The sequence below is a fragment of the Paenibacillus sp. FSL H7-0703 genome, from assembly GCF_038003485.1.
Lineage (GTDB): Bacteria > Bacillota > Bacilli > Paenibacillales > Paenibacillaceae > Paenibacillus > Paenibacillus polymyxa_B.
The window spans coordinates 4,052,501-4,110,171 of sequence record NZ_JBBOPF010000001.1 but is presented as its reverse complement, the minus strand read 5'-3'; the positions used below and the strand labels follow the sequence as shown (position 1 = coordinate 4,110,171).

At 47.3% G+C, this 57,671-nt stretch carries 29 protein-coding genes, 11 tRNA genes, 2 rRNA genes and 4 pseudogenes (2 of these 46 running past the window's edge); 4 read left to right on the top strand and 42 right to left on the bottom strand.

Features of this window, described 5'->3' with window-relative positions; all coding sequences use genetic code 11:
• The 4 genes and pseudogenes from MHB46_RS18275 to MHB46_RS18260 form a co-directional block, all read right to left on the bottom strand.
• A protein-coding gene (locus MHB46_RS18275) for a non-ribosomal peptide synthetase (RefSeq protein WP_341163036.1) crosses the window boundary here: on the bottom strand, positions 1-496 show its 5' end (the start). The gene continues 2,813 nt to the left of window position 1, outside the view; only the first 496 of its 3,309 coding nucleotides appear in the window; it begins with the start codon at positions 494-496; its stop codon lies beyond the left edge, outside the window.
• Between the two features lie 154 nt (positions 497-650).
• Complete coding sequence (locus MHB46_RS18270; protein WP_445667614.1) at positions 651-15,530, bottom strand: amino acid adenylation domain-containing protein; 14,880 nt, start codon at positions 15,528-15,530, stop codon at positions 651-653.
• A gap of 719 nt (positions 15,531-16,249) precedes the next feature.
• Positions 16,250-17,137: pseudogene (locus MHB46_RS18265) on the bottom strand (aminotransferase class III-fold pyridoxal phosphate-dependent enzyme); the annotation flags it as partial.
• 715 nt (positions 17,138-17,852) lie between these two features.
• The gene (locus MHB46_RS18260) at positions 17,853-18,149 is read right to left on the bottom strand and encodes a hypothetical protein (RefSeq protein WP_341163035.1); all 297 of its coding nucleotides are present in this window, start codon (positions 18,147-18,149) and stop codon (positions 17,853-17,855) included.
• A gap of 365 nt (positions 18,150-18,514) precedes the next feature.
• On the opposite strand from MHB46_RS18260, the pseudogene MHB46_RS18255 reads away from it, so the two are divergent.
• Positions 18,515-18,685 (top strand): annotated as a pseudogene (locus MHB46_RS18255) (helix-turn-helix domain-containing protein); the annotation flags it as partial.
• A 500-nt stretch (positions 18,686-19,185) separates the two neighbouring features.
• Here MHB46_RS18255 and MHB46_RS26260 read toward each other — a convergent pair.
• The 8 genes from MHB46_RS26260 to MHB46_RS18220 all read right to left on the bottom strand — a co-directional run bounded on the left by MHB46_RS26260 (position 19,186) and on the right by MHB46_RS18220 (position 28,863).
• A complete protein-coding gene (locus MHB46_RS26260) occupies positions 19,186-19,422 on the bottom strand; it encodes a hypothetical protein (RefSeq protein WP_238808423.1) in 237 nt (78 codons plus the stop codon).
• Between the two features lie 1,178 nt (positions 19,423-20,600).
• Positions 20,601-21,437 carry a hypothetical protein gene (locus MHB46_RS18250; protein ID WP_341163034.1) on the bottom strand — a complete coding sequence of 279 codons (837 nt, stop codon included), beginning with the start codon at positions 21,435-21,437 and terminating at the stop codon, positions 20,601-20,603.
• Between the two features lie 100 nt (positions 21,438-21,537).
• The gene (locus tag MHB46_RS18245; protein ID WP_341163033.1) at positions 21,538-24,597 is read right to left on the bottom strand and encodes a phage baseplate assembly protein V; all 3,060 of its coding nucleotides are present in this window, start codon (positions 24,595-24,597) and stop codon (positions 21,538-21,540) included.
• A gap of 11 nt (positions 24,598-24,608) precedes the next feature.
• Positions 24,609-25,043 (bottom strand): DUF4280 domain-containing protein, encoded by a 435-nt coding sequence (locus MHB46_RS18240; protein WP_341163032.1) that lies wholly within the window; start codon positions 25,041-25,043, stop codon positions 24,609-24,611.
• 29 nt (positions 25,044-25,072) lie between these two features.
• Positions 25,073-26,497, bottom strand: coding sequence for a phage baseplate assembly protein V (locus tag MHB46_RS18235; protein WP_341163031.1), 1,425 nt, complete (start codon positions 26,495-26,497; stop codon positions 25,073-25,075).
• Complete coding sequence (locus MHB46_RS18230) at positions 26,494-27,153, bottom strand: hypothetical protein (protein ID WP_129550044.1); 660 nt, start codon at positions 27,151-27,153, stop codon at positions 26,494-26,496. The genes MHB46_RS18235 and MHB46_RS18230 overlap by 4 nt, the downstream gene beginning before the upstream one ends.
• 22 nt (positions 27,154-27,175) lie before the next feature.
• The gene (locus tag MHB46_RS18225) at positions 27,176-27,700 is read right to left on the bottom strand and encodes a hypothetical protein (RefSeq protein ID WP_305166988.1); all 525 of its coding nucleotides are present in this window, start codon (positions 27,698-27,700) and stop codon (positions 27,176-27,178) included.
• Between the two features lie 41 nt (positions 27,701-27,741).
• Positions 27,742-28,863 carry a pentapeptide repeat-containing protein gene (locus tag MHB46_RS18220; RefSeq protein ID WP_341163030.1) on the bottom strand — a complete coding sequence of 374 codons (1,122 nt, stop codon included), beginning with the start codon at positions 28,861-28,863 and terminating at the stop codon, positions 27,742-27,744.
• A 1,197-nt stretch (positions 28,864-30,060) separates the two neighbouring features.
• Between MHB46_RS18220 and MHB46_RS18215 the strand changes: the two are divergent.
• Positions 30,061-31,268 (top strand): annotated as a pseudogene (locus MHB46_RS18215) (IS110 family transposase).
• Positions 31,269-31,662: 394 nt separating this feature from the next.
• On the opposite strand, the gene MHB46_RS18210 reads toward MHB46_RS18215, so the two are convergent.
• From MHB46_RS18210 to MHB46_RS18180, 7 genes and pseudogenes are all read right to left on the bottom strand, one after another.
• Positions 31,663-32,865 carry an FUSC family protein gene (locus MHB46_RS18210; protein WP_341163029.1) on the bottom strand — a complete coding sequence of 401 codons (1,203 nt, stop codon included), beginning with the start codon at positions 32,863-32,865 and terminating at the stop codon, positions 31,663-31,665.
• A 314-nt stretch (positions 32,866-33,179) separates the two neighbouring features.
• A pseudogene (locus MHB46_RS26255) lies at positions 33,180-33,384 on the bottom strand (IS110 family transposase); the annotation flags it as partial.
• Positions 33,385-33,536: 152 nt separating this feature from the next.
• Positions 33,537-34,091, bottom strand: a complete 555-nt coding sequence (locus tag MHB46_RS18200) for a DUF1700 domain-containing protein (protein ID WP_341163027.1) — start codon at positions 34,089-34,091, stop codon at positions 33,537-33,539.
• Positions 34,084-34,428 (bottom strand): PadR family transcriptional regulator, encoded by a 345-nt coding sequence (locus MHB46_RS18195; RefSeq protein ID WP_341163026.1) that lies wholly within the window; start codon positions 34,426-34,428, stop codon positions 34,084-34,086. Before MHB46_RS18195 ends, MHB46_RS18200 begins: the two co-directional genes overlap by 8 nt.
• A gap of 160 nt (positions 34,429-34,588) precedes the next feature.
• Positions 34,589-35,758 (bottom strand): serine hydrolase domain-containing protein, encoded by a 1,170-nt coding sequence (locus MHB46_RS18190; protein WP_341163025.1) that lies wholly within the window; start codon positions 35,756-35,758, stop codon positions 34,589-34,591.
• Between the two features lie 508 nt (positions 35,759-36,266).
• On the bottom strand, positions 36,267-36,494 hold the full coding sequence (locus MHB46_RS18185) for a hypothetical protein (protein WP_103047079.1): 228 nt from the start codon (positions 36,492-36,494) through the stop codon (positions 36,267-36,269).
• 481 nt (positions 36,495-36,975) lie between these two features.
• Positions 36,976-39,045: a serine hydrolase gene (locus tag MHB46_RS18180; RefSeq protein WP_341163024.1), complete on the bottom strand. Its 2,070-nt coding sequence runs from the start codon at positions 39,043-39,045 to the stop codon at positions 36,976-36,978.
• Between the two features lie 373 nt (positions 39,046-39,418).
• Between MHB46_RS18180 and MHB46_RS18175 the strand changes: the two genes are divergently transcribed.
• Positions 39,419-39,589: a hypothetical protein gene (locus MHB46_RS18175; protein ID WP_341163793.1), complete on the top strand. Its 171-nt coding sequence runs from the start codon at positions 39,419-39,421 to the stop codon at positions 39,587-39,589.
• A 6-nt stretch (positions 39,590-39,595) separates the two neighbouring features.
• Here the strand turns inward: MHB46_RS18175 and MHB46_RS18170 are convergent, their stop codons facing one another.
• Entirely contained in the window at positions 39,596-40,423 is an 828-nt protein-coding gene (locus MHB46_RS18170; RefSeq protein ID WP_341163023.1) for a TnsA endonuclease N-terminal domain-containing protein, read from the bottom strand.
• Between the two features lie 267 nt (positions 40,424-40,690).
• On the opposite strand from MHB46_RS18170, the gene MHB46_RS18165 reads away from it, so the two are divergent.
• Positions 40,691-41,119, top strand: coding sequence for a helix-turn-helix domain-containing protein (locus MHB46_RS18165; protein ID WP_341163022.1), 429 nt, complete (start codon positions 40,691-40,693; stop codon positions 41,117-41,119).
• 93 nt (positions 41,120-41,212) lie between these two features.
• On the opposite strand, the gene MHB46_RS18160 is transcribed toward MHB46_RS18165, so the two are convergent.
• The 22 genes from MHB46_RS18160 to MHB46_RS18055 all read right to left on the bottom strand — a co-directional run.
• Positions 41,213-41,533 (bottom strand): hypothetical protein, encoded by a 321-nt coding sequence (locus tag MHB46_RS18160; protein WP_250260345.1) that lies wholly within the window; start codon positions 41,531-41,533, stop codon positions 41,213-41,215.
• Positions 41,534-41,694: 161 nt separating this feature from the next.
• Complete coding sequence (locus tag MHB46_RS18155; protein WP_250260344.1) at positions 41,695-42,033, bottom strand: helix-turn-helix domain-containing protein; 339 nt, start codon at positions 42,031-42,033, stop codon at positions 41,695-41,697.
• Between the two features lie 179 nt (positions 42,034-42,212).
• The gene (gene glmS / locus MHB46_RS18150) at positions 42,213-44,045 is read right to left on the bottom strand and encodes a glutamine--fructose-6-phosphate transaminase (isomerizing) (RefSeq protein WP_061832056.1); all 1,833 of its coding nucleotides are present in this window, start codon (positions 44,043-44,045) and stop codon (positions 42,213-42,215) included.
• Positions 44,046-44,677: 632 nt separating this feature from the next.
• Positions 44,678-46,018, bottom strand: a complete 1,341-nt coding sequence (gene glmM / locus MHB46_RS18145) for a phosphoglucosamine mutase (RefSeq protein ID WP_013312125.1) — start codon at positions 46,016-46,018, stop codon at positions 44,678-44,680.
• 60 nt (positions 46,019-46,078) lie between these two features.
• Positions 46,079-47,548 carry a CdaR family protein gene (locus tag MHB46_RS18140; RefSeq protein ID WP_341163021.1) on the bottom strand — a complete coding sequence of 490 codons (1,470 nt, stop codon included), beginning with the start codon at positions 47,546-47,548 and terminating at the stop codon, positions 46,079-46,081.
• Positions 47,545-48,378 carry a diadenylate cyclase CdaA gene (gene cdaA, locus MHB46_RS18135; RefSeq protein ID WP_013312127.1) on the bottom strand — a complete coding sequence of 278 codons (834 nt, stop codon included), beginning with the start codon at positions 48,376-48,378 and terminating at the stop codon, positions 47,545-47,547. The genes MHB46_RS18140 and cdaA overlap by 4 nt, the downstream gene beginning before the upstream one ends.
• Before the next feature lie 221 nt (positions 48,379-48,599).
• The gene (locus tag MHB46_RS18130) at positions 48,600-49,223 is read right to left on the bottom strand and encodes an anti-sigma factor (RefSeq protein WP_013312128.1); all 624 of its coding nucleotides are present in this window, start codon (positions 49,221-49,223) and stop codon (positions 48,600-48,602) included.
• 150 nt (positions 49,224-49,373) lie between these two features.
• The gene (gene sigW, locus MHB46_RS18125; RefSeq protein ID WP_016818747.1) at positions 49,374-49,940 is read right to left on the bottom strand and encodes an RNA polymerase sigma factor SigW; all 567 of its coding nucleotides are present in this window, start codon (positions 49,938-49,940) and stop codon (positions 49,374-49,376) included.
• Between the two features lie 191 nt (positions 49,941-50,131).
• A complete protein-coding gene (gene ppc / locus MHB46_RS18120; protein ID WP_250260341.1) occupies positions 50,132-52,924 on the bottom strand; it encodes a phosphoenolpyruvate carboxylase in 2,793 nt (930 codons plus the stop codon).
• A gap of 738 nt (positions 52,925-53,662) precedes the next feature.
• Positions 53,663-53,733 (bottom strand) — tRNA-Gly (locus MHB46_RS18115).
• A gap of 9 nt (positions 53,734-53,742) precedes the next feature.
• A tRNA-Pro gene (locus tag MHB46_RS18110) sits at positions 53,743-53,816 on the bottom strand.
• Between the two features lie 20 nt (positions 53,817-53,836).
• A tRNA-Arg gene (locus tag MHB46_RS18105) sits at positions 53,837-53,913 on the bottom strand.
• A 5-nt stretch (positions 53,914-53,918) separates the two neighbouring features.
• Positions 53,919-53,993: transfer RNA gene (locus tag MHB46_RS18100), tRNA-Gly, on the bottom strand.
• Positions 53,994-54,004: 11 nt separating this feature from the next.
• Positions 54,005-54,085: transfer RNA gene (locus tag MHB46_RS18095), tRNA-Leu, on the bottom strand.
• 11 nt (positions 54,086-54,096) lie between these two features.
• Positions 54,097-54,172: transfer RNA gene (locus tag MHB46_RS18090), tRNA-Lys, on the bottom strand.
• Between the two features lie 4 nt (positions 54,173-54,176).
• Positions 54,177-54,251, bottom strand: a tRNA-Gln gene (locus MHB46_RS18085).
• 55 nt (positions 54,252-54,306) lie between these two features.
• Positions 54,307-54,382: transfer RNA gene (locus MHB46_RS18080), tRNA-Val, on the bottom strand.
• Positions 54,383-54,393: 11 nt separating this feature from the next.
• A tRNA-Glu gene (locus tag MHB46_RS18075) sits at positions 54,394-54,465 on the bottom strand.
• 11 nt (positions 54,466-54,476) lie between these two features.
• A tRNA-Thr gene (locus tag MHB46_RS18070) sits at positions 54,477-54,549 on the bottom strand.
• 3 nt (positions 54,550-54,552) lie between these two features.
• Positions 54,553-54,628, bottom strand: a tRNA-Asn gene (locus MHB46_RS18065).
• A 19-nt stretch (positions 54,629-54,647) separates the two neighbouring features.
• Positions 54,648-54,764, bottom strand: a 5S ribosomal RNA gene (gene rrf / locus MHB46_RS18060).
• Positions 54,765-54,841: 77 nt separating this feature from the next.
• Positions 54,842-57,671: ribosomal RNA gene (locus MHB46_RS18055) — 23S ribosomal RNA — on the bottom strand; it runs 98 nt beyond the window's last position.

Genomic DNA, 57,671 nt, shown 5'->3' with positions numbered 1-57,671 from the left:
TGTTGACGACCGGGAGGCCGTCCCCCGTATAGTCCAGATGGAGCGGCTCCACCATTTTCCGAAAAGGCAGGTGCTGATGCTCCAGCGCCTCGCCGATGGAGGCTTTGATGCCCCCAAGCAGCGTTTTCAGCGTAGTCTGGCGGCTTACGGACGTCTTGATCACCAAGATGTCATGCGGCGGCGGAGTCCCGTCGGGGTCTGCGCTATAAGAAGGCATGCCGACCAGCACTTGGTCCCGCCCGGTATATTTGAACAGCAGGCTTTTTACTCCTGCCAAAACAATCATGTACAAAGCCAAATCCGAACCGTTGGCGAGGCAAATGATTCTCTCCGAGAGTTCGCTCGGCAGAGTACGGTGAAGCAAGCCCGGCTCGGCCGCAGCTTCCCCGTCGGCGGATAATTTGGAGGATTGACTGTAGGGAAGGAAGCTCAGGCTGTCATCGGCGTCAAACTTGCCGCTCCAGTACCGTTCTTCCTTTTCAAACAAAGATTTCATTTGTACCTCCCCTAAAAATGAAGTGACCGCATGCCCCGGCGCAGGTCCGAAAAAGCTTGCTTTCGGCCTGCGCGTTTACGGGCTTGGACGTTGTTCGCCGTCTTCCTTGGGATGCGCGCCGCTTTCGCTTGACGGCGGAGGCGCGCTTGTAGGATTAGAACGCGAATTCGATCGTATCGACGGCACTCTTTGCGCCTGCCGCCGGTTTATGACATTCAATCCGGCTTAGCTCGAGTTGTGGATTTTCCGCAATTTGAGACAGTACCCGCAGGTAATCCTCGGTCAAGGTGCGGATCATCGCTTCTTTGAACAGCTTGGTGGCGTAGAAGAAGCCCCCGCTCAGCGCCCCGTTGTTTTCATACATAAACAGCGTCAGATCGAACTTCGCTTCTTCCAAATGGTCAAGCTCGTAAGTCTTCAGGCTGACCCCTTCCAGCTCGGCGTCTCGTTCTTCGATATTTTGCAAGTCGAAAACGGCATCGAACAGCGGGAAGCGGCCCGGCTCCCGCTTCACATTCAAACGCTCCACGAGCTCCTCGAATGGATAATCCTGGTTCTCGAAAGCACCCAAAGCCGTTTCCTTCACTTCTTCCAGGTAAGACAAGAACGTTTTGTCGCCCGACGGACGATTGCGGATCGCCAGCGTATTGACAAACATCCCGATGACCGGTTCCAAATCGGCGTTCGTTCTTCCCGCCACCGGTGTGCCCACGACCAAGTCCTCCTGCCCGCTGTACTTGGACAGCAGCACGGTATAAGCCGCAAGCAGCACCATGAACAGCGTGCTTTCACGCTCGGCCGCCAATTCGCGCAACCGCGCAGAGAGAGAAGCTTCGACGTCGAACTCCAGATGCGCGCCTTCGTAGCTGCGAGCCGCAGACCGTTCGTAGTCCATCGGCAGGTCCGCCGTCGGCAGCTCGCCTTCGAAGGTTTGCAGCCAGTACGCTTCCTGCCGCCCGATCCGCTCTCGGTGGGCCTTCGACTGCTGCCAAACGGCATAATCCTTGTATTGAATGCGCAGTGGCGGCAGTTCTTCCCCGGCGTAGAAACTCGAGAACTCATCGATCACAATCGCCATCGATACGCCGTCGGACACCATATGGTGCATGTCGAAAAGGAGAATATGCAGGTTCGGCTCCAGCTCGATGACCCCGGCGCGCAGTAGCGGCGGCTTGCCGAGATCAAACGGACGAACGAAGCTGCGGACGATCTGCTCGATTTGAGCCGCATCCTCTTTATCCGCTTGATGATGCTCGATAGCAAACTCGACCTGCGGGTAAATCCGCTGAACCGCTTCGGCCTTCACGATTTCAAAACCGGTGCGCAGCGATTCATGCCGTGTTATCAATTTCCGCAAGGCGGCTTCCAACTGGTCTAAATCAAACTCGCCTTCCACCTGCACCAGCTCCGGCATGTTGTAAAGCTGATCCGCTCCATCCAGCGTGTGCTGAATGAACAGCCGTTTCTGCGCGGAGGACAGAGGGTAGTACTCTCTCTCCTCCGCTTGAGGAATGGCCTCATGCTCCCGCCGTTCCATCCGGGCGATCGCCTCGGCCATCGCCGCAATCGTCGAGTGGCGGAATACGTCGCGCAGCGGCAGGTTAACGTTTAATTCCTTAAATACCTTGCCCGCCAGCGTCGTCGCTCGCAGGGAGTGGCCGCCGATGTCGAAGAAGTTGTCGTGAACGCCAATCTCCTTCGCAAGCCCCAGCACCTCCTGCCAAATCGCGGCCAGCTTCCTTTCCAGCTCATTGCGCGGTGCGACGTACTCCGTTCCGCTTCCCGCTTCCCCTTCCGGCGCTGGCAGCGCCTTCCGGTCAATCTTTCCGTTCGGCGTCAGAGGCAGGCGCTCCAGCTCCACGAAGTACGACGGGATCATGTACCCCGGCAGCTCCTGCGCCAGCGCGCTGCGCAAATCGTTCACCGCCAGCTCCGCTCCGGTATCCGGCGTGTAATACGCGCATAGCGCCTTCTGCCCGTTTGCGTCACTTCGAACCAGTACCACCGCTTCGCGCACGCCTTCCACCCGCAGCAGCTGCGACTCGATCTCGCCCGTCTCGATCCGGTACCCCCGGATTTTCGCCTGGTTGTCGATCCGGCCGATGAAGTCCACGTTCCCGTCTTCCATCCACCGCGCCAAGTCTCCCGTGCGGTACAGTCGCTCGCCCGCGGCGAACGGGCTGTCTACGAACTTCTCTTCTGTCAGCTCCGGACGGTTCAAGTACCCGCGCGCCACTCCGACTCCGCCGATGACCAGCTCGCCCAGCACCCCGACCGGCACCGGGTTCAGATGCGCGTCCACGATGTAGAATTTCGCATTCAGCCACGCTTTGCCGATCGGCACATTGCCTGTCTGCGGCAGCTTCGCCAGCTCCTCGTCGTAGAAGCTTGAGTCGATCGCCGCTTCCGTCACGCCGTAAGCGTTGATGATCCGGAACAACGAGCCGAAGCGTTCCTGCAAGGTCCGGTAATCCGCCACGCTGCAGCTATCCGAGCTCGTGATCAACAGCTCCAACCGGCTCATATCCAGTTGCTGATCGTGCACGTACTCCAGGAACGGCACGATCAGCGCCGGCGTCGATTCGAAGATGGTGACCCGCTCCCGCTCAATCCAGTCGTGCAGACGAGACGGATCGATCCGGTCGTCCTTCGGCACAATCACCATCGTGCCTCCGTTGTACAGCGTCCGCGCGATATCTCCCACGAACACGTCGAACGAGAAGCTTGCGAGCTGCAGCAGCCGCACCGGGAACTGATCCAACCGGTACTCCCGCCGGTAGCCCGCCGCCGTGTTCACCAGGCTGCGGTGCTCGATCATCACGCCCTTCGGCTTGCCCGTCGTTCCCGACGTATAGATCACGTACGCCAGGTCCTCCGGACGGCATTCGTGCAAGTGATCATCCGCTTCCAGCGGCGCATTCGTCCGCTCCTCGCTGTACGACGCTTCGTCGTCGAGGTACAGCACCGCCGCCAGCTCCTCTTCGCCGAGCCAGGCTTCGCCACGCTCTCGCAGCGGCGTTTGCGTCAGCAGCACCTTCGCTCCGCTGTCTTCGAGCATGAACCGCACGCGCTCCGCCGGGTAATCCGGGTCGAGCGGCACATACGCCCCGCCCGCTTTCCAGACGGCCAGCACGGCCACCAGCAAGTCCACCGAACGCTCGGCGAGAATGCCGACGATCGTCTCCCGGCCGATGCCGCTTGCACGCAGCGTGGCCGCCAAGCGGTTCGCCCGCTCGTTCAGCTCCGCATACGTCAGCCGGTCGTTCTCGTACACGACGGCCTCCGCTTCCGGCGTGCGCTCCGCCTGTTCCTCGAACAGCCGGTGGAACGCGGCCGCAGGAGCCGCTTCCGGCTGCGCCGGGTGGAACGCGCCGAGAATTTGTTCTTTTTCCTCTGCCGTCAGCAAGTTCAGCTCGGCGATCTTCGCATCCGGACGCCTTACGATCGTTACGAGCAGCTGCTCGTAATGTTTTGCCAGCCGTTCGATCGTCTCCCTTTTGTAGAGAGCCGTCGCATATTCGAAGCTGTAATCCAAGCCGCCGTTCTCCTCGCCCACATCCAAGCTGATATCAAACTTCGCGGTATCCAGTGCGCTCGGATAAGGAATCAGGCGAAGCCCTTCCAGCTCAAATTCCTCGTTCTCCGTATTCTGCATCGTAAACAGCGTGTCGAAGAGCGGATTGCGGCTTAAATCACGGGTGACTTGCACCTTGTCCACCAATTCTTCGAACGGATAGTTTTGATGCTCGAAGGCGTGGAGGGTCGTTTCTTTGACTTCGTTCAGGTATGACAGGAATGTCTTCTCCGAAGCCGGATAACTGCGGATAGCCAGCGTGTTTAAGAAAATCCCGATCAACGGCTGCACATCTCCATGATTCCTTCCGGCAATCGGCGTACCGACGATCACGTCTTCCTGACCTGAATATTTATGCAGAAGGACGTTATACGCCGCAAGCAGCACCATAAACAGCGTCGTGCCCGTTTCCGAGGCCAGCTGCTTCAGGCCGTCGGTTTTCGAAGCGTCAAAGAAAAACTCCAGCGTTTGGCCTTCGTAGCTCTGCACGGCCGGACGCGGATAGTCGGTCGGCATTTCCAGCACCGGAAGCTCGCCTTGGAACATGTCCAGCCAATACGCCTCCTGACGCTGAAGCCGTTCCTTCTGCTCCTGCGAATGCTGCCAAACGGTGTAGTCTTTGTACTGAATGCGCAGAGGCTCCAATTGCTCGCCGCCGTACAAGCGGACGAATTCTTCAACAAAGATTTCCATCGAGACGCCGTCGGAAATAATATGATGCATGTCGTACATTAGAATATGGCGTTCCGGAGCCAGCTCAACAAGGCCTACCCTCAGCAGCGGAGGCTTCGCCAAGTCAAACGGACGGACGAAACGGCGAACCGTCTCTTCGGCCTCTTGCTCATCCGCTCGATAGAACTCCACGGCAAAATTCACGTCCTGGTAAATCCGCTGCGATGCTTCGCCATCCACCATTTCGAACCCGGTGCGCAGCATTTCATGCCGCGCCACGAGCTTACGGAACGCTTCTTCGAACCTTGCCCGGTCTAAAGCACCCTCCAGCAGCATCGCTTCCGGCATGTTGTAGCTAAGCTCCGCGCCTTCCAGTTGATTCAGGATAAAGAGACGTTTTTGAGCAAAAGATTGCGGGTACACCTCTCGGTCATCCGCCATCGGAATGGCAACGAATGTTTGCTCATCCAGCCGGGAAATGGCGGCCGCCATGCTCTCGATCGTGGAATGGCGGAACACGTCGCGCAGCGGCAGATCCACGTTCAACTCTTTATGAATCTTGCTGACCAGCGTCGTCGCCCGCAGAGAGTGGCCGCCAATGTCGAAGAAGTTGTCGTGAACGCCAATCTCCTTCGCAAGCCCCAGCACCTCCTGCCAAATCGCCGCCAACTTCGTTTCCAGCTCATTGCGCGGTGCGACGTACTCCGTTCCGCTTCCCGCTTCCCCTTCCGGCGCTGGCAGCGCCTTCCGGTCAATCTTTCCGTTCGGCGTCAGAGGCAGGCGCTCCAGCTCCACGAAGTACGACGGGATCATGTACCCCGGCAGCTCCTGCGCCAGCGCGCTGCGCAAATCGTTCACCGCCAGCTCCGCTCTGGTATCCGGCGTGTAATACGCGCATAGCGCCTTCTGCCCGTTCGCGTCACTTCGAACCAGCACCACCGCTTCGCGCACGCCTTCCACCCGCAGCAGCTGCGACTCGATCTCGCCCGTCTCGATCCGGTACCCCCGGATTTTCGCCTGGTTGTCGATCCGGCCGATGAAGTCCACGTTGCCGTCTTCCATCCACCGCGCCAAGTCTCCCGTGCGGTACAGCCGCTCGCCCGCGGCGAACGGGCTGTCTACGAACTTCTCTTCTGTCAGCTCCGGACGGTTCAAGTACCCGCGCGCCACTCCGACTCCGCCGATGACCAGCTCGCCCAGCACCCCGACCGGCACCGGGTTCAGATGCGCATCCACGATGTAGAATTTCGCATTCAGCCACGCTTTGCCGATCGGCACATTGCCTGTCTGCGGCAGCTTCGCCAGCTCCTCGTCGTAGAAGCTTGAGTCGATCGCCGCTTCCGTTACGCCGTAGCTGTTAATAATACGGAACTGCGAGCCGAAGCGCTCCTGCAAGGTCCGGTAATCCGCCACGCTGCAGCTGTCCGAGCTCGTGATCAACAGCTCCATCCAGCTCATATCCAGCCGCTGCTCGTGCACGTACTCCAGGAACGGCACGATCAGCGCTGGCGTCGATTCGAAGATGGTGACCCGCTCCCGCTCAATCCAGTAGTGCAGACGAGACGGATCGATCCGGTCGTCCTTCGGCACAATCACCATCGTGCCTCCGTTGTACAGCGTCCGCGCGATATCTCCCACGAACACGTCGAACGAGAAGCTTGCGAGCTGCAGCAGCCGCACCGGGAACTGATCCAACCCGTATTCCCGCCGGTAGCCCGCCGCCGTGTTCACCAGGCTGCGGTGCTCGATCATCACGCCCTTCGGCTTGCCCGTCGTTCCCGACGTGTAGATCACGTACGCCAGATCCTCCGGACGGGCTTCATGGAAGCTGTCGGTGCCAACCTTCTGATGGCTCTCATCGCCGTCGTCCACAGCATCCGTCAGCTTGCCGGAGACAATGCCGGAGACAACCGACGCATTCGCCCGCTCCTCGCTGTACGACGCTTCGTCGTCCAGGTACAGCACCGCCGCCAGCGCCAGCTTCTCTTCGCCGAACCAGGCTTCAGCACGCTCTCGCAGCGCCGTTTGCGTCAGCAGCACCTTCGCTTCGCTGTCTTCAAGCATGAACCGCACGCGGTCCGCCGGGTAATCCGGGTCGAGCGGCACATACGCCCCGCCCGCTTTCCAGACGGCCAGCACGGCCACCAGCAAGTCCACCGAACGCTCGGCGAGAATGCCGACGATCGTCTCCCGGCCGATGCCGCTTGCACGCAGCGTAGCCGACAAGCGGTTCGCCCGCTCGTTCAGCTCCGCATACGTCAGCCGCTCGTTCTCGTACACGACGGCCGCCGCTTCCGGCGTGCGCTCCGCCTGTTCCTCGAACAGCCGGTGGAACGCGGCCGCAGGAGCCGCTTCCGGCTGCGCCGGGTGGAACGCGCCGAGAATTTGTTCTTTTTCCTCTGCCGTCAGCAAGTTCAGCTCGGTAATCTTCGCATCCGGACGGCTTACGATCGCCGCAAGCAAATGTCCGAAATGAGTCGACAGCCGCCGGATCGTGCTTTCTTTATAAAGAGCCGTTGCGAATTCAAAGCTGCACTCCAGGCCGCCATTTTCTTCCGTAACATCCACACTCAGGTCGAACTTGGCCGTGCCGTATTCGCTAGGGTACGGGGACAATTTCAGCCCTTCCAACTCAAACTCTTTATCCTCCAAGTTTTGCAGGGAGAACATCGTGTCAAACAGTGGGTTGCGGCTCAAATCCCGGCTGACCTGCACTTTATCGACGAGCTCTTCGAACGGATAATTCTGATGCTCGTAAGCGCCTAAGGTCGTTTCTTTCACTTCTTCCAGATACAACAGAAAGGTCTTCTCCGAAGCCGGATAATTGCGGAGCGCCAGCGTATTGACAAACATTCCGATCAAAGGCTGCGTGTCTCCGTGCGTTCTGCCCGCAATCGACGTTCCGACGATCAAATCGTCCTGACCTGTGTATTTATGCAAAAGCACGGTATATGCCGCAAGCAGCACCATATACAGCGTCGTTCCTCTTTGAGCGGCCAGCTGCTTCAAGCCTTCGTTCGTTGCCTCGTCCACGAAGGACGTTAGCGTTTGTCCCTCAAAGCTCTGCACGGCAGGACGCGGATAGTCCGTCGGCATTTCCAGAACCGGCAGCTCGCCCCGGTAACGGTCCAGCCAGTAAGCTTCCTCGCGTTTCAACTGCACTTTTTGCTCGTCCGACTGCTGCCATACCGCATAGTCCTTGTATTGAATGCGCAAAGGCTCTAATGACTCGCCGCCGTACATACGAACGAGTTCCTCGACTAACACGTCCATCGAAACCCCGTCGGAGACGATATGGTGCATGTCGAACATCAGCAAATAACGTTCGGCTGCCAGCTCTACGAGCTCCGCCCGCAGCAGCGGAGGCTTCGCCAAGTCGAAAGGCCGGATGAAGGCCTGCACGACTTCGGGCGCTTCTTCCTCGCTCACATGACGGTACTCGACGGCAAAGTCGACGCTCTCGTAAATGCGCTGTACAGCTTCGCCTTGTACGATCTCAAAGCCGGTTCGCAGCGTTTCGTGCCGTGCGATCAGTCCGCGGAAAGCCTTCTCCAGCAGGCTCCGGTCAATCGATCCTTCCAGCAGCAGCACGCCCGGCATGTTGTAGCTCTGATCGGCCCCTTCCAGCTGATTCAGGATAAACAGCCGCTTCTGAGCTGAGGAAAGCGGATAATATGCTCTTGCGCCCGCCAGCGGAATCGACGAGAACGACTGCTCTCCGATCCGGGAGATGGCGAGAGCCATCTCTTCGATCGTCGAGTAGCGGAATACGTCGCGCAGAGGCAGCTCGACGTTCAGCTCCTGATGCACCTTGCTCACCAGTGTCGTCGCCCGCAGGGAATGGCCGCCCAGGTCGAAGAAGTTGTCATGAACCCCGATGTGCTTCAGTCCGAGCACGCTTTTCCAAATTCCCGCCAAGCTAGCTTCCAGCGGAGTCCGAGGCGGAGTACGTTCTTCGCCCGGCTGCAAGCTCTCCTCCGGCGCCGGGAGTGATCGGCGGTCGACCTTGCCGTTCGTCGTCAGCGGGAGCCGCTCCAACTGGATCAGGTACGCCGGAATCATATAGGCCGGCAGTTCCTGGGAAAGCACGCTCTTCAGCTCGGCCGCCGTAAGCTCGCGGTCCGCTTCATAATAGGCGCAAAGCTGCTTCTCGCCGGAGGCGTCTTCCCTCGCGAATACCGTCGCTTTCCGAATTCCCTCCACTTTCTGAAGCTGAGCTTCGATCTCGCCCAGCTCAATGCGGAAGCCGCGTATTTTCACTTGGTCGTCCGTCCGTCCCACGTATTCGATCGTGCCGTCCGGCAGCCATTTCGCCAAATCCCCCGTCCGGTACATGCGCTCTCCCAGCACAAACGGATTGTCCACAAATTTCTCCGCCGTCAGCTCCGGCCGGTTATTGTAGCCCCGTACCAAGCCTTCTCCGCCGACGCAAAGCTCCCCGGCCACGCCGATCGGCAGAAGCTTATTCCGGCTGTCGACGATATACACCTTCGTATTACTGATCGGCCGTCCGATGGGTACGGTAACCGCCGACTCATCGACGAAGTCGACCGGAAGGTACGTGGTATAAACCGTGCTTTCCGACGGGCCGTACAGGTGGTTGAGCCTGCCCGGTCCGATATGGGCGAGCGCTTTACGCACATGTCCGACCGACACTCGCTCTCCTCCGAACAAAATCGCCCGGACATCCCGCAGGCAGTCGACGTTCACATCTACAAGGACATTGAAGAAAGCCGTCGTAATCAGCATGACCGAGATGCGCTCGCGCTGGATGAGATCCGCCAGCCGGACGATTTCCAGCAAAGTCTCGCGGGGAACCAGCACCAGCCGCGCCCCGTTGGTCAAAGCGCCGAAAATATCGAAAATCGCTCCGTCGAACGAATAGCTCGAAAGCTGGAGGACATGATCCCGTTCGGTGATGTCGATATAATTCGTATTTCGCACGATCCGCACGATGTTGCGGTGCGAAACAAGGTTGCCTTTCGGCTTGCCCGTCGTGCCTGACGTATAGATGACGCAGGCCAGATCCGTCGCTTCGGTGCCCGGATTTAGATTTGTGCCGTCCTCGTGATAGAAGGACTCGTCATCCAGTAAGATCACGGAGTCCGAACCCGCCAGGCGCTCGCGCAAGCGGCTTTGCGTCAGCATGACCTGCGCTCCCGAATCCTCAATCAAGAAACGGATACGCTCCTCGGGATATTCCGGGTCAATCGGTACGTAAGCCGCTCCGGCTTTGTGTGCCGCCAGCATGCCCACCACCATTTCGATGGAACGCTCAGCCATAATGGCGACCAGACGGCCTTTGGATATCCCGTGGCTACGCAAGGTACGGGCAAGGCGGTTGACGCGATCGTTCAGGTCGCGGTAGGTCAGCTCTTGCTCATTCAAGGAGATAGCGGCTGCATCCGGGATGCGCTCCGCCTGCTCTTCGAACAATTGAATGAGCGTCTTCCCGCGCGGAAATTCCGTGGTGGTGTCGTTAAAACGTCCGAGAAGGTCAGCCTTTTCCACCTCCGTCACAAGTTCCAGCTCGCCCACGGTAATTTCCGGGTTATCCGTCACCTGCTCCAGCAGATGGACGAGATGCCCCTTGAGCCGCTCGATGCTGTCTTTATCGAACACTTCGGCGTTAAAGTCGAATCGAATTTCGATCTCGACTCCCGGCACCACAGTCACGTTGAAGTTATAATTCGTCTGCTCCTCCATCTGAACGTCAGCGATCGTCAGGTCGCCGTGCTGCTGGTCGCCCGCCTGCTCCATCTGCTCGTCCACCGGATAGTTCTCGAAAGCGATGATATGGTTGATCAGGTTCTGCTTTTGCACGCTGCGGGCTTGAATTTCATACAGCGGATAGTAATCATAACGCCCGGATTCCAGCGCCCGCTTTTGGAGCTTCGCCATCAGGTCGGCGAACACGGTGTCCGCTTCGCTCGTGACGCGGACCGGCACCGTATTGATGAACAGCCCAATCATGGACTCGATGCCCGGGATTTCCGCCGGTCTTCCGGCCACGACGCTGCCGAATACGGCATCGTTTGTTCCGTTATATTTTTGCAGCATCACGCCCCAAGCGGCTTGCAGCAGCGTATTGACCGTAACCAGGCGCTGTTTCGCCACCCGGTCCATCCGCTCGCTCAAGTCCTTGCCCAGCTCGGCGGTGACGTGATCAGCCGTAAATCTGCCGTTTGGCGCCGGTTCCTTTTGTCCCGGGAGTACGGTTTGCCCTTCATAACCTGCCAGGAATGCCGTCCAATAGCCGGATGCCGCCTGATCGTCCTGTTTCTCCAACCATTCGATATAAGCGCCATAATCCGATCCCTTATCTCCCGCTGGCTGCTTGTCGGATGCCAAGGCCGAGTACGTCTCAAACAGCTCCTGCGTCAGCTGCGGCAGGCACCAGCCGTCCATCAAAATATGCTGGAAACTCCACAGCACATGATAGCTTTGCTCTTCGGTGCGCAGGATCGTAACCCGAACGAGCGCGTCATGTTCCATGTCGAAGCCGCGAAGCTTGTCATCCTCAGCCTTTTTATCCAAATACGCTTGTTTCTCGTCCGCCTGCAAATGAAGCAACTCTTCATATTCAAAGCCGACCGGCTTGTCGCGGTATATGATTTGCAGCGGCTCGCCCGCCGGTCCTTTCACAAAATTCGCCCGCAGCACCAGATGACGTTTCGCAAGCTCCATCCAGCTCCTCTCGAAAAGCTGGACGTCGAGCGCTCCCCGCATCGTAAACCGCGTCTGCTCGAAGTAAGCGGCCGTTTGCCGGTCAAGCGCGCTGTGGAACCACATGCCCTTCTGCATCGGCGTAAGCGAGTAAATATTTTCGATTTCCCCGAGATGGCCCGAGCGCTGGGCGATTTGCTCCAATTCCGCGATGGTCAAGCCTTTAAATTGCACGTCGCTCGGCGTCAATTCGGTGTTTTCTTTGCCTGCGCAGTAGGTAATGAGCTCTCGGAGACTTTGCTCAAGCCGCTGAGCGAAGGCTTCCATCGTTTCCTTGCGATACTGCTTCCGGCTGTAGCTGAGATCGAGCGATAAAGCGCCGTCCAGCACCATGCCGTTGATATCCAGCACAAAGCTGCGGGCCTGCCGGTCGCTGGCCGGGCTGCCGCTGGAATAAGAAGATATGCCGATCTCGTCCTGATTGACATCATCGTCGAACTGGCCGAGGTAGTTAAAATTAATTTCCGGCTCTGCGCCCCAAACAAAGCCATCCTCCGATTTGGAGAGATAGCGGCATACGCCGTACCCAAGCCCCTTGTTCGGAATGCGGCGCAAGCTTTCCTTGACCTGTTTAATCTGATAGGCCAAATCCCGGTCGGTTTCCGGCTCCAGGACGACCGGAAACTTGGTCGTAAACCAGCCGACTGTGCGCGTGATGTCGATATCCGTTCCGATCGATTCGCGTCCGTGTCCTTCAAGATTGATCCGTACCCGTTCGTGTCCCGTCCACTTGCGAACGGCTATGCCGAGCGCCGTTACCAAAATATCGTTCATTTCGGTGTTGTAGGCCCGGTGAACCCGCTTCAGCAGCAGCTCCGTTTCTTCGGGAGTCAAACGGACGAACAGCGATTCGCTGTCCTGCTGCGTCGTAACGTCCGCCTCCAGATCCTTCGGCACGGCCGGAACCGCAATTTGTTCCACGGCCTGCCAATAGGCCCGTTCCTTCGCCATCTCCGGGCTTTGCGCGTAAGCGGCCAGCTGCTCGGACCAAGTGCGGTACGCATCCGTTTTCGCCGGGAAACGAATTTCCTCGCTTTTGCCGGCCTGCTCGTAACCCAGAGCGAAATCCTCCATCAAAATGCGCCAAGACACGCCGTCCACCACGGCATGATGAACCGCGAGCAGCAAATGGTCGCCGTCCGCGCACCGGAACAGTCCCGCCTTCACGAGGGGCCCGTTCTCCAGATCGATACCCGCTTGAATGTCCGTTGCCTTCGCTTCCACAACCTGCGCGGTATTCTCCGCATCCTTGAAGTCGAACACGTCCAGCGTGAACAGCCCGCCTTCCTGAATCGCGCGGTTCCGCGCGCTAAACCCTTGTTCCGTCTTGCGGAACACCATCCGCAAGGCGTCATGATGCTCGGCCAGCTTTTGCAGCACCTGACGTACCGTCTCTTCGTCGAAGCGTTCCTTCCGGTACAGCATCACCGACTGACTGAAATGATGCGGGTCCGCAAAGGAGCTCTCGAAAAACCAATGCTGAATCGGCGTCAGCGCCGTTTCACCCGTTATTTCGCCTTGATCGATAGTACGTCCGATCGGTTTCACATGCAGGCTGAGCTGTGAGATAGTCGGATATTTGAACAAATCCCGGATTTCCAGCTTGTACCCGGCTTGATGAAGCCGCGAAGATACTTGAATGGACTTGATCGAGTCTCCGCCCAGCTCGAAGAAATGATCCGTTACCCCTACGCGATCGGCGTTCAATACCGCCTGCCACACATCGGCAAGCGTCCGCTCAGCTTCATTGCGGGGAGCTACGTACGCGCCGCCGGTCAGCGCGTTTCCTTCCGGAGCGGGCAAAGCTTTGCGGTCGATTTTGTCGTTCGGCGTGAGCGGCATCCGCGGAAGCTGAACAAAATGCGCTGGAATCATGTAATTCGGCAATTTTTGCGCCAGCGCGCTTCTCAGCTCGCCGAGCGTAAGCGGGCGGCCCGCGACCAGGTAAGCGCACAGTTCTTGCCCGCTTTTGCCTTCCCGCGCGATTACGATCGTCTCCTGCACGGAGTCGATCTTCAGAAGCTGCTCTTCAATCTCGCCGATCTCGATCCGGAATCCACGGATTTTCACCTGATGGTCAATCCGGCCCAAGTACTCAATATTTCCGTCCGGCAGCCAGCGGGCCAAGTCGCCCGTCCGGTACAGTCTCTCTCCGGGCTCAAACGGGTGTTCGATGAATTTCTCCGCCGTCAGATCCGGCCGGTTCCAATATCCCCGGGCGAGGCCGACGCCCGCGATGCATAATTCTCCCTCCACTCCGATAGGCGCCAGCTGATTCTGTGCGCCCAGTATATACAAGCGATGGTTCCAGATCGGACGTCCGATCGGTATCGCTCTGCGTTCGGTGTCATGCGTAGACGCCGCCCACACGGATGTGGCGATCGAGGCTTCCGTCGGACCGTACGCATTATAGTACTGTACCTTGTCTTTCCACTGCTGCACGAATTCGGCTGAAACGGCGGAGCCCGCCGTGATGAGCCTGCTCAGACTCGGCAGGCGGTCTGAATTCAAATAAGCCGCATAAGTTGGCGGCAAAGTGGCGATCGTAATTGCATGCTCGTTCATGAAACGTTCGAACAGCTGATCATCCAAAATCGTCTCGGTTGACGGTATATATAAGGTCGCCCCGAAATACAGAGCGTTGAACATCTCCCAGCACGACGCATCGAACGATAGGCTGGCGAATTGCAGCACTCGATCCTGTTCGGTCGTGTGAAGCGTATGGGCAAACGTCAGTTTCAGGCTGACCAGCCCGCGATGCTCCAGCATGACCCCTTTGGGTTTGCCCGTCGTACCTGATGTATAGATGACATAAGCCAGATCGTTCGGACCGCTGGCCGGCTTCAGGTTCGAGCCATCGTCGCTGTAGGCCTGCTCATCATCCAGCGCTACCACGGTCCCTTCGAACGGCACCTGCTGCAGCAACTCCCTTTGAGTCAGCAGCAGCTGCGCGTTCGAGTTCTCCAGAATGTAGCGGATGCGTTCTTCCGGGTATTCCGGGTCGATCGGCACGTAGGCACCGCCAGCTTTCAGAACCGCCAGAATGCCAACGACCGTCTCCAGCGATCTCCTGGCCATCAAGCCTACCAGCTGATTGGGCAGCACGCCGACCGATCGCAGCGTCCGCGCCAGCCGGTTCGCCCGTTCGTTCAGCTCCGCGTACGAAAGCCGCCGCCCCTCAAAGACAACCGCCGTCGCTTCGGGCACCCGTTTCGCCTGCTCCTCCACGAGCTGATGAATCGTCCGATCACGGGGATAGTCCTTCTCGGTATCGTTAAAGCTTTGCAGCAATTGAAATTTCTCGTCCTCCGACAGCATGTCCGCCCGCACGATGTCCAGCTCCAACTCGTGAAGCCCCACGGCCAGCAGGCGATTCAGATGGCCGACGACCCGAGTCATGAACTCGGAGTCATATAAGTGCTCGTTATATGACAACGCTAGCTGTATCGTCCCGCCGGTTAAGCTGAATTCAAAGGAACAATCTGTGACCACGTTTTGCCCGATTTCGTCCAGATGCAGCTCCTTAAGGGATACTAGCGTATGGACGACGGGTATCCCGCCTGCATATTGCAGGTCCAGCTTCTCCGTCATTTTCAAGAACGGAATATGTTGATGCTGAATCGCTTCCGGCAAGGAAGTCCTCAGCTCGCTCAGAAGCGTTTTAAAAGTCGCACCCGCCGAAAGCGAGTTTTTCAAAATGATCGTATGATTAACGGATCGGCGCGTCTCCGTCGGTTTCCGTACAACCGGAATGCCGACCAGAATGTCAGAAGCGCCTGTATATTTATGCAAGAGCGACTGAACACCGGCGAGCAAAATCATAAAAGTGGCCAGCGGAGCGCCCTTGCTCATTTGAAGGACGCGCTGCGCCACTTCCTCCGAAAGCGTCCCGCCGACGGTTGTCATAATGGGCGCCAGGGAGCTTGGAGCTTTGCTGTAAGGCAGCCGCGTCAAGGTATAATCGTCGCTACCGAATTTTTCGTTCCAAAACAACGTTTCTTTTTCAAAAGCCATCTGGATCGTTCCCCTCTCTTCATCGGTAAAAGCAATCCGGCGGAGCATATGCCGCAGCAACGCTCCCCGCCTTTTCAAACATGTGACAACAATGTCAATGGCTTTCGCCAGGTCACCGCTTCGCTTGCCCGGTTGATCGCATGCGGCAATCCTCTGCCTAGCAGCTGTCCCGCTCGGCTCCCATGCGTGAAAGACAACAAAGAGCATCGTTCTACGCAAGAGATGCGGCTGCTTCCGGCTCCTCTGCTTCAATATGCTTGCTGCGGACGAGCCGCCCGAAGACGGGCTTTGGTTTAACATTGGGTTCGGAATTGGATTTGGGGGTGAACAAGGGATGTTCCTCCCATCGATGTAAGGCTTGCTGTAAGATTCCGGCCGGCCAGCAGGAAGTCGGCCGTACCTCCGGATTCGGCACCGGAGCTGCCTTTGTCGAAGCCTATGTTTAAGGGATATTGATACACTCTATGTACGACTTGTATATTCCCCCGCCTGGTGTGGATAAGTAAAGATCCGGCTGCGGGGTAGTGAGCTTTTCCTTACGATTAGATGTGACGATAGTGCTGCATGAGGCTCAAAGAATGCTCCGTATGGCATGAACGGGACAGCCCTTGGATTGGCGGTGAATTCCATGCTGTCTGACGGTACCGCAGGCAGTATGGAGGGAAAATCTTCCAATGTGGTGAAAACGTTATCTTAACATCAGGGCCGCACGCCCCCGGAAGGCACTTCCGTGCCTCTTGCCGGGGCGGCCACCGGCTTGGCCGAGCTTAGGTCGTTACCAGCAAATCCTGGGTCTCCTGAGAGATCACCTGCTGCATACTGGACTTGATAATGTCGCAGCCGGCGGCCAGATGCTCCATCGAGACGGTCAGCGGAGGCATGATCTTTAGTACGCGTTCTCCTCTGCCGGCCTTTCAATGATGAGCCCGTTCTCGAAGCTGATCTCCGTCATCCGCCTTCACCCCGGCTTCATCCGTGAAGCCCGAGACGTCAATGCCCCAGATCAGGCCAAGTCCGCGGAGGGCGATGGACGGATGCAGAGGCTTGATTTCTTTGTCAAGGAACGAGCGCACAAACTCTTCCTTCTGCTTCACCTGGGCTTCCAGGGCAGCTCTGTCCCGGAACTCGAGAGCGGCCTTGGCGGCCGGCTTGTCGATTCCGGAGTGCGAATCAGTCAGGATATTCTCGATATAGCCGAGCGTAACCATTTCTGCGAAAGCCCCGCTCGGGTGCGACATGAACGTAACTCCGCCCGGAGGAAGCCCCGCCCCTTCCCTCATGGACTTGGAGCTTGTCGCCGACAGGCTGCCGATCGACATGCCGTGGAAGCCGCCCATGAAGGCGAATATCCCGGTTCTCTTCTTCGCCTTGCGTGCGAGCTTAAGGGCCGCTTCCACCGCGTTCGTCCCCGTCGGACCGCAGACTTGAAGCTTGTAATTCAGCTTCTTCGGCTCCAGGATCCGCTCCGAGAAGCTCTTGAAGAATTCGCGCTTGGCCATTGTATACATATCCAGACCGTGCAAAATCCGGTCGGAGGTCAAGTAATCGAGAACCCGGTCCTTGATATAATCGTTGTTATGACCGTAATTCAGTGCCCCGGCACCTGCAAAAAAATCAATATATGCTCTTGCGTCCTCAGAATATAACAGGTCCCCACCTTCTGACGTCATGGATCAACATATTCTCGGATGTCATTTTCCACAATTGTCGGTCTCCGCGTGCCGGCTTGCTGGGTAGCCAGTGGACTGGTCTCTCGCACACAGCTTGGATAGGTATAAAAACCATCCAATTCTATTTTCTATCATAATTGGAAAGTTGACCTAGGTAGAATTATATCAAAATTTCCAATAATGTATAGTAAAAATTCAGTTAAATTTGGTCAACACGGTGTTAATATTTTGCCTAAAAAGAGCGAATGGAGAAGAAACGCTGGGAATGGTTTGCCATCAATCGAGGAATTCGACGCGTGTCGACATTCAGGCGGGGTGCCGGCCGATTTGGGAGATCTTCCCTGTAGACATTCTCTGCCGGTGCTCCGAATCCTTGCGCTTTGCGATAACTTAACATGATTACCTGACGAATTTCTGGAAGCCTGGCTGGAAACGTGACTGGATGTCAGCTGGATATTCTGCTGGAAAATCCGTTGGATACTCGCGTTTTGGTCGGGTGTAACGTTAATTCCAGACATTCCATTATCGTTCGAATGATCTCGTATGCCCGATCCGCATCCTTCTTGGGGATATATTGGCGCTTTACGGGTTGCGGAATGTGCAATAAATTTTATACTTTCTTCTTGTTTTACTGTAAGTAACATATCTGTAGTCATAATGATGGGAAGCTTATTCTTGGGGTCAGTTGGATGTTTAATGCCTAACTTTTGTGCAATATAGAGGCTTTATCTAGGGGTAATAAAGGAAATTGTTCGCGAATATCAATCTCTTGCTCTGACCACTCCATTTGGTAATGATGTGCCAATTCAAAGTGTTCAGACAGATAATGGTGAAGTCGACCACTTTTCCAACAAAGAATTTGAGTAACTATCCCTATTGAAGGTACATCTTGTACAGTCAACCAAGGTTTATATTCCGAAAAGTGGCCTTGACCTCTTCCTTCTTTGATTTTCCGTTGAATAGATGCTATAGAGTTACTTGATCGAATTTTGCTCATTATTCACCTTCTTTTTAGAACTACTAAATCAGAGTAAAGTTCAGTTACCTTTTTCTACTCCTAAAATATATTTTAGTTTTACTTCAAAATACAAATGTAGAATATAACAACTCACAGCTTTATACAATAGCAAAGTAATATTTTTTAGCTATATTTTACTTGGTATCCTATTCATAGGCTACTCGTAGGGTACAGTAGGGTATGAATAAGCTATAATATGGACTATAAGTAGGTATAATTAGTAAGCAGATGGGTCGGGTTAAAACCTATTTGATATTCTCAATAGAGGTGAACTCATGAATACTTTGGGACAGCGATGTAGAAATTTAAGACTACTCCATAAATGGACATAAGAGGAACTTGCTAATAAAATCGGGGTAACCAAACAGGTTGTTTCTAATTGGGAGCGAAATGTAGCACGACCTGAAATTAATCATTTAATATCTTTAGCAGAGATTTTTGATGCTACAACCGATTATTTACTTTGTATTGCTAATCAAATGACGTTCCCCTACTGTGTGGACTCAATTGATTGATACAATTCATTCCGACCTTAATAACGAGAAAATCAAAAAATCCTTTTTATCATTTCTAAATTCTGGTTTTCGAATTGAATTAAATGGGCAGGTATTAGAACAAGAAGATTTGAATCTAATCGGTAAAAATATTACCTTTTTAATGGAGCATTTTGTCTCTCCTTTAAAGAAAAGATATAGTAAATAGAAAATTTTAGTACCCATTAGTTCGCTTAAAGAAGTAGCGCCTCACACCTTCTTTTACAATTTAATTAACTTTGTGTTAGCTGAAGTTTTACTTTTAGGGATAGTCTTTCAATATTTCTTTTGCAAGTTTCATTAGTTGCACACTCTGTAAATAGGTCTCTATGTTAAGACCTTATAATGATTCTTTTACCACCAATCTACATTCTTCATAATCTTCAAATTCATTTCTTATGTAAATTGATTTTAGATCAGTTGGGGTATATCTAATGCTGAGGTTCCAATCGCCTTCTTTCAAAGCTCTTTCAAACCATTTCTCACGTATGGCTCTTGAGCAAGTATAAAAAACTTGCTGAAACAGATACCGTGGGGTGTTCTCGAAACAAAGAAATAAGTTCTAATTCCTGAGCTTCAATGGCTAAATTAAAAATAGTGTTCTTTGATACAGGCGTATCTCCAAAGATTAACCACTCTATATGGGAATTGAAGTTTTCTTTAATTGCTATAATTATATCAAGAGAGGGTCTGTATTTATCTTGCTCCAGCTCACTCAACGTTCCTTGAGAAATTCCAATTATATTTGCAAACTTTATTTGATTTAAGTTGTTTGTTTTCTAATAGTTCGAATTCGTTGGCCTATTGTAGACATAATTACCCTCCTAAGCTAAAAAGATCCCGATATATTATCGGGATCTTTCTTGATGTTTGTAAAATGACTAGTTCCAGACTTTTTTTACTGGTTCCACACTTTTTTTATCACCAGACAAAAGTTGTCGGGTGATAAAAAAGTACGGAACCAATTTTGTTGCTTTTATTGGGTTTGCTGCGGCACGTGATAAACACGAGAAATAAAAAGTATGGAACCACTAAAATTTACCATGAAAAGAAAGTTGGAAACCGACTCCCAAACGCGGTCTTCCTCTTAGTTTATTCCATAATCCGCTGGTTCGCTTACATCATATAAAGTTTAAACCCACAAACCGTCTTACCCAATTTAAAGTAATGCTCTCCCTTATTAAGTTGTGAGGAGAAGAATATTTTATATCAGGATAAAGAAAAAGAGGGTCGTTTCTGCATACAAAACAAGTTTTTTGATTATTTTGATATCGTGTATTGGCCTTATTAAATCTTCTTCATAAATTTGTTGTAGAAGATTGCCGACTGGTTTTTGATATGCTTGACGAAGATTGACAAGCTCGTCCATATTGTCAGAACCATGTTCAAGCACATTCTCCCGCCGTATAAGGACTATGTCGTATCTAAAGGAGATGCTTCATTGATTCGCCCTGCCTACCGCTGCCGCGGTAGGTTCTTGCTGCTCTCCACTTCCATCATAAGATATATGCTTCCTGTTCATCGTAGACGAAGCGGGGGATGGAATCAGTGTAGCAATAAACAAGCAACTACGAAACCTCTCAAGAGATATCATACAGAACGACAAACGCCCGATGTGTTAGCCCAAACTTTTGAATGCAGTCTTTTACAGGATAATATAAACGACTTCTCCTTTCGAGATATTTCCTCTTATATGGTAGATACTCTATAGGTAGGAATCACACACAGAAGCATAGGGCGATTATTTAATCTTGAATATGTCACATCGGAATAACATATCAATTCAATCTTAGCAGGGGTAAGAATAATCGAATTTGCTTGGCTTCGTTATCTACCGCCCGCTTAATCCAAGGAACATATCATCAAGTGGTTAGGTAGAATCATCTTACATAATTTTCTACACTGGCAAAGTAAAGATTACCTCAAGTGGATCTTTACCTGCGAAAAAATCTTCATACAATTTTCTAACTTCCATCGAATCTAATTCTTTTTCTTGCTTATTGATTAACCTATCCAACTCTTCTAAAATACTTACTTCCTTTGATGACAGCACCTTTGACTTAATAAGCGTGTCTTTCATATTGGGAAGTAACCCTCTTGGCCAGCAATCCTCATACACACCTCTGTATGAATCGTATAAGAACGTGATCTGACTTATTCCCGCATATTTCCGAACGTGTGGGTGCACTAATAATAAAAATTGAGCGATAATTCCAGAACGCTGGATTAAATAATAAGCCTCTTGTACTTCCTTCATCAAGTAAGATTTGGCTTCTACAGAATTAGCAAGAAAATTGATGTACATTTTTGAGAGTACGTTTATTAAGTGTTCTTTCTCTAAATTCTCTTCCAACTTCTTAATTATTTCTTTTTCACTAATTCCCGCTTGTATAAACCCTATTAAACAAGCTGACATTCCTTTCACATTAACAGCTTTTTCAGCTACACATAACATATATTTATCAAAGATTTCCTTGAGGTAGTTTTCACTAAATGTGTAAATGTCTAAACATTCAATGATTGTTTCTATTACTGAAGCTTGATCATACTTATCTTCTATACGCGGGAGAAGGTCTATCAAATGTTCAACAAATTCTTCTCCGTAATATTCTAGCAAGCTAGGATTATATTTTACTTTTTCTAGTAGAGCAAAAAACGTTTGGTATTCTTTTGTATCATTATTTTGTGTTAGATATTTGAATAGCTCATTAATATATTTAACTTTCTCGTCCACTAGACTTTCTCCCTTTCTATTGTTAGTGTTACTTAATTTAACTTTTTACACGACTTTATATCAGATTAATGGCAATAAAAGCAATTCTACCATAGAAAGCCTAGTGCCATTGTACTACATGCCACTCAATCCCTTTAGGAGTTTGCTTATAAATAATTCGCATTACACCATTGTTTCCATGTTCATCTCGTATATATACAGAATTCCACCCTGCGTAATTCTGCCCATTACGCCTATTATCAAGAACATGATCGTTTAATGCCTCTAAACGCGCTTTAGCGCTTTTGTCACCCCGAGCTTGCGCTGAAATATCATCAAGAATTTGATTAGCTAAATTTCTCTCATGTTTAGTTAAATGACGACTTTCTGTTTTTCCTGATATACCGCCTCTTACTGGAATTTTTTGATTTAAAGAATCTCTTGGATTTAGTATATTTGCATGTTCAATTCCTAATAATTTCTCAGGTGGTATAGATTCTGGCCCCTCAGAGAGATGATCATCCTTCTTATGCGATCCTCCTGGTGAAGCACCGTCATCTTTGGAATGTTTCTTTCCTTCCTTTCCTTCCTTTCCTTTCTTTCCTTTCCTTCCAACTACAAACGCAAATGCTGCTTCTACTAACAGATGGGCATTTTCTTGTTTGGAGCTATTTTTTGCTTTTTCATAAACATCATCTGGCTCCGTTATGACTTTAACAATTTTATCTGCTACGTCTTTTTTTCCTTCGAAGTTATCAATCAACATCTGATGGATATCTAGATTAGGAAAGTTACGTATTCGCTCCCATATCGCCTCTGCACTCTCATAGGCAGAGTTTTTGATTTCATTAAACACAATCCGCTCAGTCTCATCCAGGTCTTTCATAAAAGGACTTTCCCTATACGGCCCATACTCTTTTCTATATTCGTCAATCGAATTCAGAAAATCAATTAGATATTTCTTCTGTTCCGTCGTGTACCCTTTCATATCGTCCCGATACTTGGAACTCATCAAAGCTCTGTCACTATATCGAAAATGGTTGTCTGTCTGCCGCTGATGCTCCATTAATGCAATTATATCTGTGGAGAGATCCTGATTATTATAATAAGCATCCAGCGCATCCTCAAACTGTTGATCCACATTTCTTTGATACCAGCGTTCCCGTATATCAGAAGGAATATCACTATAGGCTTGGACGGAAGCCTGATTGACTCCCTTTACATAGTTGATGAAGTCATGTATGGATTGTACTTCTCCATACCCCCTGGCGCTCGTCCATACCTTGCCGAGGAAGTCCATCATTGCATGCCGTTCACGCGCCCTTTGTTCCTCAGCGTGCGCGTGTAAGGTTTGAGCAGCAACCTTGGCCGTCTTCCCCAACACCACTCCCCAACCATGGGAAGGTACGCTGGCAATCATGGATAATCCGGCTGCCGCATATTTAACTATGGATGACGGTCCAGAGGAAGCCACTTCGGAACGAATTGAAGCTATTTTTTGACTTGCTGCTTTCGGTATGGCTCCCAATACAGGAATAGACGCTGCCACATCACATACTTTCTGGGCTAGTCCCAATACGCCATCCAGTAGACTAGCCTTCGGCGAGTTGGAAGTGTTTACAGCTGACTTAACAGTTCCTCCATCTTTCGATGTAACGCTTGAATTGGAGCTTCCTCCTGTACTGCTGTTTGCTGCACTTTTCGCCGCCTGCGCCTCCGCATAGGCTTTTACAGACATTAATGGCGGTTCCCAGACTGGTGCCAGTTCAGCGACAAAAACCGGCCTTTTAACCGTCCCTTCCAGCTGTACTTTAGCGGATCGGATATCCGTTTCACCGTCCAGCACCAAACTGCTGCTGCCTGCTTTGAAATAGATGGCCTCGGCAGCCTGAATATTCAGTTCCCCATCTGCATGCAATGAAAGCGTCTTGCCTGCCGTCAATGACAATTCATGCTCACTGACGACTTGAACACCCGATGCATTCATTTGAATGTGAACTTGTTCCGACTTGGCCGTCACCTTCAATTCACTGTCGCTTAGCTTGATGTTCTTGTCATGAGGTGTCCCCCAATACTTGGTAGCTGGGTCAGCGAGCTTCGGCGAATTTCGGCCTTTTCGTATAGAGCTTGCCGCATATCCGTCCACCTCCTGCTCTGTAGGGAACCGGACAGATACCCTATCTCCCCGTTCCGGCATGACATACCAACCGCTGTGCCCTTCGGCTGTATAACTGCTGGCATATGGAAACCACCACGCCATTTCCCGATCCTGCTTTTCATCCACGGTGAGATGAACACGGATTCGGCCTGATTTGGCTTCCAATACACGTCCTTCGAGCGAAGCTCCTGTGAGGTGAGGGCACAAAATCTCTGTTTGCTGAACCCCCTGTTCGTGAACCAGTTCATACTCGTGTAGCAGCACCCCTTTTTGTAATTCAGAAGTGACTTCCACCACCATCCATTGTTTCCCATTCCAATCCGTCAGATCCCCAGGCCGGGCAAGCGTTTCACTCTGCAGCAAGTAGCTAAAATTCGTTTTGCTGTTGGGATCAAAACTGCGCCGAGTACGGTAAACGGGATGCTTCATTTCAACGTGTTGTCCCTCCGGCATACCCAACCAGAATTTGGGCCCGTTTAGTGAAATTTCCGGGACCAGCACAGCTCCAAATCGGGAAGCGATCCGTTTGAGAAAGGCCCAATCCGTCTCCTGATACTGTAAAGTAAATGCATGCAGGGTAGCACCGTTTGTTACGTTATCAATAACATCGGCCTGGCTGTACTTCTGTATGATTTGCTTGATCAAATTTCCGTAGGGCATTAAAGTATCCTGATAAGAACGAGTTACAGGTGTGATATCCAACTGAATTGTATGAGATACGGCTTCAAGCTCCACATAATAGATGCCACGCACCATCCGTGTTTCTGCATGGACCAGTAAACCATGGAACAAAATGCGTTCAGGCTGATCATTTTCTGTTTTGGTACGGATAATGACCGGTTCGTTATCCTGATCCTGTTCTATGTAATGATCTCTCTGTTCCTCATCTATCCATCCACTGATCTTTAACCGGGCGTGGTCATTTAGTTTTCGTTCGATACGCAGTTCGTTTATCGTTTGAAGAGGATATGGACCTGTACATTCCAGTTCCTTATACGTTAATATCGTTTGTATGTGATCCAACTTGTACCTCCTTACTCCAGCGTCTGGCCATCGTCTGTAATCCGAATCATTCCCCCGTATAGGCACGCATTCGAGCATTGGGCCAGCAAGGCCGGTTCTCCTTCCACAAGCACATCGCTTTTGCCCCCGATCCAGGGTCCGGTGATCACCGGAACACAGTTCGCTTTTTTGACCCCATAAATATCGACCATGTCACTGCTTTTGACCGCTGGATTGGCTGGGCAGGAGCAACGGCCAAAATTGCTGATATTGGTGCCGGGCAAGTAATCTCCAACATTCATTTGGGCTTTCTCCTTCACATATACGCCGTGACTGAACGGTCGTTTGAGCCGTGTCGGCTGCGTACCAAAGCTGCAGCTCAAGATGGCCCCGGCAACTACGTAGCCCTGCTTGCTTCCCCGTCCAGCCTGAATAGTTTCCTCTTCCGAATGAGATTTTTTTGCCATTCTTCTCTTCCCCTTCCCCATGTCCTTTCTTAGTTTGTTTTCACTTCGCTACCCAGAACATTGGTTATTCCACCCAACGATACGGTACTGCCTTTGCTCGTCATTTGAATTTCATCCCCGGCCGTGATTTTCACTTTACTGCCGGAATGAAGGGAGATATTCCCTCCTGCTGAAAATTGAATCTGTTTATCGCTTACAATGTGAATTCCATTTTTCTCATTTAACTGGATATACATCGTCCCCTCTTTACTGGTGATGACAATTTCATCAGGGGTTAATTTGATTTCCTTGCCGTGCGCGGTACGAAACAATTTGATGTCAGGATGTGCAAGAGCGTGTTGCCCCGCACTCCGATTCTTTTCGCGCAAAGATGTACTTGCCATGCCCTCTTCTTCTCGATGGGTAGGGAAATAGAGCAGAACGGTATCCCCGAGCTCAGGCATTACGTACCATCCGCTATGTCCTTCTGCAGTATAAGGAGAAACATAGGTAAACCAGTGGGCCTTTGCAGGGTCCTGCGCAGCATCGATATGTAAATGTAGTTTGATACGATCTCGCTCTACCTGAATGACTTTACCAGGTAAAGACAGACCGATAAGCTGCTCGTTAAACACCTCTTGGTGTCTCAATCCCTTGTGGGAAGTCAGGGTATACACGTGCTGCATCATTCCTTTTTGCATATGAGTGTCTACCTTGTACACATACAGATTTTTACCTTTAAAAGTAACGGTGCTGCCGAGCTCCAATACCTGCTCCGCCTCAACCCGGTAATCAATAAAATCATGCTCGTTTACATGTGCTGTATCATTGCCGTTAAAATAACGATAATCTCCAACTCGCTTGCTGACGGTATAATGATAATTGGTTAAGTCCAGTCCAGATTGGGTTTCCTCGACTCCAAAATAGCACTTCGGCACATCAAATACCGACGCAGGCGTGAGTGAAGTATGGTAACGCGAAGCGATCCGCTTGAGGAACTCCCAATCGGTTTCACGATATTGGACTGCTATACGGCCTAAAGTCGCTCCCCCTGTAGCCGAATCAATGATATCAAAACCGGGATAATCTGCACCTACAGCTCGCAGCAATTCCTCAACCTTCATATTTTTATCTTGAAAGGACCTGTTCTTTTTACGAATATCCAGTTTATACGTGTGTGATATTGCCTCGACCTCCAGGTAATACACATCTCTGACCACTTTGACTTCCATATGGAGCACCGTTCCGTTAAATAGCGGTGTTGGAGTGCCTGCCTCATCTAGTTGTGATACACAAACCGGTGAATCGGCTTCGATCAACTGGACATAACTGTCCTGTAGTTCTTCAGGCAAAATAGCGGTAAAAGAGAGCCGGGTGTGCTCATTCAGTCGCTTGGTCATATGCAGTTCCTGAATGCTAACCACTTCAAATGGTGTAATTTGCAGCCGATCATATGTAATATGGGTTAATGTCATAAGGGTTGATTTTCCTTTCGCTCAGACTCGATTTTCAACGTTAGCAGCATACTGCGGGCTATTGGCTGCCAGGTCGCCATCTCTTCATCCGTACAGTTAAAAGTACACATGAGCGCACGTCCTTCCAGCACCGTAAAAAAGGATAAATTATACACACGCGCATTCCATACTGGTGTCATAAATTCACAGTATCCAATCTGACACTCTTCGTTCTCCAGCACTTCATGGCCAAACCATTCAGTCAACTTCTGGGTTTGTTTTACCACCTGAGCCATCTCATCCGTAAAGTTCTCCAACTCTTCGGTTTGTAATGGACTTTCGGTATGCTTGAAGGTTAAGTTAATCGTGCCTGTGTCATTCGTAAAAATAAAATCCGGACGATGATGAGAGGGATATTTTAATCGTTGCTCGTGCATGGGCATATCCCGAAAGCTCTTTGGCATTGTTATACTGATGCGTTCATCCAGCAAATGTCGCTGAGCAAAAATAAATCTTTCCCCACCGAGTTGCATAAATGTTTGTAAGGGCTGTCCAAACGGTTCCTTCCCGTGAGCGTGATTCACTCCTTCATCCTGAATTAAAGATTGATCATTTTCGGTATTTTCTGCTGTTACTGTGTGTAGCAACGAAACAATTTTCTTATCCAGATGTTCCATACATCATCCACTCCCATCTTTATTACTGCATGGCGACTTCCTGAAAGGTGATGCCACTTGTCCCTCTCCGCAACAGACTTTCCGCCAATGCCAGATTGACCAACATGCAGGTTTCACGCAACCCTTGGACTTGCAATAGGGATTTCCCCTCGGTACGTTTTCGATCTACGACCAGCTTCATCAATGTTCCTCCGGGACGAAATTGGCTTTGCTCACCCAAACAATCCACTAAAGGGGGTTGAATCATCCAATACAACTTTTGCTGCGAACGTTCCATATCCCGAAGCAAAGCCATACGGCTGAACAAGCTCGGCACATAGACCTGTAACAATTCATGCACAGCATCAGATACCATCATCCTTGAACCCATTAGAATATCAGGGTAAACTGTATAATCGTGACCATTAACCTTAAACTGTGCAGCATAAGATGGGGGCCAATTCGTCCAGTCATTTAGGTCCATCATCTCTGCATTTGCTTCTTCATCCCATACGGGAACAGCAGCATACAACATCCGATCATCCTGCTGACAAAGGAAATACTCCACTATGCCACATCCCTTTCATTCCTCGCATTGTGTTATACAAATTAAGTTAGACTCTGTACGACTGGATGCATGCCTAAACTAAACCGGCTTCCATCCAGCACCGCTCCTTTGAAGCAGGCTCCCTCAAACGCTGCCCCCATAAAGTCAGCCCCCCGCAATATGGCCCCGGTGAAATCTGCATCCTTCAAGTAAGCTCCCTGAAATTGGGCTCCTGTAAGATCCGCTCCTGCAAAACTTACGGGTTGAAAACCGGGTCTTTCCCATCGTTCAGACTGGTAAATTCCAGGTACAGCTATTACATCCCGGAAAGATGCCCCTCTTAAGTTGGCTTGTTCAAAACGGGCTTCCTGAATCAAACAACCACTAAAATCCGCTTCTTGTAAACAGGCTTTATTCCAACAAGAACCAATCAAATTCCCTTCTGTAAAAACACTATTGTTGAAAGAACTTTCACTCAAATCGGCATATTGCAGACGTATTCCTTCATAATCTCCTTGAGATCCGTCAATTCCCCGAAAAACTTCATGTATGTAGTCATATGGCTTCTTTTCCTCAAGCCACTCTTTCATCACCGTCGAATCTTTGACACACACATCTCGTTTATAAACGACTTCGCTTCGATCTAAATACTCTCCGACTCTCAGTTCGAACACATCTTCCAACTGTATTTCATCCAACCATGCCTCTGTGATACTAAAACGCGCCAAAGCAATGATATATTGATGAATATGCATTGCTGCGTGTAATTTCATCCTTTCTATATCATCTAATCCGATTCTTCCACCATATTTCTTAGCTTGCTTACTTAATTCATTCTTCCACTCGTCCAAATAGCAAAAGGCCCATTCTGCATCATAGGTATCCCGGCAAGGATGGCGATCCATAAACCACGTCTTGTCCATGGCCTCCACTAAATAGGTCGCCCTTCCGTTTGCTAATTCGGTACGAAGCATGGAGTAAGATATATATCCCAACGCCTGCTTGGTATCTTCTCGCTGCATCTGCTTGACTTTCCCGAGTAGTTGCTCCAGTGAATTACGAAATGTCTTCGCCAAAGCATGCTTACGATTTTGAAAAGAGGCTTCCAACGTAAATAACATTTGATGCTTTAACGGTTCGTAGACATCATTTGCAAAATGTTGAAGAATTTCCTCACGATTCACGTTCCATCTCCTTTCTGGTTGCTGCGTTTACATACTGCTGTGCATATTAAAGTAGCTGTTTATCTTAAACCGAAATCTAATATAAATGATATGTGAAATCATAATTTTCAAGGGTATATTTAACAATAAAACATCCTTATGTATGTATCGGATAGATTAGTGATTTTGTTTACATAAAGAACCATAATACGTGTTATTTTCAATGTAAACAATAAAGACTTTGCTATACAACTAATCTATCAAATCGTATATCTTAGGAGAGTGAGTAAATATAATTAATTCCCCCCATCTTTCCTCGTTCTATATGATGTTTACAAATCATGATGAACCTTTAAGACTTAATAATCTCATTTCTATACTCTACTCAATAAAAAGCTAAAACCCGCTCAGAGAGCGGGATGAGCAGATAGAAGTAACGGGAGTTAAACCTCTTCCGAAGGCAAAGCAATATAGGATTCTGCGAGTGTAATGACTGGCTTGATATACCCCTTTCCCTGTCACTAATTAACTTCGGGTCGTCGGCTAGCCGCATACTAGGAACCACTTTAGGTTGAGCTCTTATTTTGGAACATAGACATGTAGAGCGAGAGCATATTCACTGAATATTCCCGAACATTTCTTCTGTTCATTCTCTGATGTTCTTCGTTATATAGCTAGTAATGCTAAATCTCTCTTGTGTATAAGCTAAAAAGTCATTAAAAGAAAGAAAATTATACTTTTCTGAACTGGCTTTGCGCAGCAATTTCAAAAGGCAAAAGCGACCAATCTCAAAGAATTAACCACTTTTAGTCTTAAGGCTGTATTAAAGCTCCTGTAAAAGTAATTGCTCCAATTGCATTTGCAGTACCGACGTTTGATAGTGCGGCTAACGAATACGACACATTACCAGTCCCAAAGGTTAAATCAACGTGGTTAACACTGGTTGCTCCATATGTGGCTATCCTGCCCGTTCGTATTATGAGATCAACCAGTTCTTTCTGGTTGATCCTTTTTTCATTTGCATAGAGGATTAAGGTAGCCTGGTCGAACGTACCTGCCCGTGGGACTTGATCCCGAGCACTATAGTGTTCGCCCTACTTGTCATGACCATGATTGAGGCTGGTTGGGACGTAAGATCCCGTATAACAAGCGATGCTATGGAGCGACAAGAAGAACCTTAGGGATGCCGGGGAATCTAAACTTACAGGGAGAGATGAAATGAATCCAGTTGTCGGTCTAGATATTTCAAAAGAAGAAAGTCATGGACAAGCCTTTTTAGCGCGCGGAAAGCCCTTCAGAGGGACATTCCACTTCGAGCACACTCGTGATGGCTTAGCAAATTTACATCAAGTTTTGAAGGATGTTGAGACTGCATCCAGACTACGTCCTCTACTTATTCTAGAAGCAACCGGCCATTACCAAAGTCCCGTTGTTCAGTTCCTAGAAGAACATCACTACATTTACATTGTCATTAATCCGCTCATCTCAAATCGGCTTAGAAAGTCTCAACTTCGTAAAGTAAAGACGGATGCTGCGGACGCTTACCTATTGGGAGAGTTGTACTACAAGGAAGAGTTTGAACCTTTTAAGAAAAGAGGTGTGCAACTTCTCAATCTGCGCTATCTTACAAGACAGTATGAGTCCCTTTCAAAGATGTGTGTACAGACGAAGCTGCAATTCCAAGCCGTTTTAGATCAGGTTTTCCCAGCTTACAAAGGCGTCTTTGGAGCTATGTATTCCCGTATTTCACTACGGTTTTTAAGTAAATTTCCAACCTCATATTCAGTTTTGCAGACGGATGAAATTACACTCAAAGCTAAGATGAAAGAACTACTTTCTTCGAAACAGGGGCGTTCAGAGGGCTGGATTAACCAACGGGTTCAGCGACTGCTAAATGCGGCAAAACAAAACCCATTTCAGCAAACCATGTATGCTAGCCACTTAATCAATTTGAAAGTCCTTATTACCCTCATTCTTCAGTATCAAGAGCATCTTACTGAATTGGAACAGAACATAGATGCTCTGGCTGAAGAAATTGAAGAGTATGAATTAATTCAGTCGATTCCCGGTATTGGGCATAAAATTGCGGCAACAATTTTATCTGAAATTGGAGAAGTCGACCGATTTGATCATCCTAAAAAGCTAGTCGCCTTTGCAGGCATTGACCCGAGTGTCTTTGCTTCCGGTAAGTTTACAGCAACTCGAAACCGAATCACGAAACGTGGGTCCAGGCAGTTGCGTTACGCGCTCGTGATGGCTGTTCAGTGTGACTTATTCGTTCTCGCAACACTCGACTCAAAGAATTTTACGAACGCAAAAGAAGCGAGGGTAAGCCGCATAAAGTAGCATTGGTCGCATGTGCAAACAAGCTAGTTCATTGGCTCCATGCCATCTTGAAAAGTAAAAAGGCATTCCGTCTGGCTTAACAATTACAATTGGTTTAACCTTCCAAAACGCTGTCCGAAATGGAGGGTTATTTGACTTGCCTATTTTAACTATAACATAAGATTTATGGTCATTTTACTGGTAATCTTGACATGCTATTAGCTGGTATAGTTGAGAAAACGGCAGCCACTTTATCGGCTGCCGTCTCTTTGTGTTTATTGAGCTATCGTTTCCCGTTAGTTCAGCCAGGTTTTTTATCTGCAATTTATTTTACTTTTGAATAGTTCTTCGATAATTTCCATATTAGCTTGACCTACAATAATCAATCTTTTCCTCTAAATTCAGCTATAAAAACACAGTAAAAACATTGCCTGTCACTTCATAAACAATATCAATGGATTTGCCAAAATGCAGGTGGTACAGGCACTCACTTAATTAAACACTTGGCGTTTCCTTAAAAACTACTTTTTGTTCCCACTGAATTTCTTCAAAATCTACATTTTCATGAGAAATGGAAATTGGAACAAGGTCTAATATCTGATTTTCATTTTCTTTAAATTTCTCTATTTTTATTGTTCCATACTCAACATATGTTGTTCCTTCTTTTGTTCTAAAATAGCAATAAATCTGAAGTTCATCATAACATGAAATATCAATCGTAAATTCTGTATGATTTCTTTCTTCTTTATCTTTGAAATCAATAAAATAAAGATTGTAATTATACCCTATTGGATACAAAGAGTTTGAAAACATTCCTGATTTGTTTCTAGATGAGGGATTAGGTTTATCCCCGATTCGAATTGTCCCTGAAATATAATTATCAGTTTTACTCGATCCGGCTGTTACCATAATTTTCTTTTGAAATTCACTTGTATATTCGAATTTAATTTTTTCCTCTCCCGGAAAGTAGGGTATACATAAGTAATCCATTTTTTCAATACTTCTCCACTTTGTTTTTTTATCATAGCTAATTCCATAGATAAGTGGGGATATCTCCACATTAATAATGGGTAAGCTCAGGTTAATATTACCTATTAAAAATTCATCCTCTTTTTCCAAAATAATACTACTAGAAACTGAACATAAGTCCTTCGTTTTTATTTTGCTTTGCTTATTTCCATCTAACATATTCTTGGGCTTATCAAAATTCCCGGTTATTCTAACACTAAGCAATGTTAGCATTAAACAAGCAAAAAGTGAGAGTAAAACTATACCTATGGCTGTTATTTCACTCATATCGTTGCCTAAAAATGTTCCAATATTAAACCAAATCCTTATTGTAATAATCAGAAAAAGTACAGTTAGGAGTATTGCCCAATTATTAAAATTAATAAATAATGGCTTAAAATTTAGAAGAAGTGACTCGCTTACCAATCTTTGATATAAAGTGAATTTACTTTTTAACTCATACTTATTATAAGCTTTTCCATTGCCATTAATAATATCTTCTATATCCCATGTAAGTTCTTTGCATTTTTGAATTATATGCTGCTTGTTCAATGAAATAAAAATTGTAACAAGAGCACTGATTGTTAATAAACCCGCAGCAATCGCAACCACAAATGTCAAATTTTGATTAAGTGTATCATTTCTAAATTCACCAATAAGGATACTAAAAATATTATGTACTTTCTCCATATAAAAACCTCGCAATACATTTTTTTCGCAATAATTAAAAATCTCATTTACATATGATACGGTTCACTGGAATTAATATTCAACTATCCTGCCCGTTACTTCAATGAAAACTAGGGTACAGCTGCAACGGCAATCTGCTCCCTGGTTATTCAACTAACGTTCCCCGTTAGCTCAATGATCCGGACTTCTACTGGTTCATCGAGAACATAACCTAAACACAAAGCTAATCTCCATTTTGAAATGCCCTTTTGCCCAATTGTGATAGCCGCACGACCCGGTAACCCGGCTCATCTCCAGTCGCGAACTCCGATGGCTACGGTGTGCTTTAACGTCCCCACGGTAATTCATCTCAGCCAAATGCCAAGCATCTGCTGCATCTGTTTTCACCTTACGAAGCTGTGTGCTTTTCGATCGTTTCGCTTGCAGGGGGTTGACGATGTAATGAATCCATCCACTGCGTTTAAGATACCCTACCAGATTTCGATGGTAATGTCCGGTTGCCTCAAGGACAACAACGGGCATTGTTACGCGATAGGGGTGCATAAGCTCCTGTAGCGCGGGTTTCCGCTCTCGTTTTGAGAGGGGTAAGGGCTTTACTGCGTGACACACCCATAGTAGAAACGGGGTACGGTTGGTCTATGAATGACCGCCGCGCCCCGTTCTTTATATTATTACACTGTTTTCTTTTTCTGACTAATTGCGTGTATATATTTAATAGTAAGCTTCCATAAGACTCTCCCGAGCCAAAACATTAACACACCAATCACAATAGAAATTGGCAAGAACTGCTTTGGGCTTGGTGTAAATGCTCCCAATTCGATTGTTATTCCGGTAATATCATATCCCATAAGATACCCGAAAAATTTAACAATTCCGCCTATCAGCGTAATAACTCCACCAATCATTAAAGCAATGGAAAGAGTACTGATGAACGGCAAAAGTAACACACCGCTGACGCCTGCAAAGCTGCTACAAAATGCAAATATTGCGCCGAATTTACGCCAACTAAATTTACTGTTCTTTGAAATGGCTTCACCTAAGTATGCTTTCGCTAATTCTTTTGGGTTTCCTAACCGTTCAATGATTTGCTCAGAAGATACACCATTATTTTGCAATTCAAGCATTACGCTTTTGATTTCTTTTACAATGTCAATACGCTCGGAATCGGACATAGATTTCAAATACTTTTCAATTTTTACAAGATAGTCATTCATAATTTTATCCATAATCTAAATCTCCTTTAATTTCTGATATAGCTGTTAATAAATTATCCCATTCTAAGGACATCGCGTTTAAGTATTCGTTTCCTTTTTCTGTAAGGGTATAATATTTTCTCGGTGGCAAGCCCTCTGTACTTTCTTGCCAAGATGAAGAAATATATTCTTCTTTCAATAATCTTCTAAGCAGTGGATAAATTGTATTTTCTTTTGCAGCAACAATAGGATACTGCTCTAACTTACTTATGATTTCATACCCATAATATGGTCGTTGCTTTATTAGCAATAGAATACAAAAATCGAGTGTTCCTCGCTTAATTTGTGATTTCCAATCTTCTACATTCATGTATTGTACCTCCTGCATATATATCGTACAACACAGTACTATATTTATCAATAGTAAGTTCAGTACCAACAACCGCCGAACGCAGAGGCTTTTGAACCAGGAAAGTATATTTTTAACTATAAAAAACTATGACAAATTTTATCCGTATTTTCCTTTTTTCCTATTTGCTAAATTCAGCAAGTAAAATATTTTTAAAAGGATTAGGACTGTTATCTCTACCCAAACTGTTCAAACTGACGACCAACGTATGCTTGCCTCCAAGTGTACCTCCAGCAAAAGTAGAAAACCCTAGAATGCCACCCGTATGTCCCCATATCGAGACACCGTTTGGGAGCTTAGTTTCAAAGATTCCAAGACCCCATCCCTCCATTCCTGCTCTTCCAGTAGGAACTGTAGTAAGCATTTGTTTTAGTTGCTGTTCCTTCAGTAATTTGCCACCGAGCAAGGAAGAGAAGAATTTATTTAAGTCGTCAGCAGTAGAAATAATATCTCCAGCCGAGCTACCTGCACTTGGATTATAATAAGTAACGTCTTTTATCTCACTTGCTTCGTCTGGTTGGGAATATCCCCGAGCATGCTTGGTGCCTGGAATAACGCTTGAATTGCCAGGTAGGAATGTATCCGACAATTCAAGCGGTTCAATAATCCGATTTTCAATCTCTTCCGCGTAGCTGTTTCCGGTTACTTTTTCAATAAGAATACCCAGTAATACGTATCCCGTGTTTGAATAAGACCAGCCCTTTCCTGGGACAAAGTCTGGGGGCAGAGAAATCCCCATCTTCACTAATTCATCAGCCGTATACGATTTTTTTGTATCCATAAAATCAGCGTCTTTTGACCTTGAGTATTCAGCGATACCACTTGTATGGTTCAATATCTGCCGGATGGTAATCTGTTTAGCATTATATCCGTTTCCTTGAATGACACCAGGCAACCATTTTTCGATGGAGTCGTCTAGATTTAAGCGGTTCTCTCCAGCTAATTGAAGTACAACCGTTGCGGTGAACGTCTTCGTCACGCTGCCAATGCGAAATCGAAAATCTGTTTCCATTGGTTTCTTGGTGCTCAGATTCGCTATCCCAGCGGCATAACCCCACGTTTTTCCACCCTTATAAGTTTTAGCAAGTATCCCCGGGAATCCAAGTTGCAATGCATCCCGCATTGCTTGCTTGACGGAATTATGATCTCGTTGAGTGGTTGTTTGTAACGAACAAGATACATTTTGAGTGGGCTCTGCTTTTACAATTGAGGTTGGCAATGTGTATAGCAGGGAACTTCCAGTTATTAAAAGGGCCAGACTTGCAAATGTAATTTGACTACGTATTTTCATAAGGAATTCCTCTTATCTATTAATATTGTAAGTTTGTAATCATCTTCATAATTTTGTTTTACCAACGCTATTCTGTCCTAATAAGCGGTGAATTCCTCTTTTTTTCGCATCCCAGAAATTAATTCTTTTCCTTAAAATACTCTGTTAACTGGTTTGTTTTTCATATATTCGTCATATCTGTTCCGCCTTTCACACCTACCTCCTGCATATACATCGTACAACACAGTACCTCAATTATCAACAGTATATCAGATTTTTTTTATTGAACGAGAGATATTTTGAAAGAAATTCAGTATCAACAACCGCCGAGCGCAAGCAGAAACAGCGGGATGTTACGCAATAGGGGCGCATATGCCCTTGTATAGTGCTGGTTTCCGGGCGCGTTTTGAGAGGAGCAAGGGTTTTATACCTTTTCCCTCAAAATCATCGTTCTGCTGCGTGACACACCCATAGTAAAAACGGGGTGCGGTTGGTCTATGAATGACCGCCGCGCCCCGTTCTTTTTTGCTTATCGTTCAGTTTCCTTTTGCCGTTCGGCTTCTCTTGGCTGTCGCAAAATCCCATCAATGTTCCGCTTGATAACGTCGTATTCCTTTACCTGCTTTTTTAGTTTCCCATAGTCGGTATACAGCTTTTCCTCTTGAAGCCTTTTGTATTCCGCTTGCAGGACGGCGATGTTCGGGAGCCTGCCGCCGATCTGCGCTGCCTTTAATACTTTGGTGGCTGCTTCATACAAAAAAATACTGCTTTCGTGCCCTGCGCGGTAGCTGTCCTTATACTTTGCTCTGCGGTAGCCGTCACATCGATCAGCTCATTACGAAATCTATTAGTATATTTCCACATTTTATTCAACTATCCTGCCCGTTAACTTAAGGAAGAACCGTCAGTCTAACACTTAATTTTTCTAGTCTACAACTTTATTTTCTTCTGACAGCTGATGCAGGATTTCTAGCTTGCTGCGTTCGATTAGGCTAAGATGTGAATAACTCATGGACTGATTCTCCTTGTGTGAATGCTGGCGTTGGAACTTTCATTCTACACGAATCAGGTCATGGGCCATTTTTTTATTGATTTCCAGCAGGTGTCGCACTTCATATTACAATCCGTCAAATGAAGAAAGGATGGTAGTGAAAGATGAAACTGGAAGCAAACAACAAGTTAGTCATGATTGGAGATTCTGTCACGGTGCGAATGCGGCTGTAACGGCCGATAAGAGATTAAGGAACAAATAGAGCCTTGTCAATGAAAAAGGAGGCTTCTTGGCGAAGCAAAGGTGCTTTGGAGCGGAAATCGACTGAACCGTCAGAATTGGTTATTGTGACTGGATCCGTAACTCCGGCAGCAACAAGCTTGCTTACGGCCTTGATAGCCGATTCATCGGTTTGCCCTGCCAATCGCACCTCATCGCCAAGCGGCCATGGAAGAGGAATGCGCGTTAAGATGACGGCCATTTCTTCCCGAGTTATCGTGCGATCCGGTTCAAATCGGCCTCCGGGCTCCTCCCCCAACCAATGATGCTCGACCGCCGCCTGTATCTCTTTGACCGCAAAATGGTGTTCGATATCCGTGTAACCGGATTTCGATTTGGAGGGCGGATAGCCGACAGCATGCAGCAGCATTGTGATGAATTCCGCGCGGGTCATGGGTGCCTTGGGGTCAAAGCTGCGCCCATCTCTTCCATTGATGATATCCAGCGAATGGAGCTTTTCAATAGACGGTTGGTAGGGGCTTTCTTTCGAGACATCGGAAAACAGCGCTTTTTCCTGCATTTTGGGCGAATAGGCTAACGGCGATTTGGCAGGTCTGTACATATAAGCAATACCGCCATCCTTTTGTTCAAGAAATGCTATTTTCTTCCCGTGGTCATCCATAAACAACAAGGGATCTATCTTTTTCAAAGTAGTCTTGCTATTCCCCAATTTGTATTTGTCCTCCGCTACAAGTTGTCCGTTATTGTACGTAATTCTAGTCACAAATGCCGGGGTATGCAGGTCTCTGTATAATCCGACGTAACGCGCGGCTTGCTGTTCTGTCAGAGGTGATACCGATTCAGGCGTCTCGGTGCTCTTCGGATAATAATGGTTCATAAAGGCAGCATACAAATCCGAGCGCAATTCGGAATCATTATTATAAATGACGAACAATCCCGTTTTGCGCTCAGGCAGTAGCCATGTCCATGAGGCATATCCGGGGATGTTCCCGCCTTTGCCGACGACATACTGACCATTCGACAGTTCATTGAAAATGCTTTCAAATCCATAGCTTGTAATAGGTATAGCCGGATGAGCTAAAACGGAAAACTTGCTCATTCGCTGAACACTTTGTTCGCTTAACATTTGCCGATCTCCGGCCTTTCCTTTTTGCAGAAGCATGACCATGAATTTAGCCATATCGCTTCCGGTGGACAACATTCCGCCCTGAGGCATGTCCGTAGGATAAATGCCATACTCCGGATATGGCGTGCCTTGCGGATCGTAACCTGTAGCCATTCGGGCTTTAAGCTCTGGGGTTACAAGATCATGGGAAGAATTCATGCCGAGCGGCTGAAAGATGTTTTTATCCATGTATTCATGAAAAGGGAGCCCGGTAACTTGTTCCACGGCATATCCCGCCAAAGCAAAAGCATAATCGTCATACTGGTAGGCTTCCCCCGGCTTCCGGACGATGGTTGGCATTCGATCAATTAAGAAATCTCGAAGAGAAGTCTCTTGATTAAGAAGATCGGGCGAGGCGTCATCATCTTTTTCATATGGGAAATCGAACCCAGTCATGTGGGTCAGCATATTTTCCATAGTTAGCGGTTTACCTGTCGAATTGGGTATTGTGATACCTCCAAGATAGGATTGGATGTCCTGATCCAGCTTGATCTTCCCTTGGTCAGCAAGCTGCAGCACAGCCACAGCCGTAAACGTCTTAGAAATAGAACCGATGCGAAAAACGGTATTGGAATCAACTGGGGTTTTGCTTTCTTTGTTTGCATACCCGTATCCTTTGGATAAAACTACTTGTCCGTCCTGAACGACGACGAACATGGCACCCGGGACATTGAACTTCTTCAAGCTTTCCCCAAAGTAATTGTCCGCGAAGGCCTCCACTTCTTTGGGGTCAACCGGACCGCTTGGAGCAGCAGGAACAGCTGCAGGTTGAATCGCTGTGATTGTTTGCCCCTTAAGAGGGGGCTGTTCCGCACTGACACTATGCCCTGCGACCAAAGCAATCAAGTAAGTCACAGCTAGAGACGTGCTTAGCGTTACAGCGAGCACTTTTGTAACTCTTTTTTTACGCATTAGAAAATTCTCCTTCAATGAAATTGGTATAGGCTGGAAGTGCCCTCTCAGTATAACATGATGGATTATTTCCCCACACAGTCTTCCGTCTAGTTCATTACCTAGCCTAAGGTCAAGTAAAAAAGGATCAGACCGCAGCAGCGACCTGATCCTTTGCACTATTGTTTTCAATGCTTGTACTGCGGATAAACACGGCCCTGCTCAAGCGCTTCCTGGGGTCCCGCCAACATTTTAACGAAAATATACGCTATAGGAAACATTAACCTAAATTTCGAAAGTAACCTTCTATTAAAAAACAAAAAAAAGGGCTCAAATCTTTGGTAGAATGGTGTTTGCGAGAACAAAATCACCCAAAGAGAGGAGCACCTTTTAGGTGAAGTCTACCACACCCATCTATAAAATCAAGACCGAATTTTCACTGGATCAGTCCACAAGCATCGGAGGAAGCAAGATCTTCCTCGATTATCTCGAAAAAATTAAACTGAGCCAGGTGCTGCAGATCTTACTTCGTTTCCTGATGCATGTTGTACAATGTTATTTATAAAAATATTCAAAAGAGAAAACCCCCTGTTGGAAATCTATTTTCTAGAATAATCATGGATTGTAGAGTAGGATGTATTAGATGAGTCATATCCACTATCCAATAACGATTTGCTATTAAATATTTTACGATTTGCATGCAGTACCCACTTGGTAAACCAAATAATTCATCTTGTTCTCTTGTAACTTTCGCAAGTGGTTTTTCACTTTGCTGAATAGCATAATAGAGATTTTCTTCGAGACTATTTATATGGTGATTTGACAATTTATCGTTGTTTTTAGCATTATGAAGCCATTCGACATTCCTGACTAAATTGTAGTTTATCTGCCTTTCCGTAATAAGTGCCCACTCTATCTTTTGGTCTTTAAAAAACTCTTTTTCAATCTGTAATTTTTCTACAACTCGTTTTGTCAACTTGTTAGAGGGTTTGATAGAATGTGCAATAAATTTTATACTTTCTTCTTGTTTTACTGTAAGTAACATATCTGTAGTCATAATGATGGGAAGCTTATTCTTGGGGTCAGTTGGATGTTTAATGCCTAACTTTTGTGCAATATAGAGGGTTTTATCTAGGGGTAATAAAGGGAATTGTTCGCGAATATCAATCACTTGCTCTGACCACTCCATTTGGTAATGGTGTGCCAATTCAAAATGTTCAGACAAATAATGGTGAAGTCGGCCACTTTTCCAACCAAGAATTCGAGTAACTACCCCAGTTGAAGGTACATCATGTATAGTTAACCAAGGTTTATATTCCGAAAAATGGCCTTGCCCTCTTCCTTCTTTGATTTTCCGTTGAATAGATGCTAAAGAGTTTCTTGATCGAATTTTGCTCATTATTCACCTTCTTCTTTTTTTCTAGAACTGAACTAAATTAGAGTAAAGCTCAGTTGTCTTTTTCTACTCCTAAGATATATTTTAGTTTTACTTCAAAATACAAATGTAGAATATAACAACTCACAGCTTTATACAATAGCAAAGTAATATTTTTTTAGCTATATTTCACTTCGTAGCCTATTCATAGGCTACTCGTAGGGTATGAATAAGCTATAATATGGACTACAAGTAGGTATAATTAGTAAACAGATGGGTCGGGGTGAACTCATGAATACTTTGGGACAGCGATGTAGAAATTTAAGACTACTCCATAAATGGACACAAGAGGAACTTGCTAATAAAATCGGGGTAACTAAACAGGTTGTTTCTAATTGGGAGCGAAATGTAGCACGGCCTGAAATTAATCATTTAATATCTTTAGCAGAGGTTTTTGATGTTACAACCGATTATTTACTTTGTATTGCTAATCAAATGACGTTCCCCTACTGTGTGGACTCAATTGATACAATTCATTCGGACCTTAATAACGAGAAAATCATAAAATCCTTTGATCTTTTAGCAATTCTAAATTCTGGTTTTCGAATTGAATTAAATGGACAGGTATTAGAACAAGAAGATTTGAATCTAATCGGTAAAAATATTACCTTTTTAATGGAGCATTTTGTCTCTCCTTTAAAGAAAAGATATAGTAAATAGAAAATTTTAGTACCCATTAGTTTGCTTAAAGAAGTAGTGCCTCACACCTTCTTTTACAATTTAATTAACTATGTGATAGCTGAAGTTCTGCTTTTATGGATAATCTTTCAATATTTCTTTTGCAAGTTTCATTAGTTGAACACTCTGTAAATAGGTCTCTATGTCAAGTCCTTGTAATGATTCTTTTACCACCAATCTACATTCTTCATAATCTTCAAATTCATTTCTTATGTAAATTGATTTTAGATCAGTTGGGGTATATCTAATGCTGAGACTCCAACCGCCTTCTTTCAAAGCTCTTTCAAACCATTTCTCACGTATGGCTCTTGAGCAAGTATAAAAAACTTGCTGAAAACAGATACCGTGGGGTGTTACAAAAGCAATATCAAATATGCTAAGTGAATTTAGTGACATTGAATTATTACACTCCTTTCTCTAATCATATTATAGCCATTGTTAATTTTTTCATACATAAGCGCCACCAATAATCGGTATACGGATAATTCGTGACTTTTATGTACCAAAATTAAAATGAGTATTTCTAAGGCATATCATTAAGGAGCTCTCGTGAAAGATTAGTACCGAACAATCTTCAGTTTTATAAAATCAATAATTTCATCTCTATCTTCTTTAGTAAGTTCTCGAAACAAAGAAATAAGTTCTAATTCCTGAGCTTCAATGGCTAAATTAAAAATAGCGTTCTTTGATATAGGTGTATCTCCAAAGATTAACCACTCTATATGGGAATTGAAGTTTTCTTTAATTGCTATAATTATATCAAGAGAGGGTCTGTATTTATCTTGCTCCAGCTCACTCAACGTTCCTTGAGAAATTCCAATTGTATTTGCAAATTTTGTTTGATTTAAGTTGTTTGTTTTTCTAATAGTACGAATTCGTTGGCCTATTGTAGACATAATTGCCCTCCTAAGCTAAAAGATCCCGATATATCATCGGGATCTTTCTTGATGTTTGTAAAATGACTAGTTCCAGACTTTTTTTACTGGTTCCACACTTTTTTTATTGGTTCCATACATCTTTTACTGGTTCCACACTTTTTTATCACTAGACAAAAGTCATAAAAGCAACTTAAAGCTTATTCTACAGTAACACTTTTCGCCAGGTTACGTGGTTTATCAACATCATGACCCAGTGCAAGAGAAGCGTAGTAAGCCAATAATTGGAGAGATACAACTGAAATTGCAGCAGACAGAATTGGAAGTGTCTTCGGAATGGCAAATACCTGATCCACGGACTTCAGCAACTCAACTGCGTGCTCTTCGTACGTAATCGCAAGAACATCTGCACCACGAGCCTTGACTTCCTTAATGTTGCTCACGGTTTTCTCCAACACGGATTCCTGTGTTACCAAAGCGATAACCGGAATGCCGTCTTCAATCAATGCCAGTGTACCATGCTTCAATTCACCCGCAGCATAAGCCTCGGAATGAATGTAGGAGATTTCCTTAAGCTTCAGGGAGCCTTCCTGTACTACAGCATAGTCCTGACCGCGACCAATAAAGAACAGGTGCTTGTGGCTTGCAATTTGCTCAGCATAGGCTTTGATCGCATCTGCTTTACCCAGCATCTCTTCCACTTGCTCTGGCAGGGATTCCATAGCAGCCAGCACATGAGCTACTTGCTCATCTGTTTGTGTGCCACGCACTTGAGCGAGATACAAACCAAACAGATAGAACGCAATCAACTGTGAAGAATATGCTTTAGTGGAGGCTACGGCAATTTCCGGTCCTGCCAGTGTAACCAACACATCATCTGCATCACGGGCGATGGAGCTACCGACTACGTTTGTAATCGCCAGTACATGAGCGCCATTTGCTTGTGCTTCACGCAGGGCTGCCAACGTGTCAGCAGTTTCACCGGATTGGCTCACCACGATCACCAATGTCTCTGGTGTTACGATAGGTGAACGATAACGATATTCGGAAGCCACATCATTTTCTACCGGTATACGAGCCAGACTTTCAATAACTGTACGACCAATCAAACCAGCATTGTAAGCTGTACCACACGCAACAATTTGAATGTTGCGGATATTTTTAATTTGTTCTTCTGTCAGCTTCAGCTCAGGAAGAACAACTTTTTTAGTATCTTTATCGATACGGCCCAACATTGTATCACGATAAGCCTTAGGCTGCTCGTGAATTTCTTTCAACATGAAATGCTCATAGCCGCCTTTTTCCGCTGTTACAGCATCCCATTCGACATGAATCATTTCCCGAGAAATAAATTGGCCTTCGATTGTCATTAATTCGACAGCATCACTGGTCAAAACAGCCATTTCGCCATCGTTCAAAATAAATACATTGCGTGTATATTTCAGAATAGCCGGAATGTCGGAACCGATAAAGTTCTCGCCTTCTCCCACACCAATAACCAGCGGGCTAGCTTGACGAACAGCAACCAGCTTATTAGGCTCGTGCTCTGTCAGCACACCCAGTGCAAAAGCACCGCGCATAAAGGTAATTGCTTTTTGTACTGCTTTAACGATATCCCCTTTATATTCACGCGCAACCAGATGGGAAATAATTTCCGTGTCCGTTTCGGAAATAAAGGTATGACCTTCGCTGATCAGCTGCTCCTTCAGCTCCAGATAGTTCTCAATAATTCCGTTGTGAACTACAGAGAACTTTTGGCTCTCATCCAAATGTGGATGGGAGTTTTCATCAGAAGGCTTACCGTGCGTTGCCCAACGTGTATGTCCGATACCTGCATGGCCTACCAACGGCGTACCATCCAGTTTAGCTTCCAGATTCGCCAGACGACCTTTAGCCTTGGCTACTTGCAATCCTGAATCTGTAAACACGGCAATACCCGCAGAGTCATAACCGCGATACTCCAGCTTTTTCAATCCGTCAATCAATACCTCTTGCGTATTCTGATTACCAATATATCCTACAATGCCACACATATTCGTTATCCTCCCGATCATCATTTCACAAGGCGACTCATCACAGGACTAACGTGTGCGGTAGATTGTGGAATAAAGTTCATTCATCTATGAAGTTGTCAATGATAACTATAGAATTTACAGGCATCTCTTCACGAATGTAACGAAATTCCCAAACCGCGCACGCCAATGATGATGGCCGCACATTCATGAAATGAATCTTATAATTTAGGTTATAAAATAATAAAGGCATCTACCGGTGCGTTGTGTAAACAGTTGCCTGTTCATTTTCCGCTGCCGGTTTACGGCTCGATGCTTCACCGGAAGGTCCCCGCCGAATGTTTCGAACACCTTCACCTCGTCAGCTTGTTTTGTCGTGAACCGATTTGCGAGCAACTTTATCTCAACTGAATCCGTTGCTTCTCCACCAAGTTCCCCCGCACAAAATCAAGCTCTGGCGCTTGTATTACGTTACCTTACAACCCTCGCTTTCTCTATCTGAGTCACAGCATCCCTATATTATATTCAGCTAAGTATCATTTGGCAATGACACTTTATTCATAATTACACCATGAAGGCCATAAATCGTTAGTAAATAACCGCAAACGCCGTTGCCTGCTTCTTTTTCACAGGCAACCGACGTTTACAAAATTTTAAACTAATTCTTTCTTCACGACATCTACGATCTGACCGACAAATTGCTCCAGTTCGTCCTTATCCGGACCTTCGGCCATCACACGAATAAGTGATTCTGTGCCTGAAGCACGGACCAATACACGCCCATTATCGCCCAATTGTTGTTCCACCTGCTCAATTGCTTCTGCAATGGCAGGATTCCCTTCGTAATTGCGTTTGTCCTGCACACGCACATTTACGAGCACTTGCGGATACTGTTTCATGAGCGATTTTAGCTCACTCATTTTCTTGCCGGAAGCTTTCAAGGTATCTACCAGCTGAATCCCAGTCAGCATGCCATCGCCTGTCGTATTGTGATCCAGGAAAATAACATGGCCAGACTGCTCACCGCCTAGGTTAAATCCACCCCGACGCATTTCTTCCATCACATAACGGTCCCCGACCGCAGTTTTTGCAGTCTTGAGTGCCAGCTTTTCAGTAGCTTTATAAAAACCGATATTACTCATCACTGTCGATACAATGGTGCTGTCCTTGAGTTTTCCCGCACGGTTCATTGCATCTCCGCAAATGCAGAGAATATAGTCGCCGTCTACCTCTTCCCCGTTCTCATCAATCGCGATCAGACGGTCGGCATCGCCGTCAAAGGCCAAACCAATATCTGCTTTCAAGCGTCGTACTTCCTCTTTCAGCTTTTCAGGATGAGTCGAGCCGCAATGATCATTGATGTTCAAACCGTTCGGCTCGGCACCAATAGTGTGTACCTCAGCTCCCAGTTCTGCAAAAAGCTTCGGTGCCAGCTCATAAGCTGCTCCGTTAGCACAATCCAGTACAATTTTTAACCCTTCAAAAGAATGGCTAATTGTTGTTTTCAAGAACTCCAGATAATCGTAGCGAGAATGCTCGTCTACAACAACCGTTCCCAATCCACCGCCAATCGGACGAGGCAGTTGGTCTTCTTTTGCATCCATGAGCTCTTCAATTTTCAATTCCGTTTCGTCTGTCAATTTAAAACCGTCACCGCCAAAAAACTTAATGCCGTTGTCTTCAACTGGATTGTGTGATGCTGAGATCATTACACCAGCGTCAGCTTTCAATTGACGTGTGAGATATGCCACCCCAGGTGTCGAAACAATACCTAGACGAACCACATTAGCCCCAATGGACAGCAAACCGGCTACAAGAGCCGATTCCAGCATCAGTCCGGATATCCGTGTATCCATACCAATAACAACTGTCGGTTTCTCTACATTACCTGCTAAAACATATCCGCCGCAGCGGCCAATGCTATATGCCAGTTCGGCTGTAAGTTCCTGATTAGCAACGCCTCGTACACCATCTGTACCAAAATATTTCCCCATGTAAAATGACTCCCTTTTTTTGTCTAATAAATCTTGATTATTTACTACAGATAAAACATGTTATGGCTGACTGTTCTCCGAGGTTCCATTCGCAGAAGAATCTGCGCCGTTATGAGGATTTGTTTTATCCTCCGCAGCTGCGTTGTCCCCGGTCTTAGCGTCAGAATCCCCACCTTGACTGCCTTGCCCCTCCTGTGGCCTCTCCTGCCCCTTTTCGCCACTACCAGAGGGGTTTGATTCATTCTCATCATTCGGATTCGTTACAGCAGGCGTAGAAGGGCTCTCAATGTTGACCGTTGCCTTTAGTTGGCCAGCATTTCCGGCTTGCGTAATATATTTAGGCAAGCCTACTTTCAGAGTAACCTCGTGTTGACCAGCCGCGAGGCCACTTACATCTGCCACCAAACTAATATCATCATTGGTTAAATTGTTTACCATATCCTGCGGGCCCTTCACAGTAACATCCATCGTCTTACCTGCGGGTGCTGTAACAGTAGTAGTCGCTTTATCTCCTGCACCTTGTAAAACGATTGGGATGCCTGACAGCGTCCGTTCCGTATCTGTGACTTCATTGGAAGGGACGACGGTCACCTGAATTTGTATTGACCCTGGCTCGATTTTATCAGAACCTGAGGGGGCTGCCAAATTAGCTTGAACTGTACGAGTTCCCGCTTCCGTGAATTGACTTAAATCCAATGTAGCCGTGACGTAAGAGCTGAGGCTGCTCAATACATCCTGCGATGCATATACCGCCGCTTCCTTCACGTTTGCATTGACTTTAGAAAGCGCCAATCCGTCTGGCAACTCTCCAGCATAGACAATCTTAACAGGCACAGATTTCGCCTGCTGAGTTACCGGAATTTCAACGGACACAGTGGATGGCTCAATGACCGCTTCTGTAAGTTCCTGTCCCTTTTTGTTATAAGCCTTCAGTTTTACACGCTTCTGTTCAAACTTTTCTGAGATACCATCCGTATTAACAGCCCCTTGAACGGCAGTAACGGTACTCAACTGGCTTTTAGGCAAGGTAACCTTCACGGCTTGAGGAGCAATTACAGGCTTCCCAAGCTGCAGTCCCCCATCTGGGTTTCCTTTAGGAACTATAGATACATTAAATGATTTCGTTTGTTTTTCCTCAATCGTCACTGTAACACGGTTAGGAGTCATAGACACCAACTCCACTCCATCCGGCAAGTCCGGTTCGAGTGGCAATGTTTTAGTACCTGCTCCTAAGCCGTTTAAGTTTAGCTTTGCCTGATAATTATCCGCGAAAAAAGAAGTCAGCACAGAGCGCTGTCCTCTGACCTCCATCTTAACATGGTCAGTATCCATGGTAGACAATACATATTTTGAATCATCCAGACCACTAGCCTGAATGCCCACATTATCAATCACTTTATTATTATAAGAAACGGTCAGCGTAGATGAAGGTGTACCTGTATCTAGATGGACCATTCCCCACAGCAGAACAGCAACCGCAAGCGCCAATATCTTGGAAATCGTGTTATTGTTAATCCATTTGTCCATCATGAATTTCCACGGCCTCCCCTCCGATTCCAGAATGAGCCGCGTTTTTCCTTCAAAGACGGTGTTGGCCGCAACTCCTCATACAGCTTGGAGATTAGGGATTCTTCCTTAATGTCGCGCACGACCTGTCCATTAATGGCCAAAGAAATTTGCCCTGTTTCCTCCGATACCACGACAGTTACGGCATCCGTTACCTCACTCACCCCAATCGCAGCCCGGTGACGGGTTCCCAACTCCTTGCTGATGAACGGATTTTCCGATAATGGCAAATAACAGGCCGCAGAAGCAATCTGTTTATTTTGAATAATCACCGCACCATCATGCAAAGGCGTATTAGGAATGAAGATGTTAATTAGCAGTTCAGAACTGACTACGGCCTGTGTCTTGATACCAGACTCCGTATATTCGTTTAGCCCTGTCTCGCGCTCAAATACGACCAAAGCTCCTATTTTCCTACGTGATAGATAATTCAGCGCCTTAATCATTTCTCCGATTAACTTGTTAATCTCTTCATCATCCGCAGACGAACGCCCAAATAATTTGCCACGCCCCAACTGCTCCAGCGCACGACGCAACTCAGGCTGAAAAATAATAAAGATAGCCACCACACCAAAGGTGAACATCTGGTTCATCAACCACTTGAGCGTATACAAATCAAACCAGGTGCTAACCGCCCAAATGACAACTAGAAACAGAATCCCTTTTAACAATTGAACTGCACGCGTTCCGCGAACAAGTAAAATAAGCTGATACATAATATAGGTTACGATCAAAATGTCGATAATATCTTTAATGGACTCTTTCCAAGTCAGGTCCGCAAAATAATCCAACATGCGCATGCCCCCGCAATTTTCTGTAGTGAGTGGGTGTAATATGTACACAGTATGCTCTCTCTATCTAGGTTATAACGATCAGGCTCACGTTGCAAGCTGTGTGACAAAAGAACCGCTAAAATCAGTAAAATACAGTACAATTCGCCAGCTTCATATACAAAAAAACGCCTTTTCCAGCGGAAAGAGGCGCTCGATATTGTCCTTGCCATTTCAAGCTTCTTTTATGGAGAAGAGGGTCCCCCGAACAAATCAGTAACCTTGTACCAAATCCAATCCAAGGTTTGATCAATACTTTTAACCTGTCCTGCAATATGGGCGGTGGACGCTTGATAATAAGAACCATCAATCACAGTTACATTTCCTTCCACATCACCGTATACACGGGCTTCACCATTTTGCACTGTTAAATCTCCGGCAATGGATTTCCCTTCAGGCACAATCACAGTATCACCCTGAATAACGACTTGATCCAGTTGGCTTCCTTTGACTACCAATTGATGGTCCGTGCTAGAAAAGCTGGCCATGCTTGAGCATATAACAATAAGGAAGAAGGCAGCGGCTGTTACAGCGGGATGCCTTTTCACCCACGTCAGCATAGGCACCGCAGTCTGTCTTTTATGCGGCGGCAAAGCATTCATAATGCGAAATGTCAGCTCATCCGATACACACGGCACTTGATGATAGCGTGTACCGTAAAGCATCGCATCCGTCCGCTCCAGCTCTTTAAAACGCATGCGGCATTCCGGGCAGTCTAACAAGTGCTGTTCCAACTCATGTTTGTCCTGCTCAGACAGGTCGCCATCTAGATAGTCATGCATAAAAGAGACGGCTTGTTTGCAATCCATATGAGCCAATCCTTTCTAATATTCTTCCGTGTTTCTCAACATAACATGCTCCGGCTTAGAAACTTTGCTCATCTTACATACGTTACAACGAGCATTATGTTTCATAAAAACATCTATGCAGACTCTTTTCCTAGAATCTAAGCGTATGATCTATAGCTTGTGCTCCAGTTTTTTGCGCAGAAAATCCCGCCCCCTGTGTACTCTTGTCTTAATAGTGGTAACTGGGAGATTGAGCACATCGCTGATTTCCTGTAAGGAAAGCTCCTGCAAGTACCGTAAAACCATAATCGTTCTGTATTTATCTGGAAGGCTGTCAATGGCGTCATGAATCAAAGCCTGCGTTTCGGACAGAAGCGTACTCCCCTCAGGGGTAAGCTCTTCACTGGCGAGCATGGCGTACCCATCGACACCTTCCTGATCATTCATTTCAGCATCAAGTGAGTATGTAGGTTTTCTCCTTCGCAGACGATCAATGCACAGATTTGTAGCAATTCGATAAATCCAGGTTGAGAACTTCTGTCCATGATCATATTTTTCCAAATTACGATACACACGCAAAAAAGTTTCCTGCACCAGATCCTCCGCCTCATGGCGATTACCTAGCATCCGGTAGGAAAGATGAAAAATCCGATCTTTATATAACTCGACTAACTCCGCAAAAGCTCGCTGATCGCCTTTCTGTACCAGCCTTACCAAGCGGCTTTCCATATTATCCACTCTATACTCCCCCAGACTTGCTGATGGGTTACTTATTACATGTTTATGATTATTCATCGTAGTTTAATTTTATCCGGAAATCAACTGTAGTATTGTTACTAACTGCAAGCACGCCTGCCATCAATATACAAACAGCACAATCGGGCACCCCATGAGTACCCGATTGCCTGTATTCGTACAACCGTACTATATCAGCCCGTATTTCTTAAGCCTGCTGCAATTCCGTTAATTGTCAACAATACCTCACGCAGCATTTCAGTGTCATCACCGTTCTGATCCCGAAGCTCCCGTAACTCACTTAGCAATTGAACCTGCAAGTAACTTAACGGATCGACATAAGGATTACGCAACCGGATAGATTCCTGAATAACCGGCACGTCGTCCAAAATCTCGGATTGTCCGGTTATTTTCAAAATCAACTCAGATGTCAGCTTGAACTCCGCTGAAATCTGCCCGAAAATACGCTGCCGGGCCTCTTCGTTATCCGACATCCCAGCGTACTCTTCTGCAATCAGTAAATCCGCTTTAGCGATTGCCATTTGCAGTGTATCAATAAGTGACCGGAAGAAAGCAGAGTCCCTAAACATCGTTTGCAGCACTTTAAGGTTATCCTCATTGTTTTGATAGAAGCTTTGCAAACCTGTTCCAGCCGCATACCATGCAGGTAACAAGTAACGGCTTTGTGTCCATGCAAAAACCCATGGAATGGCGCGTAAGTCCTCAAAACGTTCGCTGTTCTTACGCTTGGACGGACGAGATCCAATATTCAGCTCACCCACCTCAGGCAACGGTGTAGATTCTTTGAAGAAGTTGAAGAAATCCGGATCTCGGAAAATCAAATCCTGATACTTATCCAGTGAAACTTGCGAAATGCGGGCGATAATCTCCTCCCAGCTCTCCTCAAACACTTCCTTCTTCCCGGAACGATGATATGCTACAGCCGTAATCAGCGCCGATGTTGCCTGCTCCAAGCTCCGGTACGCGATGCCTCTAAGCGAGTATCGGGATGATAGTACTTCGCCTTGCTCCGTGATTTTGATTCCGCCTCCAATCGTATGAGGAGGTTGAGCCAAAATACTGCGATTAAGTGGCATTCCTCCACGACCCAGCGCACCTCCACGACCGTGGAAAAACTTCACTTTTACGCCAAACTCATTAACTACTTCCGTAATGCTGTTCATAGCGACCCGAAGTTCCCAGTTCGCTGTAACCACACCGCCATCTTTATTACTGTCCGAGTATCCCAGCATAATCTCTTGAAGCTGGTCCATCGCAGCCACAGATTGTCGATATACAGGCAAGTTCATCAATCTTCTCATAATATCGGGTGCAGCGTGCAGATCATCTATCGTTTCGAACAAAGGGACGGATTGCAGCGTACAGATAACAGTGCCATCCTTCTCGATGCGGAACAGGCCTACCTCTTTGGATAAGACCATAACCTCCAGTAAGTCACTGGCTCCCTGAGTCATACTGATCAAGTAGCTTGTAATGGACTGCTTGCCGAATTCCTCCTGAGCCAAATAAATCGTACGATATACGTCAAGACATTCCTGTGTGCTATCGCTATATTTTAAATACGGTGAAGTAATCGGACGAGGTTCATTCAGCAGCTTTTCCAGCAGATTTATTTTCTCCTCTTCTGACAGCTTACTGTAATCCGACACAATATTCATTTTAGACAGAATTTCAGTCATCGCATTTTCATGTTCCTGACTATGCTGACGCACATCCAGCGTAGCTGTATGGAATCCAAACAACTCTACCTGGCGAATCATCTTTTGAATATATGTGTTTGCCACATAATCGGCAAAATGATGACGCAGGCTGTTGTCAATAACATTTAGGTCTGCAATGAGCTCTTCCGCAGAATTATAACGCTCATTGGTACCCTGCTTGCTTTCATCCAGGATGTTGTTCACTTTAGCAATCATATATGCCAATTTAATGCGGTAAGGCTCTTTTTCGTTATGCCATACTTCCATCTTTTTAAGTGTAATATGAGTACGGTCTTCTTCAATAGAAGCCAGCAGATCATCGGAAACTCGCACAATGCTGGTGCTGAAACTCAAGTAACCCATGAGTTCCTTTAACGTGTGCTGATATTCTCTCAAAGCCAACTTGCGCTGCATACGTAACGTTTCCCAAGTCACATGAGCTGTCACAGACGGATTGCCGTCCCGGTCTCCACCGATCCAGGAACCAAATCTCAGATAAGTGGGTATGTGCCATTTTTGTTCGGGATAATATTTGTCCAAACATCGTTCCAATTCTTGGTACACATCTGGCAGTACATGAAACAAGGTCTCGTGAAAATAATACATTCCATTTCTTACTTCATCTAATACAGTTGGCTTGCGATCACGCAGCTCATCTGTCTGCCACAGCGTAATTACTTCGTTTAGCAGATTCTCCCGTACCTGTTCCCGCTCACGTAAGGTAAGCATCGGATTATCCAGCAGCATGACGTCCTCGGAAATGCGCTTGTGAATATCAAGTATTACTCGTCGTGTCGCTTCTGTAGGATGTGCGGTCATGACCAGCTCCAAAGAGAGCTCATTCAGCAAGTTGCTAACGTCCTCGGCGGAGAAGCCCCCTTGTTTAAGCTCTTGAACGGAACTTTCAATGGAACCAGGTTGAACATCTTCACCAGCCGAATGCTCATAATCCCGCTTACGACGAATACGATGGTTTTGCTCAGCGATATTCACCAACTGAAAATAAATCGCAAACGCGCGAATAACCTGGTGACGAATATCCGTATCCAGTCCGCTGACCATTTGTTTGAAATCCTCATACAACTCCGGCTGATACCCGGCACGTAACGATTTACTTGTCTCACGTATTTTCTCCACGATATCCAAAAGTTCGTTGCCACCCTGATGAACCAAAACCTCACCAAGAATATTCCCTAGAAAACGAACGTCCCGCCGCAGCAGATTGTTGGATTGGTTTTTGTTAGCGGTTAACGTAAGCTCAGTCATGCTTTTCCCCCCATCTGATCTGTTCCACACCATATACAGTTGTAGCAAAGGAACGTATACACACGAAATTTGACACTTTCTTAACATCATACAATAAAAACGCATGAAAAGCTGCAAAATTTACAGTAAAAAATCATGTTTTTGAAATACTTCTTTTGATAAAATATTGGATTATTATGAATAAATATGAAATTAATAAAAAGAAATGAATGTATACACTAGTGATGCGTGAAACATTATGCACAGTCTCTTATAAAAAGTGTGTTTTGAAAGGTACAAATTCATGCAACATAGTGTGTATATGTTTATTATTTGTTGACAAAGTCAACTCCATTAGCCTTCTATCCACAAAGATATACACAAATTAGCCATTTCCTCAGTGTTTCTAGGGCATTTCCTCTTTAAGACTTCGCTTTTTACCCACATAAATAAAGGGGAATGTGCACAACGCAAGAGCAGATGCAGAGTTATCACCATGAATTCGTACCATAATAGCTATAGGATTCCTATATTCAAAGGATTTGATCACGAAATTAGCCTTACTGCAGAAGATCGGGGTACGTTAGAGGGGAAATTCGGGATCTGGATGTCATAAGTAACAAGAGCCTATGTACAATATGCACAAGTCATCCCCAACTGTGCATGACAGGAGACATAATTGCATTAGCTTATATACATAGAAGTAAATGTAATGTGGACAAAATAAAAAGAAGCCTTTCGGCTTCTAGGTAATCGGTAAGCGGGTGATGGGAATCGAACCCACGCTATCAGCTTGGAAGGCTGAAGTTCTACCATTGAACTACACCCGCAAATTAGTATCGGGATGACACGATTTGAACATGCGACCCCCTGGTCCCAAACCAGGTGCTCTACCAAGCTGAGCTACATCCCGATATTATACTTTTTTAAGTATGGCGCGCCCTGAGAGATTCGAACTCCCGGCCTTTTGATTCGTAGTCAAACGCTCTATCCAGCTGAGCTAAGGGCGCAAATATGGAGCGGACGACGGGAATCGAACCCGCGACCCTCGCCTTGGCAAGGCGATGCTCTACCGCTGAGCCACGTCCGCAAAAAACAAGATGCGCGTGGAGGGACTTGAACCCCCACGTCAAAGACGCTAGATCCTAAGTCTAGTGCGTCTGCCAATTCCGCCACACGCGCATGTAATACAATGGTGAGCCATGAAGGACTCGAACCTTCGACACCCTGATTAAAAGTCAGGTGCTCTACCAACTGAGCTAATGGCTCTTAATGGCTGGGGATATAGGATTTGAACCTATGCATGACGGAGTCAAAGTCCGTTGCCTTACCGCTTGGCTAATCCCCAATATGCATATGATTCACAATTCCCCAAGATTTCATCCAGGTAAGAGGATGAAAAATGGTGGAGGCTGAGGGGCTCGAACCCCCGACCCTCTGCTTGTAAGGCAGATGCTCTCCCAGCTGAGCTAAGCCTCCATACTATCCTATGACCCGTAGGGGATTCGAACCCCTGTTACCTCCGTGAAAGGGAGGTGTCTTAACCCCTTGACCAACGGGCCATCCTATAACAAGCTCTCAACCGGGTTCGAACCGGTGACCTCATCCTTACCATGGATGCACTCTACCTGCTGAGCTATGAGAGCAAATGGCTCCCCGAACAGGACTCGAACCTGTGACAACTCGATTAACAGTCGAGTGCTCTACCAACTGAGCTATCAGGGAATATTAATCATAAAGCTCTGCTTGGCGACGTCCTACTCTCCCAGGACCCTGCGGTCCAAGTACCATCGGCGCTGGAGGGCTTAACGGTCGTGTTCGGGATGGGTACGTGTGGAACCCCTCCGCTATCGCCACCAAACATGAATTTGCTGTACAAATTCTACCTTCAAGGTTACACCCTGAAAACTGGATCCGAAACTCATTTGCGTTTTATTTTAGGATAAGCCCTCGACCGATTAGTATTGGTCAGCTCCATGCATTACTGCACTTCCACCCCCAACCTATCTACCTCGTCGTCTTCAAGGGGTCTTACATACTGGGAAATCTCATCTTGAGGGGGGCTTCACGCTTAGATGCTTTCAGCGCTTATCCCTTCCGTACATAGCTACCCAGCGGTGCTCCTGGCGGAACAACTGGTACACCAGCGGTACGTCCATCCCGGTCCTCTCGTACTAAGGACAGCTCCTCTCAAATTTCCTACGCCCACGACAGATAGGGACCGAACTGTCTCACGACGTTCTGAACCCAGCTCGCGTACCGCTTTAATGGGCGAACAGCCCAACCCTTGGGACCTACTTCAGCCCCAGGATGCGATGAGCCGACATCGAGGTGCCAAACCTCCCCGTCGATGTGGACTCTTGGGGGAGATAAGCCTGTTATCCCCAGGGTAGCTTTTATCCGTTGAGCGATGGCCCTTCCATGCGGTACCACCGGATCACTAAGCCCGACTTTCGTCCCTGCTCGACTTGTAGGTCTCGCAGTCAAGCTCCCTTCTGCCTTTGCACTCTTCGAATGATTTCCAACCATTCTGAGGGAACCTTGGGGCGCCTCCGTTACTCTTTAGGAGGCGACCGCCCCAGTCAAACTGCCCACCTGACACTGTCCTCGCACCGGATCACGGTACCAAGTTAGAACCTAGATACGATCAGGGTGGTATCCCAAGGATGCCTCCTCTCAAGCTGGCGCTCAAGATTCTACGGCTCCCACCTATCCTGTACAGATCGTACCCAAATTCAATATCAAGCTGCAGTAAAGCTCCATGGGGTCTTTCCGTCTTGTCGCGGGTAACCTGCATCTTCACAGGTATTAAAATTTCACCGGATCTCTCGTTGAGACAGCGCCCAAGTCGTTACGCCATTCGTGCGGGTCAGAATTTACCTGACAAGGAATTTCGCTACCTTAGGACCGTTATAGTTACGGCCGCCGTTTACTGGGGCTTCGGTTCATAGCTTCGCCCCGAAGGGCTTACCACTCCCCTTAACCTTCCAGCACCGGGCAGGCGTCAGCCCGTATACTTCGCCTTGCGGCTTCGCACAGACCTGTGTTTTTGCTAAACAGTCGCTTGGGCCTTTTCACTGCGGCCCCCTCGGGCTATTCACCCTACCGAGGCACCCCTTCTCCCGAAGTTACGGGGTCATTTTGCCGAGTTCCTTAACGAGAGTTCTTCCGCGCGCCTTAGAATTCTCTTCTCGCCTACCTGTGTCGGTTTGCGGTACGGGCACCTTCTCCTGGCTAGAGGCTTTTCTTGGCAGTCTGAGATCATGACCTTCGCTACTACAATTTTCGCTCCCCATCACAGCCCAGCCTTACGATGTGCGGATTTGCCTACACACCAGCCTCACTGCTTAGACGGACATCCATCAGTCCGCGTCACTACCCTACTGCGTCACCCCATCGCTCATAACGGATTACGGTGGTACAGGAATTTCGACCTGTTGTCCTTCGACTACGCCTATCGGCCTCGCCTTAGGTCCCGACTTACCCTGAGCGGACGAACCTTCCTCAGGAACCCTTAGGCTTTCGGCGGATCTGATTCTCACAGATCTTTTCGTTACTCATACCGGCATTCTCACTTGAATGCAGTCCAGCGCTCCTTACGGTACACCTTCAACCCGCATTCAACGCTCCCCTACCCCTGATGCAAGCATCAAGCCATAGCTTCGGTGGTGTGTTTAGCCCCGTTACATTTTCGGCGCAGAGTCACTCGACCAGTGAGCTATTACGCACTCTTTCAATGGTGGCTGCTTCTAAGCCAACATCCTGGTTGTCTGTGCAACTCCACATCCTTTCCCACTTAACACACACTTGGGGACCTTAGCTGATGGTCTGGGCTGTTTCCCTTTCGACAATGGATCTTAGCACTCACTGTCTGACTCCCGGAACTAAATCTATGGCATTCGGAGTTTGACTGAGCTTGGTAACCCTTGCGGGCCCCGCACCCAATCAGTGCTCTACCTCCACGATTCTTTTTTCCGAGGCTAGCCCTAAAGCTATTTCGGGGAGAACCAGCTATCTCCGGGTTCGATTGGAATTTCTCCGCTACCCCCACCTCATCCCCGCATTTTTCAACATGCGTGGGTTCGGGCCTCCAGTGCGTGTTACCGCACCTTCACCCTGGACAGGGGTAGATCACCCGGTTTCGGGTCTACGTCCACGTACTCAAGTCGCCCTATTCAGACTCGCTTTCGCTGCGGCTTCAGCTCTTCACCTTAACCTTGCACGGGAACGTAACTCGCCGGTTCATTCTACAAAAGGCACGCCATCACCCATAGATCGGGCTCTGACTTCTTGTAAGCACACGGTTTCAGGATCTATTTCACTCCCCTTCCGGGGTGCTTTTCACCTTTCCCTCACGGTACTGCTTCACTATCGGTCGCCAGGGAGTATTTAGCCTTGGCAGATGGTCCTGCCGGATTCATACGGGGTTTCACGTGCCCCGCACTACTCGGGATCCGTCTCGGAGGGAACAAGTTTTGAACTACAGGGCTTTTACCTTCTCTGGCGGGCCTTTCCAGGCCTCTTCATCTAACCGGTTCCTTTGTAACTCCATGTGAGACGTCCCACAACCCCAAGGAGCAAGCTCCTTGGTTTGGGCTAATCCGCGTTCGCTCGCCGCTACTGACGGAATCACTATTGTTTTCTCTTCCTCAGGGTACTTAGATGTTTCAGTTCCCCTGGTCTGCCTCTATTCTGCCTATGTATTCAGCAGAAAGTGACTGTCGATGAAGACAGCCGGGTTTCCCCATTCGGACATCCCCGGATCAAA

Excerpts from the sequence above, each read along its gene's own strand:
- MHB46_RS18270 (WP_445667614.1), bottom strand. The coding sequence starts at position 15,530 with ATGCTCCGCCGGATTGCTTTTACCGATGAAGAGAGGGGAACGATCCAG.
- MHB46_RS18260 (WP_341163035.1), bottom strand. The coding sequence starts at position 18,149 with ATGAGCAAAATTCGATCAAGTAACTCTATAGCATCTATTCAACGGAAA.
- MHB46_RS18240 (WP_341163032.1), bottom strand. The coding sequence starts at position 25,043 with ATGGCAAAAAAATCTCATTCGGAAGAGGAAACTATTCAGGCTGGACGG.
- MHB46_RS18235 (WP_341163031.1), bottom strand. The coding sequence starts at position 26,497 with ATGACATTAACCCATATTACATATGATCGGCTGCAAATTACACCATTT.
- MHB46_RS18230 (WP_129550044.1), bottom strand. The coding sequence starts at position 27,153 with ATGGAACATCTGGATAAGAAAATTGTTTCGTTGCTACACACAGTAACA.
- MHB46_RS18210 (WP_341163029.1), bottom strand. The coding sequence starts at position 32,865 with ATGGAGAAAGTACATAATATTTTTAGTATCCTTATTGGTGAATTTAGA.
- MHB46_RS18200 (WP_341163027.1), bottom strand. The coding sequence starts at position 34,091 with ATGGATAAAATTATGAATGACTATCTTGTAAAAATTGAAAAGTATTTG.
- MHB46_RS18195 (WP_341163026.1), bottom strand. The coding sequence starts at position 34,428 with ATGAATGTAGAAGATTGGAAATCACAAATTAAGCGAGGAACACTCGAT.
- MHB46_RS18190 (WP_341163025.1), bottom strand. The coding sequence starts at position 35,758 with ATGAAAATACGTAGTCAAATTACATTTGCAAGTCTGGCCCTTTTAATA.
- MHB46_RS18180 (WP_341163024.1), bottom strand. The coding sequence starts at position 39,045 with ATGCGTAAAAAAAGAGTTACAAAAGTGCTCGCTGTAACGCTAAGCACG.
- MHB46_RS18170 (WP_341163023.1), bottom strand. The coding sequence starts at position 40,423 with ATGAGCAAAATTCGATCAAGAAACTCTTTAGCATCTATTCAACGGAAA.
- MHB46_RS18165 (WP_341163022.1), top strand. The coding sequence starts at position 40,691 with ATGAATACTTTGGGACAGCGATGTAGAAATTTAAGACTACTCCATAAA.
- MHB46_RS18160 (WP_250260345.1), bottom strand. The coding sequence starts at position 41,533 with ATGTCACTAAATTCACTTAGCATATTTGATATTGCTTTTGTAACACCC.
- MHB46_RS18155 (WP_250260344.1), bottom strand. The coding sequence starts at position 42,033 with ATGTCTACAATAGGCCAACGAATTCGTACTATTAGAAAAACAAACAAC.
- glmS (WP_061832056.1), bottom strand. The coding sequence starts at position 44,045 with ATGTGTGGCATTGTAGGATATATTGGTAATCAGAATACGCAAGAGGTA.
- glmM (WP_013312125.1), bottom strand. The coding sequence starts at position 46,018 with ATGGGGAAATATTTTGGTACAGATGGTGTACGAGGCGTTGCTAATCAG.
- MHB46_RS18140 (WP_341163021.1), bottom strand. The coding sequence starts at position 47,548 with ATGATGGACAAATGGATTAACAATAACACGATTTCCAAGATATTGGCG.
- cdaA (WP_013312127.1), bottom strand. The coding sequence starts at position 48,378 with ATGTTGGATTATTTTGCGGACCTGACTTGGAAAGAGTCCATTAAAGAT.
- MHB46_RS18130 (WP_013312128.1), bottom strand. The coding sequence starts at position 49,223 with ATGGATTGCAAACAAGCCGTCTCTTTTATGCATGACTATCTAGATGGC.
- ppc (WP_250260341.1), bottom strand. The coding sequence starts at position 52,924 with ATGACTGAGCTTACGTTAACCGCTAACAAAAACCAATCCAACAATCTG.